Origin of the sequence: Lelliottia sp. 489 (assembly GCF_050435885.1) — a bacterium.
Taxonomy (GTDB): Bacteria; Pseudomonadota; Gammaproteobacteria; order Enterobacterales; family Enterobacteriaceae; genus Enterobacter; species Enterobacter nimipressuralis.
The window spans coordinates 1,425,365-1,481,806 of sequence record NZ_JBNDLC010000001.1 but is presented as its reverse complement, the minus strand read 5'-3'; the positions used below and the strand labels follow the sequence as shown (position 1 = coordinate 1,481,806).

57 protein-coding genes (2 of these 57 only partly in view) are annotated in these 56,442 nt (G+C 55.3%); 45 read left to right on the top strand and 12 right to left on the bottom strand.

The genetic code is table 11. The features are described 5' to 3' along the window. The 3 genes from fadI to sixA all read left to right on the top strand — a co-directional run. Positions 1–870, top strand: the 3' portion of a protein-coding gene (gene fadI / locus ABIE11_RS07225; protein WP_429184205.1) for an acetyl-CoA C-acyltransferase FadI. 441 nt of this gene lie to the left of the window's left edge; 870 of the gene's 1,311 nt are visible here — the last part of the coding sequence; the start codon falls outside the window, past its left edge; the stop codon is at positions 868–870. Further along, on the top strand, positions 870–3,017 hold the full coding sequence (gene fadJ / locus ABIE11_RS07220; RefSeq protein ID WP_429184204.1) for a fatty acid oxidation complex subunit alpha FadJ: 2,148 nt from the start codon (positions 870–872) through the stop codon (positions 3,015–3,017). Before fadI ends, fadJ begins: the two co-directional genes overlap by 1 nt. Before the next feature lie 209 nt (positions 3,018–3,226). After that, entirely contained in the window at positions 3,227–3,712 is a 486-nt protein-coding gene (gene sixA / locus ABIE11_RS07215) for a phosphohistidine phosphatase SixA (RefSeq protein ID WP_429184203.1), read from the top strand. A 45-nt stretch (positions 3,713–3,757) separates the two neighbouring features. On the opposite strand, the gene smrB is transcribed toward sixA, so the two are convergent. Further along, complete coding sequence (gene smrB, locus ABIE11_RS07210) at positions 3,758–4,309, bottom strand: endonuclease SmrB (protein WP_429184202.1); 552 nt, start codon at positions 4,307–4,309, stop codon at positions 3,758–3,760. Between the two features lie 157 nt (positions 4,310–4,466). On the opposite strand from smrB, the gene prmB reads away from it, so the two are divergent. The 6 genes from prmB (at position 4,467) to ABIE11_RS07180 (ending at position 9,018) form a co-directional block, all read left to right on the top strand. Further along, a complete protein-coding gene (gene prmB, locus ABIE11_RS07205) occupies positions 4,467–5,399 on the top strand; it encodes a 50S ribosomal protein L3 N(5)-glutamine methyltransferase (RefSeq protein ID WP_102104928.1) in 933 nt (310 codons plus the stop codon). A gap of 61 nt (positions 5,400–5,460) precedes the next feature. Beyond that, on the top strand, positions 5,461–6,546 hold the full coding sequence (aroC, locus tag ABIE11_RS07200; RefSeq protein WP_248858833.1) for a chorismate synthase: 1,086 nt from the start codon (positions 5,461–5,463) through the stop codon (positions 6,544–6,546). Positions 6,547–6,548: 2 nt separating this feature from the next. Then, positions 6,549–7,373 carry a penicillin-insensitive murein endopeptidase gene (mepA, locus tag ABIE11_RS07195; RefSeq protein WP_429184201.1) on the top strand — a complete coding sequence of 275 codons (825 nt, stop codon included), beginning with the start codon at positions 6,549–6,551 and terminating at the stop codon, positions 7,371–7,373. Then, positions 7,373–8,182 carry a sulfite exporter TauE/SafE family protein gene (locus ABIE11_RS07190; protein WP_429184200.1) on the top strand — a complete coding sequence of 270 codons (810 nt, stop codon included), beginning with the start codon at positions 7,373–7,375 and terminating at the stop codon, positions 8,180–8,182. The genes mepA and ABIE11_RS07190 overlap by 1 nt, the downstream gene beginning before the upstream one ends. Further along, positions 8,182–8,730 carry an elongation factor P hydroxylase gene (locus ABIE11_RS07185; RefSeq protein ID WP_248858831.1) on the top strand — a complete coding sequence of 183 codons (549 nt, stop codon included), beginning with the start codon at positions 8,182–8,184 and terminating at the stop codon, positions 8,728–8,730. The genes ABIE11_RS07190 and ABIE11_RS07185 overlap by 1 nt, the downstream gene beginning before the upstream one ends. Positions 8,731–8,739: 9 nt before the next feature. Beyond that, entirely contained in the window at positions 8,740–9,018 is a 279-nt protein-coding gene (locus tag ABIE11_RS07180) for a YfcL family protein (protein WP_100779413.1), read from the top strand. A gap of 44 nt (positions 9,019–9,062) precedes the next feature. On the opposite strand, the gene mnmC is transcribed toward ABIE11_RS07180, so the two are convergent. After that, positions 9,063–11,063 (bottom strand): bifunctional tRNA (5-methylaminomethyl-2-thiouridine)(34)-methyltransferase MnmD/FAD-dependent 5-carboxymethylaminomethyl-2-thiouridine(34) oxidoreductase MnmC, encoded by a 2,001-nt coding sequence (gene mnmC / locus ABIE11_RS07175; RefSeq protein ID WP_429184199.1) that lies wholly within the window; start codon positions 11,061–11,063, stop codon positions 9,063–9,065. A gap of 158 nt (positions 11,064–11,221) precedes the next feature. Here mnmC and fabB point away from each other — a divergent pair, with 158 nt between their 5' ends. Next, a complete protein-coding gene (gene fabB / locus ABIE11_RS07170; RefSeq protein WP_100779415.1) occupies positions 11,222–12,439 on the top strand; it encodes a beta-ketoacyl-ACP synthase I in 1,218 nt (405 codons plus the stop codon). A gap of 205 nt (positions 12,440–12,644) precedes the next feature. After that, the gene (locus ABIE11_RS07165; RefSeq protein ID WP_107703173.1) at positions 12,645–13,823 is read left to right on the top strand and encodes an MFS transporter; all 1,179 of its coding nucleotides are present in this window, start codon (positions 12,645–12,647) and stop codon (positions 13,821–13,823) included. A 79-nt stretch (positions 13,824–13,902) separates the two neighbouring features. On the opposite strand, the gene flk is transcribed toward ABIE11_RS07165, so the two are convergent. Next, on the bottom strand, positions 13,903–14,907 hold the full coding sequence (flk, locus tag ABIE11_RS07160) for a flagella biosynthesis regulator Flk (RefSeq protein WP_429184198.1): 1,005 nt from the start codon (positions 14,905–14,907) through the stop codon (positions 13,903–13,905). Between the two features lie 117 nt (positions 14,908–15,024). Between flk and pdxB the strand changes: the two genes are divergently transcribed. From pdxB to hisP, 15 genes are all read left to right on the top strand, one after another. Continuing rightward, on the top strand, positions 15,025–16,161 hold the full coding sequence (pdxB, locus tag ABIE11_RS07155; RefSeq protein WP_429184197.1) for a 4-phosphoerythronate dehydrogenase PdxB: 1,137 nt from the start codon (positions 15,025–15,027) through the stop codon (positions 16,159–16,161). A gap of 67 nt (positions 16,162–16,228) precedes the next feature. Then, positions 16,229–17,239, top strand: coding sequence for an aspartate-semialdehyde dehydrogenase (locus ABIE11_RS07150; RefSeq protein WP_129035532.1), 1,011 nt, complete (start codon positions 16,229–16,231; stop codon positions 17,237–17,239). Between the two features lie 2 nt (positions 17,240–17,241). Further along, positions 17,242–18,054 (top strand): tRNA pseudouridine(38-40) synthase TruA, encoded by an 813-nt coding sequence (gene truA, locus ABIE11_RS07145; RefSeq protein ID WP_102104919.1) that lies wholly within the window; start codon positions 17,242–17,244, stop codon positions 18,052–18,054. Positions 18,055–18,081: 27 nt separating this feature from the next. Continuing rightward, entirely contained in the window at positions 18,082–18,741 is a 660-nt protein-coding gene (locus ABIE11_RS07140; RefSeq protein ID WP_107703177.1) for a DedA family protein, read from the top strand. Positions 18,742–18,895: 154 nt separating this feature from the next. Further along, on the top strand, positions 18,896–19,801 hold the full coding sequence (accD, locus tag ABIE11_RS07135) for an acetyl-CoA carboxylase, carboxyltransferase subunit beta (RefSeq protein WP_100779422.1): 906 nt from the start codon (positions 18,896–18,898) through the stop codon (positions 19,799–19,801). A 138-nt stretch (positions 19,802–19,939) separates the two neighbouring features. Further along, the gene (folC, locus tag ABIE11_RS07130) at positions 19,940–21,208 is read left to right on the top strand and encodes a bifunctional tetrahydrofolate synthase/dihydrofolate synthase (protein WP_107704243.1); all 1,269 of its coding nucleotides are present in this window, start codon (positions 19,940–19,942) and stop codon (positions 21,206–21,208) included. Then, on the top strand, positions 21,198–21,893 hold the full coding sequence (gene dedD, locus ABIE11_RS07125; RefSeq protein ID WP_100779423.1) for a cell division protein DedD: 696 nt from the start codon (positions 21,198–21,200) through the stop codon (positions 21,891–21,893). The genes folC and dedD overlap by 11 nt, the downstream gene beginning before the upstream one ends. 233 nt (positions 21,894–22,126) lie before the next feature. Next, positions 22,127–22,615, top strand: a complete 489-nt coding sequence (gene cvpA, locus ABIE11_RS07120; protein WP_100779424.1) for a colicin V production protein — start codon at positions 22,127–22,129, stop codon at positions 22,613–22,615. Positions 22,616–22,651: 36 nt separating this feature from the next. Continuing rightward, the gene (gene purF / locus ABIE11_RS07115) at positions 22,652–24,169 is read left to right on the top strand and encodes an amidophosphoribosyltransferase (RefSeq protein WP_100779425.1); all 1,518 of its coding nucleotides are present in this window, start codon (positions 22,652–22,654) and stop codon (positions 24,167–24,169) included. A gap of 88 nt (positions 24,170–24,257) precedes the next feature. Beyond that, positions 24,258–24,827: a UbiX family flavin prenyltransferase gene (locus tag ABIE11_RS07110; protein ID WP_102104915.1), complete on the top strand. Its 570-nt coding sequence runs from the start codon at positions 24,258–24,260 to the stop codon at positions 24,825–24,827. 290 nt (positions 24,828–25,117) lie between these two features. Beyond that, positions 25,118–25,900 (top strand): lysine/arginine/ornithine ABC transporter substrate-binding protein ArgT, encoded by a 783-nt coding sequence (argT, locus tag ABIE11_RS07105; protein ID WP_095282776.1) that lies wholly within the window; start codon positions 25,118–25,120, stop codon positions 25,898–25,900. Between the two features lie 211 nt (positions 25,901–26,111). Next, positions 26,112–26,894, top strand: a complete 783-nt coding sequence (gene hisJ / locus ABIE11_RS07100) for a histidine ABC transporter substrate-binding protein HisJ (protein WP_231276622.1) — start codon at positions 26,112–26,114, stop codon at positions 26,892–26,894. 85 nt (positions 26,895–26,979) lie between these two features. Then, positions 26,980–27,666: a histidine ABC transporter permease HisQ gene (locus ABIE11_RS07095; RefSeq protein WP_102104913.1), complete on the top strand. Its 687-nt coding sequence runs from the start codon at positions 26,980–26,982 to the stop codon at positions 27,664–27,666. After that, entirely contained in the window at positions 27,663–28,379 is a 717-nt protein-coding gene (locus tag ABIE11_RS07090; RefSeq protein WP_100779429.1) for an ABC transporter permease, read from the top strand. The genes ABIE11_RS07095 and ABIE11_RS07090 overlap by 4 nt, the downstream gene beginning before the upstream one ends. Positions 28,380–28,386: 7 nt before the next feature. Then, complete coding sequence (hisP, locus tag ABIE11_RS07085) at positions 28,387–29,160, top strand: histidine ABC transporter ATP-binding protein HisP (RefSeq protein WP_102104912.1); 774 nt, start codon at positions 28,387–28,389, stop codon at positions 29,158–29,160. Between the two features lie 81 nt (positions 29,161–29,241). On the opposite strand, the gene ABIE11_RS07080 is transcribed toward hisP, so the two are convergent. The 4 genes from ABIE11_RS07080 to yfcG all read right to left on the bottom strand — a co-directional run bounded on the left by ABIE11_RS07080 (position 29,242) and on the right by yfcG (position 31,785). Continuing rightward, positions 29,242–29,751, bottom strand: coding sequence for a GNAT family N-acetyltransferase (locus ABIE11_RS07080; protein WP_429184196.1), 510 nt, complete (start codon positions 29,749–29,751; stop codon positions 29,242–29,244). 57 nt (positions 29,752–29,808) lie between these two features. Next, on the bottom strand, positions 29,809–30,702 hold the full coding sequence (locus tag ABIE11_RS07075) for a TIGR01777 family oxidoreductase (RefSeq protein WP_429184195.1): 894 nt from the start codon (positions 30,700–30,702) through the stop codon (positions 29,809–29,811). 18 nt (positions 30,703–30,720) lie between these two features. Next, entirely contained in the window at positions 30,721–31,083 is a 363-nt protein-coding gene (gene folX, locus ABIE11_RS07070) for a dihydroneopterin triphosphate 2'-epimerase (RefSeq protein WP_100779433.1), read from the bottom strand. A gap of 72 nt (positions 31,084–31,155) precedes the next feature. Next, complete coding sequence (gene yfcG, locus ABIE11_RS07065; protein WP_100779434.1) at positions 31,156–31,785, bottom strand: GSH-dependent disulfide bond oxidoreductase; 630 nt, start codon at positions 31,783–31,785, stop codon at positions 31,156–31,158. Positions 31,786–31,923: 138 nt separating this feature from the next. Between yfcG and yfcF the strand changes: the two genes are divergently transcribed. From yfcF to yfcD, 3 genes are read left to right on the top strand one after another with little or no spacing between them, the layout of a single operon-like run. Beyond that, a complete protein-coding gene (yfcF, locus tag ABIE11_RS07060) occupies positions 31,924–32,568 on the top strand; it encodes a glutathione transferase (RefSeq protein WP_181826618.1) in 645 nt (214 codons plus the stop codon). Between the two features lie 55 nt (positions 32,569–32,623). Continuing rightward, a complete protein-coding gene (gene yfcE / locus ABIE11_RS07055) occupies positions 32,624–33,175 on the top strand; it encodes a phosphodiesterase (protein WP_429184194.1) in 552 nt (183 codons plus the stop codon). A gap of 55 nt (positions 33,176–33,230) precedes the next feature. After that, entirely contained in the window at positions 33,231–33,785 is a 555-nt protein-coding gene (yfcD, locus tag ABIE11_RS07050; protein WP_100779436.1) for an NUDIX hydrolase YfcD, read from the top strand. Between the two features lie 3 nt (positions 33,786–33,788). Here the strand turns inward: yfcD and ABIE11_RS07045 are convergent, their stop codons facing one another. Further along, complete coding sequence (locus ABIE11_RS07045; RefSeq protein WP_100779437.1) at positions 33,789–34,808, bottom strand: LacI family DNA-binding transcriptional regulator; 1,020 nt, start codon at positions 34,806–34,808, stop codon at positions 33,789–33,791. Positions 34,809–35,045: 237 nt separating this feature from the next. On the opposite strand from ABIE11_RS07045, the gene ABIE11_RS07040 reads away from it, so the two are divergent. From ABIE11_RS07040 to ABIE11_RS07020, 5 genes are all read left to right on the top strand, one after another. Then, entirely contained in the window at positions 35,046–35,489 is a 444-nt protein-coding gene (locus tag ABIE11_RS07040) for a PTS sugar transporter subunit IIA (RefSeq protein WP_107703185.1), read from the top strand. A gap of 79 nt (positions 35,490–35,568) precedes the next feature. Next, positions 35,569–35,847, top strand: a complete 279-nt coding sequence (locus ABIE11_RS07035; protein WP_100779439.1) for a PTS sugar transporter subunit IIB — start codon at positions 35,569–35,571, stop codon at positions 35,845–35,847. 27 nt (positions 35,848–35,874) lie between these two features. Next, positions 35,875–37,266 carry a PTS ascorbate transporter subunit IIC gene (locus ABIE11_RS07030; RefSeq protein WP_107703186.1) on the top strand — a complete coding sequence of 464 codons (1,392 nt, stop codon included), beginning with the start codon at positions 35,875–35,877 and terminating at the stop codon, positions 37,264–37,266. Continuing rightward, entirely contained in the window at positions 37,263–38,093 is an 831-nt protein-coding gene (locus ABIE11_RS07025; protein ID WP_123427189.1) for a transketolase, read from the top strand. The genes ABIE11_RS07030 and ABIE11_RS07025 overlap by 4 nt, the downstream gene beginning before the upstream one ends. Further along, complete coding sequence (locus tag ABIE11_RS07020) at positions 38,086–39,039, top strand: transketolase family protein (protein WP_429184193.1); 954 nt, start codon at positions 38,086–38,088, stop codon at positions 39,037–39,039. Before ABIE11_RS07025 ends, ABIE11_RS07020 begins: the two co-directional genes overlap by 8 nt. A gap of 79 nt (positions 39,040–39,118) precedes the next feature. Here the strand turns inward: ABIE11_RS07020 and pta are convergent, their stop codons facing one another. Further along, a complete protein-coding gene (gene pta / locus ABIE11_RS07015; protein ID WP_100779443.1) occupies positions 39,119–41,263 on the bottom strand; it encodes a phosphate acetyltransferase in 2,145 nt (714 codons plus the stop codon). A 76-nt stretch (positions 41,264–41,339) separates the two neighbouring features. Beyond that, positions 41,340–42,542 (bottom strand): acetate kinase, encoded by a 1,203-nt coding sequence (gene ackA / locus ABIE11_RS07010; protein WP_100779444.1) that lies wholly within the window; start codon positions 42,540–42,542, stop codon positions 41,340–41,342. 337 nt (positions 42,543–42,879) lie between these two features. On the opposite strand from ackA, the gene yfbV reads away from it, so the two are divergent. The 4 genes from yfbV (at position 42,880) to ABIE11_RS06990 (ending at position 46,499) form a co-directional block, all read left to right on the top strand. Next, complete coding sequence (gene yfbV / locus ABIE11_RS07005) at positions 42,880–43,335, top strand: terminus macrodomain insulation protein YfbV (RefSeq protein WP_100779445.1); 456 nt, start codon at positions 42,880–42,882, stop codon at positions 43,333–43,335. A 90-nt stretch (positions 43,336–43,425) separates the two neighbouring features. Next, entirely contained in the window at positions 43,426–43,920 is a 495-nt protein-coding gene (locus tag ABIE11_RS07000) for a YfbU family protein (RefSeq protein WP_095282756.1), read from the top strand. A gap of 10 nt (positions 43,921–43,930) precedes the next feature. Beyond that, positions 43,931–44,590, top strand: a complete 660-nt coding sequence (locus tag ABIE11_RS06995) for a sugar phosphatase (protein WP_429184192.1) — start codon at positions 43,931–43,933, stop codon at positions 44,588–44,590. 76 nt (positions 44,591–44,666) lie between these two features. Beyond that, on the top strand, positions 44,667–46,499 hold the full coding sequence (locus ABIE11_RS06990; RefSeq protein ID WP_102104906.1) for an SLC13 family permease: 1,833 nt from the start codon (positions 44,667–44,669) through the stop codon (positions 46,497–46,499). 72 nt (positions 46,500–46,571) lie between these two features. Here the strand turns inward: ABIE11_RS06990 and yfbR are convergent, their stop codons facing one another. Beyond that, positions 46,572–47,171, bottom strand: a complete 600-nt coding sequence (yfbR, locus tag ABIE11_RS06985; RefSeq protein ID WP_102104905.1) for a 5'-deoxynucleotidase — start codon at positions 47,169–47,171, stop codon at positions 46,572–46,574. 94 nt (positions 47,172–47,265) lie between these two features. Next, positions 47,266–48,480, bottom strand: a complete 1,215-nt coding sequence (gene alaA / locus ABIE11_RS06980; RefSeq protein ID WP_100779448.1) for an alanine transaminase AlaA — start codon at positions 48,478–48,480, stop codon at positions 47,266–47,268. 883 nt (positions 48,481–49,363) lie between these two features. Between alaA and lrhA the strand changes: the two genes are divergently transcribed. From lrhA to nuoG, 7 genes are all read left to right on the top strand, one after another. Further along, a complete protein-coding gene (gene lrhA, locus ABIE11_RS06975; protein ID WP_100779449.1) occupies positions 49,364–50,302 on the top strand; it encodes a transcriptional regulator LrhA in 939 nt (312 codons plus the stop codon). A 631-nt stretch (positions 50,303–50,933) separates the two neighbouring features. Continuing rightward, positions 50,934–51,374, top strand: a complete 441-nt coding sequence (gene nuoA, locus ABIE11_RS06970) for an NADH-quinone oxidoreductase subunit NuoA (protein ID WP_102104904.1) — start codon at positions 50,934–50,936, stop codon at positions 51,372–51,374. A gap of 15 nt (positions 51,375–51,389) precedes the next feature. Further along, entirely contained in the window at positions 51,390–52,064 is a 675-nt protein-coding gene (gene nuoB / locus ABIE11_RS06965; RefSeq protein WP_003861482.1) for an NADH-quinone oxidoreductase subunit NuoB, read from the top strand. An 89-nt stretch (positions 52,065–52,153) separates the two neighbouring features. Next, positions 52,154–53,956, top strand: coding sequence for an NADH-quinone oxidoreductase subunit C/D (gene nuoC, locus ABIE11_RS06960; RefSeq protein ID WP_100779451.1), 1,803 nt, complete (start codon positions 52,154–52,156; stop codon positions 53,954–53,956). A 2-nt stretch (positions 53,957–53,958) separates the two neighbouring features. Further along, positions 53,959–54,459 (top strand): NADH-quinone oxidoreductase subunit NuoE, encoded by a 501-nt coding sequence (nuoE, locus tag ABIE11_RS06955; protein WP_095282749.1) that lies wholly within the window; start codon positions 53,959–53,961, stop codon positions 54,457–54,459. Then, on the top strand, positions 54,456–55,793 hold the full coding sequence (gene nuoF, locus ABIE11_RS06950; RefSeq protein WP_100779452.1) for an NADH-quinone oxidoreductase subunit NuoF: 1,338 nt from the start codon (positions 54,456–54,458) through the stop codon (positions 55,791–55,793). Before nuoE ends, nuoF begins: the two co-directional genes overlap by 4 nt. Before the next feature lie 57 nt (positions 55,794–55,850). Continuing rightward, positions 55,851–56,442: the beginning of an NADH-quinone oxidoreductase subunit NuoG gene (gene nuoG / locus ABIE11_RS06945; RefSeq protein ID WP_429184191.1), read on the top strand. It continues 2,135 nt past the right edge of the window; the window shows 592 of its 2,727 coding nt (coding positions 1–592); the start codon lies at positions 55,851–55,853; its stop codon lies off the right edge, out of view.

The window sequence follows — 56,442 nt, the reverse complement described above, 5'->3', positions numbered from 1 at the left end:
AACAAAGCCCGCAGCATGGGGCAGCGTCTCAAACTATTCTCCCGCCTGCGTCTGCGCGATCTGGCGCCGGTGCCGCCAGCGGTCGCGGAATATTCTACTGGCCTGCGAATGGGCGATACCGCAGAGCAAATGGCGAAAACCTACGGCATCACCCGCGAACAGCAAGATGCCCTGGCGCATCGCTCGCATCAGCGTGCCGCGCTGGCGTGGTCCGAGGGAAAACTGGCGGATGAAGTGATGACGGCCTATATCCCGCCGTATCGCGAACCGCTCAGTGAAGATAACAATATCCGTGGCAGTTCGACGCTGGCTGATTATGCAAAACTACGTCCTGCGTTTGACCGCAAGCACGGCACCGTCACGGCGGCGAACAGCACGCCTTTAACCGATGGTGCGGCGGCAGTGATCCTGATGACCGAGTCGCGGGCAAAAGAGCTGGGGCTGGTGCCGCTGGGCTACCTGCGCAGCTACGCCTTTACCGCTATCGACGTCTGGCAGGATATGCTGCTGGGACCGGCCTGGTCCACGCCGCTGGCGCTTGAGCGCGCCGGATTAACGCTGTCTGATTTAACCTTAATAGATATGCACGAGGCTTTTGCCGCGCAGACGCTTGCCAACCTCCAGCTGCTGGCCAGCGAACGCTTTGCCCGCGATGTGCTGGGCCGCGCGCATGCCACGGGCGAAGTGGACGAGAGCAAATTTAACGTGCTGGGCGGATCTATCGCATACGGTCATCCGTTTGCCGCCACCGGCGCACGCATGATTACGCAAACGCTGCATGAGCTTCGCCGTCGCGGCGGAGGTTTTGGTCTGGTCACCGCCTGTGCGGCGGGTGGTCTGGGCGCGGCGATGGTTCTGGAGGCTGAATAATGGAAACCCCTTCCGCTTTTGACCTGAAGGTCCGGCTGGACAATATTGCCGTCGTCACCATCGATGTGCCGGGCGAAAAGATGAATACCCTGAAGGCCGAATTCGGCGTTCAGGTGCGCGCGATCCTCAGGCAAATCCGCGAAAACAAAGACATTCGCGGGCTGATTTTTATCTCAGCTAAACCCGATAACTTCATCGCTGGTGCAGATATCAACATGATCGCCCGCGCCAGCAGCGCGCAGGAAGCGGAAGAGCTGGCCCGACAGGGACAGCAGATCATGGCCGAGATCCACGCGTTGCCGATCCCGGTGATCGCAGCGATCCACGGTGCCTGCCTGGGCGGCGGCCTGGAGCTGGCGCTGGCGTGTCACAGCCGTATTTGTACGGATGATGCGAAAACCGTGCTCGGTCTGCCGGAAGTGCAGCTCGGTCTACTGCCGGGGTCCGGTGGCACCCAGCGTTTACCGCGTCTGATTGGCGTGAGTACCGCGCTGGAAATGATACTCACCGGTAAACAGCTTCGACCACGTCAGGCTCTGAAAGCCGGGCTGGTGGACGAAGTGGTTCCCCATTCCATTCTGCTGGACGCGGCCGTTGAGCTGGCATTAAAAGGGCGGCAAACGAGCCGTCATTTGCCGGTTCGCGAGCGTATTCTCGCCGGCCCGCTTGGGCGCGCGCTGCTGTTTAATGTGGTCGGCAAGAAAACGGAACAGAAAACCAAAGGCAACTACCCGGCGACCAAACGCATTCTCGAGGTGATTGAAACCGGCCTGGCGCAAGGGAGCAGCAGCGGTTATGCGGCTGAGGCCAAAGCCTTTGGCGAACTGGCGATGACGCCCCAGTCGCAGGCACTGCGCAGCATCTTCTTTGCCAGTACCGACGTGAAAAAAGATCCCGGTAGCGAGGCGTCACCGGCGCCGCTGGCCTCTGTTGGCGTTTTGGGCGGGGGATTGATGGGCGGTGGCATTGCGTTCGTCACGGCCAGCAAAGGTAAATTGCCTGTACGAATCAAAGACATTAACGCAAAGGGCATTAATCACGCATTGCAATACAGCTGGCAGCTCCTTGATCAAAAGGTTAAACGCCGCCATATCAAAGCCAGTGAACGCGACAGAGAGCTGGCGCTGATTTCAGGCACCACCGACTACAGCGGTTTTCACCATCGTGACCTGGTGATTGAAGCTGTATTTGAAGACCTGGCGCTGAAACAGCAGATGGTCGCCGACGTGGAACAGCACTGCGCGCCGCACACCATTTTTGCCTCGAATACGTCGTCGCTGCCGATTGGCGATATCGCCGCACGTGCCGCACGACCGGAGCAGGTAATCGGTTTGCACTTCTTTAGCCCGGTAGAAAAAATGCCGCTGGTGGAAGTCATACCTCACGCTTCGACGAACGCTCAAACGGTGGCCACGGTGGTGAAGCTCGCCAAACGGCAGGGCAAAACACCGATTGTGGTGGCCGACAAGGCCGGTTTTTACGTTAACCGCATTCTCGCGCCCTATATTAATGAGGCGATGCGCCTGCTGACGGAAGGCGAGAAAATCGAACACATTGACAATGCGCTGGTCAAGTTTGGTTTTCCAGTTGGCCCAATCCAACTTTTGGATGAGGTTGGAATTGATACAGGCACTAAAATTATACCTGTGCTGGAAGCTGCTTATGGAGAACGGTTTAGCCCGCCTGCAAACATTGTTTCTACGATCTTGAATGACGATCGCAAAGGCAGAAAAAATGGACGGGGCTTCTATCTTTACGCAGTTAAAGGGCGTAAAAGCAAGAAACAGGTCGACCCCTCGGTCTATGGGCTTATTCACGCCAGCGGCCAGGGGAAGTTGTCAGCACAGCAATGCGCTGAGCGCTGCGTCATGATGATGCTCAACGAAGCGGCTCGTTGTTTTGACGAGCAGGTCGTTAAAAGTGCGCGAGACGGCGATATTGGTGCCGTGTTTGGTATCGGTTTTCCACCTTTCCTGGGTGGCCCGTTCCGCTATATGGATAGTCTTGGCGCGGGTGAAGTGGTGGCAATATTGCAGCGTCTGGCTTCGCTTTATGGTCCACGGTTTACGCCGTGTGAACAATTAATGCGCATGGCAGAAAATAACCTGCACTTTTGGCCAGCAGAGGAAACTGACCCCGTAACTTAAGGTCAAACAAGAGTATATCTGACGGTGAATGAACCTGTTTTGGCTATTTTGTAAACAGATATTGACTATACTTACGCCATTAAGGTAAAAAACAGCGTTTCATTCATCAGATGGATCAGGCACAATGCCCGGCCATCGGGTTTTCTACCTTTTTGATCTTTTCGCGGGTAGTTAACGCCGGTGATCCTGGTTAACAAAAGCGGTGCAATATGCAAGTTTTTATCATGCGTCACGGCGACGCGGCACTCGATGCTGCCAGTGACTCTGTTCGTCCTTTGACGACCTGTGGTTGTGACGAATCCCGTCAAATGGCGACCTGGCTCAAAGGCCAAAAAGTGGATATCGATCGTGTGCTGGTGAGTCCGTTCCTGCGGGCCGAACAGACGCTGGATGTGGTAGGGGAGTGTATGAACCTGCCGAAGAGCGTCGATGTTCTCCCTGAGCTTACTCCCTGCGGGGATGTGGTTCTCGTCAGCGCGTATCTTCAGGCGCTGTGCAATGAAGGTGTCTCTTCCGCACTGGTGATTTCCCATCTGCCGCTGGTCGGCTACCTGGTGTCTGAACTGTGCCCTGGCGAAACGCCTCCGATGTTCACCACCTCCGCAATTGCCAACGTCACCCTCGACGATGCGGGCAAAGGGGTATTCAACTGGCAAATGAGTCCTTGCAACCTGAAGATGGCAAAAGCTATCTGACGTGACGAATGATCTGGCGGGTAGCCTGTGCCACCCGCCTGCCTGTCAGGGCAGCTCCGGTGGCTGCCACTCTTCTACTTCAATCAACACCAGCAGCGCGGCATCTCCGCCGTACTCTTTTGGCGCCTGATGAAAAGCCATCACATGTGGATGCTGAGCCAGCCACAACGGCGTTTGCTGTTTGAGAATATGCTTTCCATGGCCGTGCATCACACAGGTGCAGAATACGTGCTCGCGACGACACGCGGCAATGAGCGCGCCCAGCTCCTGTTTCGCCTGCATTTGCGTCAGGCCATGCAGATCGAGAAACAGCTCCGGCGAATAATCTCCGCGACGTAACTTTTTCAGCTCAAAATGGCTGACATCTTCCCGCACATATTTCACTGCCCCCTGCGTGTTCAGCAGCGGCTGAAATTCGTCTGAAAAATAGTGGCTGTTATCCGCCTGTTCCTGCAGCAGACGTTTGACCGGCACTTCAGTCACTTTTTTGCGGATCGGGCGGTGGACAATGGTGTCCTGGGGGATTTTGCGCGTCCCGCTCATGAGCTGGCGAAAGAGCGTCTGATCCTCCTCGCTAAGCGGCATTTTCTTTTTCATTAGTCCGTCTCATCTCTTATTTCCCTTAGTTTACCTGAGGGAGGCGCAAGCAAAACGCATTTTTTCACCTCTCCCACGCCGTCCCGATGCTGATTTATCGCCGTCTTCATGGCAAACTAGCCGCCGAAAATTATGCAAGCATGCCCTGGAGAGAATAATGGATAAAATATTTGTCGATGAAGCAGTAAACGAACTGCATACCATTCAGGACATGTTGCGTTGGTCCGTCAGTCGTTTTAGCGCCGCCAACATCTGGTACGGCCACGGAACGGACAACCCGTGGGATGAGGCGGTTCAGCTGGTGCTGCCATCCCTGTATCTGCCGCTGGATATCCCTGAAGATATGCGCACCGCGCGTCTGACCTCCAGCGAAAAACACCGTATCGTTGAGCGCGTGATTCGCCGCGTCAACGAGCGTATCCCGGTCGCCTATCTCACCAATAAAGCCTGGTTCTGCGGTCACGAATTTTACGTTGATGAACGTGTGCTGGTGCCGCGCTCACCGATTGGCGAACTGATCAACAACCACTTTGCGGGCCTGATCGACCACCAACCGCAGCACATTCTGGATATGTGTACGGGCAGCGGCTGTATCGCGATTGCCTGCGCGTATGCCTTCCCGGAAGCGGAAGTGGATGCTGTTGATATCTCCGCCGACGCGCTGGCCGTTACCGAACACAACATCGAAGAGCACGGTTTGATTCACCACGTGACGCCGATCCGCTCCGACCTGTTCCGCGACCTGCCAAAACTGCAATACGATCTGATTGTCACCAATCCGCCTTACGTGGATGCAGAAGACATGTCCGATCTGCCGAACGAATATCGCCACGAGCCGGAACTCGGTCTGGCCTCCGGTTCTGACGGCCTGAAATTGACGCGCCGTATCCTGGCTTGCGCGCCGGATTATCTGACTGACGACGGCATTCTGATTTGTGAAGTCGGTAACAGCATGGTACATCTGATGGAGCAGTACCCGGACGTGCCATTCACCTGGCTTGAATTCGACAACGGTGGTGAAGGCGTCTTCATGCTGACCAAAGCGCAGCTCATCGCCGCGCGCGAACACTTCAGCATTTACAAAGATTAATCCAACGGGCTTCGGCCCGTTTCACATTGCTCAAACACAGAACAACGACAACGGAGCCGTGATGGCAGGAAACAGTATTGGACAATTATTCCGTGTAACGACTTTCGGCGAATCACACGGTCTGGCGCTGGGTTGCATCGTCGACGGCGTGCCCCCTGGTATCGAACTGACCGAAGCGGATTTACAGCACGATCTCGATCGCCGCCGTCCGGGTACCTCGCGCTACACCACGCAGCGTCGCGAGCCGGACCAGGTCAAAATTCTCTCCGGTGTCTTTGAAGGCCGCACTACCGGCACCAGCATTGGTCTGTTGATTGAAAATACCGATCAGCGCTCGCAGGACTACGGCGCCATCAAAGATGTTTTCCGCCCCGGTCATGCCGATTACACCTACGAACAAAAATACGGTTTTCGCGACTATCGCGGCGGCGGACGCTCATCGGCGCGTGAAACAGCCATGCGCGTGGCGGCGGGCGCTATCGCTAAAAAATATCTGGCGCAAAAATTTGGCATCGTGATTCGCGGCTGCCTGACCCAGATGGGCGACATTCCGCTGGCGATCAAAGACTGGGATCTGGTTGAACAGAACCCGTTCTTCTGCGCGGATGCCGACAAAATTGACGCACTGGACGAACTGATGCGCGGCCTGAAAAAAGAGGGCGACTCCATCGGCGCGAAAGTGACCGTCGTGGCTGACGGCGTTCCGCCCGGCCTGGGCGAGCCGGTCTTCGATCGTCTGGATGCAGATATCGCCCACGCGATGATGAGCATCAATGCGGTGAAAGGCGTGGAAATTGGCGATGGTTTTGACGTGGTGGCGCTGCGCGGCAGCCAGAACCGCGATGAAATCACGAAAGACGGTTTCCAGAGCAATCATGCGGGCGGCATTCTGGGCGGCATCAGCAGTGGTCAGCAGATTGTGGCCAACATCGCACTGAAACCGACCTCCAGCATTACCGTACCGGGGCGCACCATTAACCGCTTCGGCGAAGAAGTTGAGATGATCACCAAAGGGCGTCACGATCCTTGTGTCGGTATCCGTGCGGTGCCGATCGCGGAAGCGATGCTGGCGATTGTGCTAATGGATCATTTCCTGCGCCAGCGCGCGCAGAATGCGGACGTGACGACCACCATTCCACGCTGGTAAACATGAAAAAAACCGCTATTGCTCTGTTGGCTCTGCTTGTCAGCGGAGCCAGTCTGGCAGCCACGCCGTGGCAAAAAATCACCCAACCGATCGCGGGCAGCGCCCAGTCGATCGGCGCGTTTGCTAACGGCTGCATCGTTGGCGCGCAGGATCTGCCGCTGCAATCCGACACCTATCAGGTGATGCGCACCGACCAGCGTCGCTACTTTGGTCATCCGGATCTGGTGCTGTTTATCCAGCGTCTGGGCAATCAGGTGCATAACCTGGGGCTGGGGACGATGCTGATCGGTGATATGGGGATGCCAGCGGGCGGTCGCTTCAATGGCGGACACGCCAGCCATCAGTCGGGTCTGGATGTGGATATTTTCCTGCAACTGCCGATAATCCGCTGGAGTTCGGCTCAGCTGCTTAAACCCCAGGCGCTGGATCTCGTCGCCCGTGACGGCAAAAGCGTGGTGCCGTCTCTGTGGTCATCAGACGTCTCCAGCATGATTAAGCTGGCGGCAAAAGATAACGATGTGACGCGCATCTTCGTCAATCCGGCGATCAAGCAACAGCTCTGTCTGGACGCCGGAACGGATCGTGACTGGCTGCGTAAAGTGCGCCCGTGGTTCCAGCATCGCGCGCATATGCACGTGCGTCTGCGCTGCCCGGCCAACAGCCTCGAATGTGAAGATCAGCCGTTACCGCCGCCGGGAGATGGCTGCGGGGCAGAACTCCAGAGCTGGTTTGAGCCAGCAAAACCTGGAACCACCAAGCCTGAGAAGAAGACACCGCCTCCGTTGCCGCCTTCCTGCCAGGCGCTACTGGATGAGCATGTACTTTAATGGATAATTTCGTCGATCTGTTTATGGTGTCACCGCTGCTGCTGGCGGTGCTGTTTTTTGTTGCGATGCTGGCGGGATTTATCGATGCGCTGGCGGGGGGAGGCGGCCTGCTGACTGTGCCAGCGCTGCTGGCGGCGGGCATGAGCCCTGCCCAGGCGCTGGCGACCAATAAGCTGCAGGCCTGCGGCGGCTCGCTCTCTGCCTCCATCTACTTTATTCGCCGTAAAGTGGTCAGTCTTACCGACCAAAAGCTCAATATTCTGATGACCTTTATCGGCTCCACCAGCGGCGCGCTGCTGGTGCAGCACGTGCAATCAGATATTTTGCGCCAGATTTTGCCGATCCTCGTGATCTGCATTGGTCTCTACTTTTTGCTGATGCCAAAATTAGGGGAAGAGGATCGTCAGCGCCGTCTGCACGGTCTGCCGTTTGCCCTGATTGCAGGCGGCTGCGTCGGTTTTTACGATGGCTTCTTCGGGCCGGGTGCCGGTTCTTTTTATGCCCTGGCGTTTGTGACGCTGGCCGGTTTTAACCTCGCCAAATCCACCGCCCACGCAAAAGTGCTCAACGCCACCTCAAACCTGGGCGGTCTGCTGCTGTTTATCATTGGCGGGAAAGTGATTTGGGCGACCGGCTTCGTGATGATGGTCGGGCAGTTTTTAGGCGCGCGCGTCGGCTCGCGTCTGGTATTGAGCAAAGGGCAAAAACTGATTCGTCCGATGATCGTGATTGTGTCGGCGCTGATGAGTGCCAAACTTCTTTATGACAGCCACGGACAGGAGATCCTCCACTGGTTGGGGATGAACTAATGAACAGTACGCATAAATATGAGCAGCTGATTGAGATTTTCGACGGCTGTTTTGCGGATGATTTTAATACCCGTCTGATTAAAGGCGACGACGAACCGATCTATCTTCCTGCTGATGCAGATGTGCCGTACAACCGGATCGTGTTTGCCCACGGGTTTTATGCCAGCGGTCTGCACGAGATTTCCCACTGGTGTATTGCCGGGAAGGCGCGCCGCGAGCTGGTCGATTTCGGTTACTGGTACTGCCCGGACGGACGAGATGCCACGACGCAAGGGCAGTTTGAAGATGTGGAAGTCAAACCGCAGGCCTTCGACTGGCTATTTTGCGTGGCGGCAGGTTTTCCGTTCAACGTCAGCTGCGACAATCTCGAAGGCGATTGCGAGCCGGATCGTATTACCTTCCAGCGCCGCGTTCACGCGCAGGTGATGGAATATCTTGAGAAAGGCATCCCGGAGCGACCGGCGCGTTTTATCAAGGCACTACAGAATTATTACCACACGCCGGCAATAACGGCGGAATGCTTCCCGTGGCCGGAAGATCTCAACTGAGGAAAAAAGATGATCGCAGAATTTGAATCACGCATCCTGGCGTTAATTGATGACATGGTGGAACACGCCAGTGACGATGAACTGTTTGCCAGCGGTTATCTGCGTGGTCACCTGACGCTTGCTGTTGCCGAGCTGGAAGCGGGCGACGATCACTCACCTGAAGCGGTCCACGCTGAAGTGAGCCGTGGTCTTGAAAAAGCTATTCAGGCGGGCGAGCTTTCTCCACGCGACCAGTCACTGGTGCTGGGGATGTGGGACAATCTGTTCCAGCAGGCTAATCTGAAGTAGTAGCTTTTTGCCCGGTAGCGCTGCGCTTACCGGGCCTCCAAACCTTATCCTACCTTTTTACCCTTGAGTAATTTGCGCACCCACAGCCGATTTGGGTTCAATCCTGCAAGCGTAACACCGTCCATCGGGATCGGCTCATCGCTCATCTGCGACGCCAGAATTTCAGCGGCTAGCGGCGCGGTACACAATCCCCGCGACCCGAGCGCACCGAGCATAAACAAGTTTGGATAGACGGGAGAACGCACGGCATTCTCTTTGGACTCTGCCAGATCCTGATAGGCCGCAAGCGTCGCGTCGTAGTCCGGCACATTGCCGATCATCGGCAGGTGATCGCGGGTGGCACATCGCACGCCGCAGCGCGCGTCGCTGCCGCTTACGTCCACCTCTTTCGCCCATTCAGCCTCCGGGAAGCAGTCGATCAAGCGCTGGCGGTTTTGCTGCTGATCCGCTTCGCTATAGCAAATGTCCGCTTCGCCGCGATGATAGCTGGCTCCGATGCAGTGATGACCGTTGGTCGGGTTTTGCGGCGTCAGATAGCCGTCGTAGCACAAGACCTGACGGAGCTTGCCGAGCTGAGCTGTCGTGGGAATATGGCTCACCTGGCCGCCAACCGGATAGATCGGCAGATTTTCTGTTTGCGGGAAATCGCTGATGCGATGGCCGTTGGTCAGCACCACTCCGGCGTGTCGGGCCTGTGCACCATGGGCAAAATGCAGCTGCCAGTCGCCGTCGATGCGATCCAGCGATTCAAGCTGATGTTCATAATGCACGGTCAGCCCTTGCGACTGGGCCAGCGCAATGACCGCTGCCGTGAGCTGCGCCGGGCAGAGCCAGCCGCCTTGCGGATAGTGAATGCCACCGCAGCCCGTCTCCAGGCCACTTAACGCCTGCACCTGCCCGGCGTCCACGGCTTCCGCGATGTGCGCCGGTAATTCCAGACTCAGCATCTGGTCGATCTTACGCTGGCTTTTTTCGTCCCAGCCGAGCTGTGTGACGCCGCACCACGCATGGTCAAAGGTGACAGGCAGGCTGTCGTAAAGACGCCGGGCAAAGGTAAAGGCGGCCGGGAAAAACTGGCTAAGTGCCGGATCGTGGGCGGTCAGCAGAGGATACAGCGCTCCCTGGCGATTGCCGGAGGCACCCGTGGCGGGGGCGGTATCAGCGCAGTACAACGTCACCTGCCAGCCGCGCTGGAGCAGGGCGAGTGACAGCAGTGCGCTGGCGATACCACCGCCAATAATCGCCGTTTCACGTTTTTTCGCACCGCTTCGGGCAAACCAGGGAGAGCGCTCAGGCAGGGGATTATCCTGCTCCATCACCCCTGTCAGCATCTCTCGCTTGCGGCCAAATCCTTTGGTTTTGTGCATGGTGAAACCGGCGCCCTGCAAACCACGGCGCACGAACCCGGCGGAGGTGAAGGTGGCGAGCGTAGCGCCAGGACGCGCCAGACGCGCCATCGCCGCGAACAGATGCGGGCTCCACATGTCCGGGTTTTTCGCGGGAGCAAAGCCATCCAAAAACCAGGCGTCGACTTTCTGATTCAGAGAATCGTCAAGTTTGTCCGTCAGGTCGTTGATATCCCCGAGCCACAAATCCAGCGTGACTTGACCACCGTCTAACACTAAACGATGACAGCCGCCGATCGGCTGTGGCCACTGGGCTTGCAGCTGCTCGGCCCAGATGCGAAGTTCCGGCCAGTGCTGATGGGCCAGGGTCAGGTCGCGGGCGGTGAGGGGGAATTTCTCGAAACTGATGAAATGTAATCTTTGTAGCGTAGCGTCAGGGTGCGCCGCACGGAACTGAACAAACGCCTGCCAGAGGGTGAGGAAGTTTAATCCGGTGCCAAAACCGCTCTCCGCCACCACAAACTGGCTGCGCGGATGGACAGGGAAACGCTCGTTGAGCTGGTTTCCGTCGAGGAAAACATAACGGGTTTCTTCCAGTCCGTTATCATTAGAGAAGTAGACATCGTCGAAATCTCGGGAAACAGGTGTACCCTCAGCGTTGAACTCAAGGTTGGCGGGTTGTATGGCGTTTTGTTTCACGTAAGTTACTCGTCTGACAGGCAGTGGCAGGATCTTAGCGATGTGTGTTCGATGGTGCAAATTTCCACAGAAATTGGCTGATCGGACTTGTTCAGCGTACAAGTGTACGCTATTGTGCGACTCGAAACTTAATATAGTATGACTTACAGAGGTATTGAATGAAACGTGCAGTGATTACTGGCCTGGGCATCGTTTCCAGCATCGGTAACAACCAGCAGGAAGTCCTGGAATCTCTGCGTGAAGGACGCTCGGGGATCACTTTCTCTCAAGAATTCAAAGATTCTGGTATGCGTAGCCACGTGTGGGGTAACGTCAAACTGGACACCACCGGTCTGATTGACCGCAAAGTGGTCCGTTTCATGAACGATGCCTCTATCTACGCTTACCTCTCAATGCAGCAGGCTGTAGAAGATGCTGGATTGAAAGAAGACGTTTATCAGAACAACCCACGCGTGGGCCTGATCGCAGGTTCCGGTGGTTCTTCTAAATCTCAGGTGTTCGGCGCAGACGCAATGCGTAGCCCGCGCGGCCTGAAAGCGGTCGGTCCTTACGTTGTGACCAAAGCGATGGCGTCAGCGGTGTCCGCGTGCCTCGCGACCCCCTTCAAAATCCACGGTGTGAACTACTCCATCAGCTCCGCATGTGCGACCTCCGCACACTGTATCGGCAGCGCGGTTGAGCAGATCCAGTTGGGTAAACAAGACATCGTATTTGCTGGCGGCGGCGAAGAGCTGTGCTGGGAAATGGCGTGTGAATTCGACGCGATGGGCGCACTGTCCACCAAATACAACGAAACGCCAGAAAAAGCGTCCCGTACCTATGATGCCAACCGTGACGGTTTCATCATCGCAGGCGGCGGCGGTATGGTTGTGGTTGAAGAGCTGGAACACGCGCTGGCACGTGGCGCGCACATCTACGCTGAAGTTGTGGGCTACGGTGCGACTTCCGATGGCGCAGACATGGTTGCTCCATCAGGCGAAGGCGCAGTGCGCTGCATGAAGCTGGCGATGAACGGCGTTGATACCCCAATCGACTACCTGAACTCCCACGGTACCTCGACTCCGGTCGGCGACGTGAAAGAGCTGGGTGCTATCCGTGAAGTCTTCGGCGACAACAGCCCGGCGATCTCCGCGACGAAAGCGATGACCGGTCACTCTCTGGGCGCCGCTGGCGTGCAGGAAGCTATCTACTCTCTGCTGATGCTGGAACACGGCTTTATCGCCCCAAGCATTAACGTTGAAGAGCTGGACGAGCAGGCTGCTGGCCTGAACATCGTGACCAAGCCGACTGAGCAGGCGCTGACGACGGTGATGTCCAACAGCTTCGGCTTCGGCGGCACCAACGCCACGCTGGTAATGCGTAAGCTGAAAGCGTAAGTTTTCCGCTGATGAAAAAAAGGAGCCTGATGGCTCCTTTTTTATGCGTTGACAATTGATTGACTGAAAAGGCAAACTTCGGCTTCAACATTATCACTTTGATAATGCGTAAGCGTTTAACGTCAACCAACGCACCTTAATCCTGATCCTCAGGTAGAGGGGGCGTGGCATTTCCCCGCCTTACTCTTCATTTTCGGAGTAATGCATGACCGCAGTAACCCAAACAGAAAAAACCTCTTCAGCGAATGTCTCGCTGTTTCGCATCGCCTTCGCGGTATTTCTTACCTATATGACCGTCGGCCTGCCGCTGCCGGTAATCCCCTTGTTTGTGCACCAGGAGCTGGGCTACGGCAATACCCTGGTGGGCGTCGCCGTAGGGATTCAATTTCTGGCGACCGTGTTAACCCGTGGCTATGCCGGACGCCTGGCCGATCAGCATGGCGCAAAGCGTTCCGCGTTACAGGGCATGTTCGCCTGCGGGCTGGCGGGTGGGGCATGGCTGCTGGCCGCGCTGCTGCCGGTGGATGCCATCTATAAATTCGCACTGCTGATTGTCGGGCGCTTAATTCTCGGTTTTGGCGAAAGCCAGCTGCTGACCGGGACGCTCACTTGGGGAATGGGGCTGGTCGGGCCGACGCGTTCCGGGAAAGTGATGTCCTGGAACGGGATGGCGATCTACGGCGCACTGGCCGCAGGCGCACCGCTGGGGCTGCTGATCCACAGCCATTTCGGTTTCGCCGCGCTGGCAGGGACGACCATGGTGCTGCCGCTGGTGGCGTGGGCCTTTAACGGCACGGTGCGTAAAGTGCCAGCTCACAAAGGCGATCGCCCATCACTGTGGAGCGTGGTCGGTCAAATCTGGAAGCCGGGCCTCGGTCTGGCGCTGCAGGGCGTTGGATTTGCCGTGATTGGCACCTTTGTCTCGCTCTACTTCATGAGCCGGGGCTGGGCAATGGCCGGTTTCACCTTAACCGCATTCGGTGGGGCCTTCGTGCTGATGCGCGTGCTGTTCGGCTGGATGCCGGACCGTTTTGGCGGCGTAAAAGTGGCGGTGGTTTCGCTAATGATTGAGACTCTTGGCCTGCTGCTGTTGTGGCAAGCACCGGTGGCGTGGATTGCGTTGCTGGGCGCGGCGTTAACCGGCTGCGGCTGCTCGCTGATCTTCCCGGCGCTGGGCGTGGAGGTGGTGAAACGCGTGGCACCGCAGGTTCGTGGAACTGCACTTGGCGGCTATGCGGCATTCCAGGATATCTCGTACGGTATCACCGGCCCGCTGGCAGGGGTACTGGCGACGTCGTTCGGCTATCCGTCGGTGTTTCTGGCAGGGGCCGTCTCGGCAGTGGTGGGGATAGTGGTAACGGTTATCGCATTCCGGAAGCAGTAAGCGGCATTGTCGGCTAGCGTTTCGCTTACCCGACCTGCAAAATCCATAATTTAGCAGGTCGGGTGGCGGATACTTCGCCTCAGGCAACCAGCCAGAACAATGCCAGCGCTACCATCAGCGCGATAAACATCAGGCCGGGGCGGGCAGACATCGATTTTATAGTGTCCACCACCGGGGCGAACAGCGGGCTGTAGATCGGCTGAATATTGCGCGCTTCGGGCACACCGCCGTCACGTTCGGCGCGGCGGATAAAGATCTGGTTCAGTAAATCCTGAATCTGGGCCGGGGTCAGCACCGTCTGCGGCGTTACCTGCCAGTTCTGCTGCGCGTAGTCACGCACCGCTTCAAATTCTCGTGGTTCCAGCGGCTGTTTAAGCGCCGCCTGCAGGGTATGCAGCGTGGGCGCGCTTTGGGTACTCAACGTCTGACGCGCCTGAAGCCAGGTCACCAGATGGGTAAACTGTTTCGCCGGGATCAGCTCACCGGCTTTTACGCCGGAAAGTTCCAGCATGGATTGCCAGATAAGCTTGTTTGACTCGCCCGTGGCAGCAGCCAGCCGGGTGACCATCTGCTTGAGAGTATTGTGCTCAGCAGGCTGCAGAGGGCGCTCCGTCGCCGGGCGTTGCTGCGGCTGCGGAATAGAGAGCTGATTGCTCTGTAACAGCGTGAGCACCGTTTTCAGCTGGTCCGGTGTGAGCTGGCTCAGGGCCGTCTGACCAAACTGCTGGCGGATAAAATCACTCACCGCCTGACGATTATTCCCCTGGCCTAACAGTTCGGTGAGCTGTGACACCATCTGGCGGGTGGTGTGATTCTGCTGCGCGGTATTCAGGCGCAGATTCAGGTTTTGCTCGGCGGCAGGGAAGTGGCGCGATAACAGCGGCGTGTCGTTTTTCAGCCCCAAATCATGTTTCACTCCCGCCCACACCTCCGCGTTCTGTTGCGACGTAAGCGCAACCAGGCGGGTGATCAGTCGCTCCAGCACCGTGCGCTGCTGCGTCGATAACGGCTGTTCGCCGATGGCGGAAGGTGTTACTGGGCCTTCACCGGGAGGGCGCGGCGGCGTACCTGAAATGGGCTGCATCGTCAAAATCCTTAAAGTCATTACTCACCGTAAACCAGGCAAAGCGTTCGGGTATGCCTGGCGGCGAGATTATGGCACACTTGGCCGGTTAACTTCCTCTCAAACAGGTACTCTGTCGTGAAAATCCTCGTTGATGAAAATATGCCTTACGCCCGTGAGCTGTTTAGCCGCCTGGGCGACGTTAAGGCCGTTCCCGGTCGTCCCATTCCCCTTGAAGAACTCACCGATGCGGACGCCCTGATGGTGCGCTCGGTCACCAAAGTGAATGAGGCGCTGCTGTCGGGTAAAAACGTCAAATTTGTAGGGACAGCGACGGCGGGAACCGATCACGTGGACGATGCCTGGCTGGCACAGGCCGGTATCGGATTCTCGGCCGCGCCGGGCTGTAACGCTATCGCCGTGGTGGAATACGTTTTCTCTTCACTGTTGATGCTGGGCGAGCGTGACGGCTTTGCGCTGAAAGATCGCACGGTGGGTATTGTTGGCGTCGGTAACGTCGGCGGGCGGTTGCAAAAACGTCTGGAAGCCCTCGGTATCCGCACCTTGCTGTGCGATCCCCCACGCGCCGATCGCGGTGATGAAGGCGACTTCCACGCGCTGGATGAACTGGTCGAGCAGGCGGATGTGATCACCTTCCATACGCCGCTGTTTAAAGACGGACCGTACAAATCCCTGCATCTGGCCGATGAGGCGTTAATTCGCCGCCTGAAGCCTGGCACTATTCTGATAAATGCCTGCCGTGGCCCGGTGGTGGATAACACCGCGCTGCTGCAATGTCTGGAAGAGGGGCAGGAGCTGAACGTGGTGCTGGATGTCTGGGAGCCGGAGCCGGATCTCAACGTGGCGCTGCTGAATCGCGTGGATGTCGCTACCGCACACATCGCGGGCTATACGCTTGAAGGCAAAGCGCGCGGTACGACGCAGGTATTTGAAGCCTATAGCGCTTTTATCGGCCAGGCGCAGCAGGTGGCGCTGGATACACTGCTACCTGCGCCGGAATTTGGCCGCATTACGCTGCACGGTCCGCTTGATGAGTCTTCGCTAAAAAGGCTGGTGCATTTAGTGTATGATGTGCGCCGCGATGACGCGCTGCTGCGAAAAGTGGCCGGCATTCCGGGTGAATTCGACCGGCTTCGCAAGAATTATCTTGAGCGCCGTGAGTGGTCCTCCCTGTATGTCATCTGTGACGACGCCGATGCGGCGGCGTTGCTGAATAAACTGGGTTTTACTGCCACGCATAACCCGGCGCGTTAATGTTTTCCTCATGCTCTCTGCCGGATAATCTGGCAGGGACGCTGTTTCATTTCTGGAGTAAACCACCATGTCTGAAGGCTGGAATATTGCCGTACTGGGTGCCACTGGCGCTGTGGGCGAAGCCCTGCTCGAAACACTTGCGGAGCGTCAGTTCCCGGTGGGAGAAATCTATGCTCTTGCGCGCGCCGAAAGCGCGGGCACCTCTCTGCGCTACGAAGGTAAAACCGTTCGCGCGCAGGACGTAGCAGAATTTGACTGGACGCAGGTGCAACTGGCGTTCTTTGCGGCAGGCGTTGAAGCCTCGGCGACTTACGCTGAAGAAGCGGCGAACGCCGGTTGTCTTGTGATCGACCTGAGCGGTCTGTTTGCCCTCGAGCCTGACGTGCCGCTGGTGGTGCCGGACGTGAACCCGTTCGTGCTGGCCGACTACCGCAACCGCAACATTATTGCTGTCCCTGACAGCCTGACCAGCCAGCTGCTGACGGCACTGAAACCGCTGATCGATGACGGTGGTCTGTCGCGCATTAGCGTAACCAGTCTGCTTTCTGTTTCCGCGCAGGGCAAAAAAGCGGTCGACGCGCTGGCAGGGCAGAGCGCGAAACTGCTGAACGGTATCCCGGTGGATGATGACGACTTCTTCGGTCGCCAGTTGGCTTTCAACCTGATGCCAATGCTTGCCGATCGTGAAGGCAGCGTGCGCGAAGAGCGTCGTATTGTCGACGAAACGCGCAAAATTTTGCAGGACGACGGCCTGATGATCTCTGCCAGCTGTGTGCGTTCCCCGGTCTTCTACGGCCACGCGCAGATGGTGAGCTTTGAGGCTCTGCGCCCGCTGGCGGCGGAAGAGGCACGCTATGCGTTTGAGCGCGGCGAAGATATCTCCCTCAGCGAAGAGACAGAGTTCCCAACCCAGGTGGGCGATGCGACGGGTAACGCGCGTCTCTCCATCGGTTGCGTGCGTAACGATTACGGGATGCCTGAACAGGTGCAGTTCTGGTCTGTGGCGGACAACGTCCGTTTCGGCGGCGCGCTGATGGCGGTTAAAATCGCTGAGAAGCTGGTGCAGGAGTATCTGTAAGGATGTCTGAAGTGGAGCAAAAGTCAGTCCATAGAATTGCCCTCGGAATAGAATACGACGGCAGTAAATATTATGGCTGGCAGCGTCAGAATGAAGTGCGCAGTGTTCAGGAAAAGCTGGAAAAAGCGCTCTCTCAGGTGGCGAACGAACCGATCAACGTGCTGTGTGCCGGTCGTACCGATGCGGGCGTTCACGGCACGGGTCAGGTGGTGCATTTCGAAACCACTGCGGTGCGTAAAGACGCGGCCTGGACGCTCGGCGTAAATGCGAATTTGCCTGGTGACATCGCGGTGCGTTGGGTCAAAGATGTGCCCGATGATTTTCACGCGCGCTTTAGTGCCACGGCGCGTCGCTACCGTTACATCATCTACAACCAGCGTCTGCGTCCGGCGGTGTTAAGCCAGGGCGTGACCCATTTTTATGAGCCGCTGGATGCAGAGCGTATGCACCGTGCCGCGCAGCAGTTGCTCGGCGAAAATGACTTTACCTCGTTTCGTGCGGTTCAGTGCCAGTCGCGCACCCCGTGGCGAAACGTGATGCACATTAACGTCAGTCGTTATGGCGCGTATGTGGTGGTGGACATCAAAGCAAATGCCTTTGTACATCATATGGTGCGGAATATCGTTGGCAGCCTGATGGAAGTAGGCGCCGGACACCAGCCGGAGAGCTGGATTGCAGAACTGCTGGCAGCGAAGGACAGAACGCTTGCGGCAGCAACGGCGAAAGCGGAAGGGCTGTATCTGGTCTCGGTGGATTATCCGGATCGGTTTGACCTTCCAAAACCGCCAATGGGCCCGCTGTTTTTAGCGGACTAACGCAGTTGCAATTAAGGCTTAGACAATATGGACTTAATACGATTTCTCATTGATTTCATCCTGCATATCGATGTTCATCTGGCGGAGCTGGTCGCGCAGTACGGCGTCTGGGTGTATGCCATTCTGTTTCTGATTTTGTTCTGTGAAACCGGCCTGGTCGTCACGCCGTTTTTGCCGGGCGATTCGCTGCTGTTTGTCGCGGGCGCGCTCTCTGCGCTGCCGACCAACGATCTCAACGTTCACCTGATGGTGGTGCTGATGATTATTGCGGCTATCGTCGGCGATGCGGTGAACTACACTATTGGGCGGGTATTCGGTGAACGGCTTTTCAGTAATCCGAACTCGAAGATTTTCCGTCGCAGCTATTTAGATAAAACGCACGCGTTCTACGAACGTCATGGTGGCAAAACCATCATTCTGGCGCGTTTTGTGCCGATCGTCCGCACCTTTGCACCGTTTGTGGCAGGTATGGGGCATATGTCCTATCGTCATTTCGCGGCGTATAACGTGATTGGCGCGCTGCTGTGGGTGCTGCTGTTTACCTACGCGGGCTACCTGTTTGGCGATCTGCCTATTGTGCAGGAAAATCTTAAGTTACTGATTGTTGCCATTATTGTGCTCTCAGTCTTGCCGGGTGTGATCGAAATTATTCGTCACAAACGCGCGGCGGCTAAGCAAGCGAAATAAAGACGCATTTGCGGTTCGACCACTTTTTTATCCAAAGTTTCGGGCTGTTATGTTTTAATGTGCAACATTCATGGTCTGTTTGCGGCAAAAATGGCATTATGCGCCGCTTACAGCAAAACTGGCATACGACCAGGTTCAGGCAGAAAGGTTATCAATGAGCTGGATTGAACGAATTAAAAGCAACATAGCCCCAACCCGTAAGGCGAGTATTCCTGAAGGGGTGTGGACCAAGTGTGACAGCTGCGGCCAGGTCCTGTACCGCGCTGAGCTGGAACGCAATCTTGAGGTTTGCCCGAAGTGTGACCACCACATGCGTATGTCGGCGCGTAATCGCCTGCATAGCGTGCTGGACGAAGGTTCGCTTGTGGAACTGGGTAGCGAACTTGAGCCAAAAGATGTGCTGAAGTTCCGTGACTCCAAAAAATACAAAGATCGACTGGCTTCTGCTCAGAAAGAGACCGGCGAGAAAGACGCGCTGGTGGTGATGAAAGGCACTCTGCACGAGATGCCGGTTGTCGCTGTGGCCTTTGAGTTCTCCTTTATGGGCGGCTCAATGGGTTCTGTCGTCGGCGCGCGTTTCATCCGTGCCGTTGAACAGGCGCTGGAAGACAACTGCCCGCTGATCTGCTTCTCCGCCTCCGGTGGTGCACGTATGCAGGAAGCGCTGATGTCCCTGATGCAGATGGCGAAAACCTCTGCGGCTCTGGGCAAAATGCAGGAGCGCGGTCTGCCGTATATCTCCGTGCTGACCGACCCAACCATGGGTGGCGTCTCTGCGAGCTTTGCGATGCTGGGCGATCTGAACATCGCTGAACCGAAAGCGCTGATCGGCTTTGCCGGCCCACGCGTTATCGAACAGACCGTTCGTGAAAAACTGCCGCCGGGCTTCCAGCGCAGTGAGTTCCTTATTGAAAAAGGCGCTATCGACATGATCGTTCGCCGTCCGGAAATGCGCCTGAAACTGGCGAGCATCCTGGCGAAGCTGATGAATCTGCCGTCGCCAAGCCCGGACGAGCCGCGTGAAGGCGTGGTTGTGCCGGATCAGGAACCCGAAGCCTGATAACTCAAAAAGGGCAGGGCCAGACGGCGCTGCCCTTTTCACTTATTTGATACACAAGCCAGCAGAGCAGTATCAGGGCGTCGCCAACGCAGAGACCGCTTAAAGGCCGAAGTGTATACATAAATGAAAGTGCGTATCATGGAAAAAAATACTCTTCCCCAAGCCACGTCACCCCTGGTCACGTGGCTTTCTTATCTGGAAAATCTGCACAGTAAAACCATCGATATGGGCCTCGATCGCGTGAGCGAGGTGGGGGCGCGTCTTGATGTCCTCAAGCCCGCGCCCTTCGTGTTCACCGTAGCGGGAACGAACGGCAAAGGCACTACCTGCCGCACGCTGGAGTCCATGCTGATGGCCGCCGGTTACAAGGTGGGTGTTTACAGTTCACCGCATCTGGTCCGCTACACCGAACGCGTGCGTGTGCAGAATAGCGAACTACCGGAATCCGCCCACACAGCCTCTTTTGCGCAAATCGAAGCGGCGCGCGGCGAGATTTCGCTCTCCTATTTTGAGTACGGCACGCTGTCCGCCCTGTGGCTGTTTAAGCAGGCGCAGCTGGATGTGGTGATCCTCGAAGTCGGTTTAGGTGGACGCTTAGATGCGACTAACATGGTTGATGCCGATGTCGCGGTGGTGACCAGTATCGCGCTCGACCATACGGACTGGCTGGGGCCGGACCGCGAGAGCATTGGCCGCGAAAAAGCGGGTGTTTTCCGCGCCAACAAACCTGCCGTAGTCGGTGAACCGGATATGCCGCACACAATCGCCGACGTGGCGAAGGAGAAGGGCGCACAGCTGATGCGTCGTGGCGTTGACTGGCAATATGACGTGACGGGCGACAGCTGGCGTTTTCGCGACGCGCAGGGCGAGCTGGACAATCTGCCGCTGCCGCAGGTGCCGCAACCGAACGCGGCGACCGCACTGGCGGCTATCCGCGCCAGTGGTCTGGCGGTGAGCGAACAGGCGATACGAGACGGCATTCAGAACGCGCTTTTGCCGGGGCGTTTTCAGATTGTCAGCGAATCACCGCGTTTGATTCTGGATGTGGCGCATAACCCCCATGCAGCGGCCTATCTTGCTGAGCGCCTCAAATCCCTGCCAAAAACCGGGCGCGTACTTGCGGTTATCGGTATGCTTCATGATAAAGATATTGCGGGCACGCTGGCCTGCATGGAGACTGTGGTCGATTGCTGGTATTGTGCTCCCCTGGAAGGGCCTCGAGGCGCGTCGGCTGAGCAGCTGATGGAACATCTCGCGAAGGGCGAAGCTTATGAAAACGTGGCGCTGGCATGGCGCGCCGCGATGGCGGATGCTAAACCTGAAGATACCGTGCTGGTGTGTGGATCATTCCACACGGTGGCACATGTCATGGAAGTAATGGAGGCGGGGAGAACCGGTGGCAAGTAAGTTTCAGAACCGTTTAACAGGAACCATTGTGCTGGTTGCGCTGGGAGTGATTCTCCTCCCGGGACTGCTCGACGGGCAGAAAAAACATTATCAGGATGAGTTTGCGGCGATCCCGCTGGTGCCAAAACCCGGCGATCGCGACGAGCCAGACATGCTGCCTGCGGCCACGCAGGCGCTGCCTGCTCAGCCTCCTGAAGGGGCGGCGGAAGAGGTGCGCGCCGGTGATGCGGCGGCGCCGTCGCTCGATCCTTCTCGTCTGGTGGCGAGTAACGCCGGTGAGCTGGACCCGGTTCCAGAACCCGTTGCACAACCAAAGCCTGCCGTGAAACCGGCAGAAAAACCGCAGCCGAAACCGCAGCGCGATAAAGCCAGCGAGCAGATCGCCGCCGCGACGGAAGCGCCACCGGAAAAACCGGTTCAGGAAGAGAAGCCTGCGCCAACCGGTAAAGCGTATGTGGTGCAGCTTGGTGCGCTAAAAAATGCCGATAAAGTCAATGAAGTGGTCGGTAAACTCCGCGGTGCCGGATATCGGGTTTACACTTCACCTTCCACCCCGGTGCAGGGTAAAATTACCCGCATTCTGGTGGGGCCGGATGCGTCGAAAGATAAGCTGAAAGGCTCGCTCGGCGAGCTGAAGCAGATTTCCGGGCTGAGCGGTGTGGTGATGAGTTATAGCGCGAACTGATGTGCGCGCATACCCCTCGTCCCACCGGGTGAGGGGATTGCTCCATACGGTCTTGAGGGCCGGGATGAGAGGCGGGAATTCGTCCAAAGAGGCGCAATAACCCAGCGGCGTTGAACATTTTTTCAGCGCCTTTTTTATTTACGCGCGGGAAGGAAATCCCTACGCAAACGTTTTCTTTTTCTGTTAGAATTCGCCCCGAACTGGATGACAGGGCGTTTAATCGTGGGACACATATGGTCTGGATTGATTACGCCATCATTGCGGTGATAGGTTTTTCCTGTCTGGTTAGCCTGATCCGTGGCTTTGTTCGTGAAGCGTTATCGCTGGTGACATGGGGTTGTGCTTTCTTTGTTGCCAGTCATTACTACACTTACCTGTCTGTCTGGTTCACGGGCTTTGAAGATGAACTGGTCCGAAATGGAATCGCCATCGCGGTGCTGTTTATCGCGACGCTAATCGTCGGCGCTATCGTGAACTACGTGATAGGTCAGCTGGTCGAGAAAACCGGTCTGTCAGGAACGGACAGGGTGCTGGGGATCTGTTTTGGTGCGCTGCGAGGCGCGCTGATCGTGGCTGCGATACTGTTCTTCCTTGATACCTTTACCGGGTTTTCAAAAAGCGAAGACTGGAGCAAGTCCCAGCTGATTCCACAGTTCAGCTTCATCATCAGATGGTTCTTTGACTATCTGCAAAGCTCGTCGAGTTTCTTGCCCAAAGTGTAAAACGCTTTGAGATGTGGCTTAACGAGGAAAAGACGAATGTGCGGTATTGTCGGTATCGCCGGTTTCATGCCGGTAAACCAGTCTATTTATGACGCGTTGTCGGTGCTTCAGCACCGTGGCCAGGATGCAGCAGGCATCATCACCATTGATGCCAACAACTGTTTCCGTTTACGCAAAGCGAATGGCCTGGTCAACGATGTATTTGAAGCCCGCCATATGCAGCGCCTGCAAGGCAATATGGGGATTGGCCACGTTCGTTATCCTACTGCTGGCAGTTCCAGCGCCTCTGAAGCACAGCCTTTCTACGTCAACTCACCGTATGGCATCACGCTTGCCCACAATGGCAACCTGACCAACGCGCATGAGCTGCGTAAAAAGCTGTTCGAAGAGAAGCGTCGCCACATTAACACCACCTCTGATTCTGAAATCCTGCTCAATATCTTTGCCAGCGAGCTGGATAACTTCCGCCATTATCCGCTGGAAGCAGACAACATTTTTGCCGCCATTGCCGCGACTAACCGCCAGATCCGTGGTGCGTATGCTTGCGTGGCGATGATTATCGGCCACGGTATGGTGGCATTCCGCGACCCTAACGGCATCCGTCCGCTGGTGCTGGGTAAGCGTGATTTGGGTGATGGCCGTACCGAGTATATGGTCGCCTCCGAGAGCGTGGCGCTAGATACCCTGGGCTTTGAGTTCCTGCGCGATGTCGCCCCGGGCGAAGCCGTCTACATCACCGAGAAAGGTCAGCTGTTTACCCGTCAGTGTGCGGAAAACCCGGTCAGCAATCCGTGCCTGTTCGAATATGTTTACTTTGCACGCCCGGACTCGTTCATCGACAAAATTTCCGTGTACAGCGCGCGCGTGAATATGGGTACCAAACTCGGTGAGAAGATCGCCCGCGAGTGGGACGATCTGGATATCGACGTGGTGATCCCGATTCCGGAAACCTCCTGCGATATCGCACTGGAGATGGCCCGTATTCTGGGTAAACCGTACCGTCAGGGCTTTGTGAAAAACCGCTACGTTGGCCGCACCTTTATCATGCCTGGTCAGCAGCTGCGTCGTAAGTCCGTGCGTCGTAAGCTCAACGCTAACCGCGCTGAGTTCCGCGATAAGAACGTGTTGCTGGTGGATGACTCCATCGTACGTGGCACCACCTCCGAGCAGATTATCGAGATGGCGCGTGAAGCGGGTGCCAAGAAAGTTTATCTGGCCTCTGCTGCGCCGGAAATTCGTTTCCCGAACGTCTACGGTATCGATATGCCGACCGCCAACGAGCTGATCGCCCACGGTCGTGAAGTGGACGAGATTCGCCAGATCATCGGCGCTGACGGCCTGATTTTCCAGGATCTCAGCGATCTGATTGACGCAGTACGCGCTGAAAACCCGGACATTCAGCAGTTCGAGTGCTCCGTGTTCAATGGCATCTATGTGACCAAAGACGTCGATCAGCAGTATCTCGACTACCTTGACTCGCTGCGTAACGACGATGCCAAAGCCGTACAGATGCAAAACGATCTCGAAAGCTTAGAGATGCACAACGAAGGCTAACGCCCCGGCAAGTGAGGGCGGATGCCCTCACTTGCAACTCCCCGCAAAATCCTGCAAAGTCTGCCCTGAAGCAAGAAAGGGCGAAATCATGAAACAACTCATTGTAGGGATCTCCGGTGCCAGTGGTGCCATTTACGGCGTACGTCTGCTCCAGGTGCTGCGCGACGTGGCGGATGTCCAGACTCATCTGGTGATGAGCCAGGCGGCGCGTCAGACCCTTTCCCTCGAAACCGATTTTTCTCTGCGCGATGTTCAGGCTCTGGCCGACGTGGTGCACGATGCCCGCGATATCGCCGCCAGCATCTCCTCTGGCTCGTTTAAAACTGCCGGCATGGTTATCCTGCCCTGTTCCATTAAAACCCTCTCAGGCATCGTCAACAGCTATACAGACACTCTCGTGACCCGTGCGGCCGACGTGGTGCTGAAAGAGCGCCGCACGCTGGTGCTGTGCGTGCGCGAAACGCCGCTGCATCTCGGCCATTTGCGTCTGATGACGCAGGCGGCGGAGCTGGGCGCTGTCATTATGCCGCCGGTTCCGGCGTTCTATCATCGCCCGCAAACCCTCGACGACGTCATTAACCAGACCGTAAACCGCGTACTGGATCAGTTTGATATCGACCTGCCGGAAGATCTGTTCGCGCGCTGGCAGGGCGCATAACCCGTTGCCCTGTTTGGGTGCATGATAAGCCTGGTTGCCCCTTCTCGGGGCAATTATGCAACCGCGATCATATCCTCGACATTTAATTCCTTTTTTCCCTTTTTCCCCCTCCGGTTCGTTTGGCAGACCTGCTATCTTCACTATTAAGGCAATATCGCAACGTTTTATTAACATATTTAACGTCGATTTTTTGACCAGTCGGCAATATGGCATAAGACCTGCAAGAGAACGCCTGCTATCCAACACACAACACAAACCATAATAAAATCACGACACTTGAGGGTAAATGTATGAAGAAGACGGTTCTGGCTCTGTCTCTGCTGGTGGGATTAAGTGCGGCAGCGAGCAGCTATGCAGCACTTCCTCAGACAGTGCGCATCGGTACAGACGCCACTTACGCGCCATTCTCGTCCAAGGATGCGAAAGGCGACTTTGTCGGCTTTGATATCGATTTGGGTAATGAAATGTGCAAGCGCATGCAGGTGAAATGCACATGGGTGGGCAGCGATTTTGATGCGTTAATCCCGTCGCTGAAAGCCAAGAAAATCGATGCCATTATCTCCTCGCTCTCCATTACCGAAAAACGTCAGCAGGAAATCGCCTTCTCTGACAAGCTCTACGCGGCAGATTCCCGTCTGATCGCGGCGAAAGGCTCCCCGATTCAGCCGACCATCGAGTCGCTGAAAGGCAAACACGTGGGTGTGCTGCAAGGCTCCACTCAGGAAGGGTTTGCTAATGCTGACTGGCGCGAAAAAGGCGTCGATGTGGTTGCCTATCAGAACCAGGATCTGATCTACTCTGACCTCGCAGCAGGGCGTCTGGATGCCGCATTCCAGGACGAAGTGGCCGCCAGCGAAGGCTTCCTGAAACAACCCGCAGGTAAAGAGTTCGCCTTTGCCGGCCCGTCGGTGAAAGACAAAAAATACTTCGGCGATGGCACCGGGATTGGCTTACGTAAAGACGACAAAGAGCTGAAAGCGGCATTCGACAAAGCCTTTGCCGAACTGCGCAAAGACGGCACCTACGACAAGCTGGCGAAGAAATACTTCGACTTCAACGTCTACGGGGATTAATCGTCACTGACGGGGCACTGCGCTTTGCATGATCCAAAATGGTGCAAAAGACGCACCATTTTGGGTCGCTGAGTGCATAGTTAAGCATTTATGATGCAAAAATTTCCATCTGGCGGGCTTTATACTTTGCCTTGCCAGGGGGATTAATGGCACATTAATGGCACTCCCCCGTTGTAAAATCCCGTAAGAAGACAGTCTGTTGAGGATAAACATGAAAAAACTGGTGTTGTCGCTTTCTCTGGTGCTGGCGTTTTCCAGCGCTACCGCAGCTTTTGCCGCCATTCCGCAAAAAATCCGTATCGGTACCGATCCGACTTATGCCCCGTTCGAATCGAAGAATTCGAAAGGTGAACTGATCGGTTTTGACATCGATATCGCCAATGAGCTGTGCAAACGCATCAAAACCCAATGCACCTACGTTGAGAACCCACTGGATGCGCTGATCCCGTCGCTGAAAGCGAAGAAAATCGACGTGATTATGTCCTCACTCTCCATCACCGAAAAACGTCAGCAGGAGATTGCCTTCACCGACAAACTCTATGCGGCGGATTCCCGTCTGGTGGTCGCGAAGTCTTCTGACATTCAGCCAACGCTTGAGTCACTGAAAGGCAAACGCGTGGGCGTGCTTCAGGGCACCACCCAGGAAACCTACGGCAATGAGCACTGGGCGCCGAAAGGCATTGAGATCGTCTCCTACCAGGGCCAGGAAAATATCTACGCTGACCTGACTGCTGGCCGTATCGACGCGGCGTTCCAGGACGAAGTGGCCGCCAGCGAAGGTTTCCTGAAGCAGCCTGTAGGGAAAGATTACAAGTTCGGCGGTCCGTCCATTAAGGACGAGAAACTCTTTGGCGTCGGCACCGGCATGGGCCTGCGTAAAGAGGACAACGAACTGCGCGAAGCACTGAACAAAGCCTTTGCCGAAATGCGCGCAGACGGCACTTACGAAAAACTGGCGAAGAAATACTTCGACTTTGATGTCTACGGCGGCTAATCGCCCCGTTAAATAACGTGCGGCCCCTCCCGCGTTCCGGGAGGGGAAAAGACACGGTGTGACCACTCACGACAGGGCAGGCCTTATGCTGTACGGATTTTCTGGCGTTATTTTACAAGGCGCGCTTGTCACCCTCGAACTGGCCATCAGTTCAGTGGTGCTGGCGGTGCTGATAGGCCTGGCGGGTGCGGGAGCGAAACTCTCAAGTAATCGGGTACTGGCGTTAATATTTGAAGGCTACACCACGCTGATTCGCGGTGTGCCCGATCTGGTCCTGATGCTGCTCATTTTCTATGGTCTGCAGATTGCGCTCAACGGCGTGACGGATGCCGTGGGAATGTCGCAGATTGATATCGACCCGATGGTGGCCGGTATTATCACCCTTGGCTTTATTTACGGCGCCTATTTCACGGAAACCTTCCGCGGCGCATACATGGCCGTACCAAAAGGCCATATCGAGGCGGCCACCGCCTTCGGTTTTACCTCCTCACAAATTTTCCGTCGGATTATGTTTCCGGCCATGATGCGCTTTGCTTTACCGGGCATCGGTAACAACTGGCAGGTGATCCTCAAAGCGACGGCGCTGGTTTCCCTCCTCGGTCTGGAAGATGTGGTGAAAGCCACGCAGCTTGCGGGTAAGAGCACCTGGGAACCCTTCTATTTTGCCGTCGTGTGCGGCGTGATTTATCTGGTGTTTACTACCGTCTCCAATGGTGTGCTGCTTCTTCTCGAACGTCGCTACTCCGTGGGTGTGAAGAGGGCTGACCTGTGATTGAGATTATTCAGGAATACTGGAAATCGCTGCTGTGGACCGATGGCTACCGCTTTACCGGCGTGGCGATTACCCTGTGGCTGCTGATTTCGTCTGTGGTGATGGGCGGGATTCTGGCAGTGTTTTTATCCATTGGCCGCGTATCGGAAAACAAATACATTCGCTTCCCGATTTGGCTGTTTACCTATATTTTTCGCGGCACGCCGCTGTACGTCCAGCTGCTGGTCTTTTACTCCGGCATGTACACGCTGGAAATAGTCAAAGGCACAGAAATGCTGAACGCGTTCTTTCGCAGCGGCCTGAACTGTACCGTGCTGGCGCTGACGCTAAATACCTGCGCGTACACCACAGAAATCTTCGCCGGTGCCATTCGTTCTGTGCCTTACGGTGAGATTGAAGCGGCGCGCGCCTATGGTTTCTCATCGGTGAAGCTCTATCGCTGCATTATTATGCCTTCCGCACTGCGTATCGCACTGCCGGCGTACAGCAACGAAGTGATCCTGATGCTTCACTCCACCGCGCTGGCGTTTACCGCGACAGTGCCGGATTTGCTGAAAATCGCGCGTGATATTAACTCGGCGACTTACCAGCCCTTTACCGCCTTCGGCATCGCCGCGGTGCTGTATTTGATTATTTCGTACGTCCTGATTAGCCTGTTCCGCAAGGCAGAAAAACGCTGGTTGCAGCACATGAAACCTACTTCGACGCACTGAGAAAACGATGTCTGAAAATAAATTAAACGTTATCGATCTGCACAAACGCTACGGCGAACATGAAGTGCTGAAAGGGGTATCGCTGCAGGCGAATGCGGGCGATGTGATCAGTATTATTGGCTCATCCGGTTCGGGAAAAAGTACCTTCCTGCGCTGCATTAACTTCCTCGAAAAGCCGAGCGAAGGGTCGATTATCGTCAGCGGGCAAAATATCAACCTGGTGCGCGACAAAGACGGGCAGCTGAAAGTGGCGGACAAGAATCAGCTGCGTCTGCTGCGCACGCGTTTGACGATGGTGTTCCAGCACTTTAACCTCTGGAGCCATATGACGGTGCTGGAAAACGTTATGGAAGCGCCGATTCAGGTTCTGGGCTTAAGCAAACAGGAAGCGCGTGAACGTGCGGTGAAATACCTGGCGAAAGTGGGTATCGACGAACGTCAGCAGATTAAGTATCCGGTGCATTTATCCGGCGGTCAGCAGCAGCGTGTCTCCATCGCCCGTGCGCTGGCGATGGAGCCGGAAGTTCTGCTGTTTGATGAGCCGACCTCGGCGCTCGATCCTGAGCTGGTGGGCGAAGTGCTGCGCATTATGCAGAAGCTGGCCGAAGAGGGGAAAACGATGGTGGTGGTGACGCACGAGATGGGCTTTGCCCGTAACGTCTCGAACCACGTTATCTTCCTGCATCAGGGCGTCATCGAAGAGCAAGGGCATCCTGATGAGGTGCTGGCGAACCCGAAAAGCCCGCGTTTGCAGCAGTTCCTGAAAGGCTCGCTCAAGTAATGTCGTTGCCCGGTGGCGTTGAGTTTACCGGGCCTGCAAAACGCGTATCAGCGCCGGGCAAAGACCGTGCCGCCCGGCAGCTCAGACCGCACCACACTCCAGCCGATACACCCAGTCGTCATAGCGCACGCCGTTAATCTCATAGGCCTTTTCCAGCACCTGAGTACGCACAAATCCCTGCTTCTCCAGCACCCGCACCGAACCGGCGTTATCCGCCAGCACATACGCATTAATCGCTTTTACGCCCGCCTGGCTGAACGCATAGTCGCACACCGCTTGCAGCGCTTCGCTGGCATAGCCTTTGCCCTGGGCCTGAGGGATCACCGTATAGCCGATATCTGCTTCTTCACGGAACTTCGCGCTGATTTGCAGGCCAATATCGCCGAGCGGTGTATCGTTGCCGTGGGCGCGAATCACAAAGGTGTGGGGCGCAGCCAGGCGAATGGCGAACAGGCGTCGGGTCTCTTTTTCAGGGGCGATGGCCGCCATATAACGCATGATCGCGCGATCTTCGCGCAGGGAGCGGAAGAACGCCCAGTCGGAGGGTTTAAAGGGGGAAAGCTGAAGTCGGGGAGTGGTGATTGTCGCCATAGTGTCGCCATTCTGGGAAGTCTGACGTACGACTCTACCATAAGCGACACAGCAGATTTAACCCACCACATCTCCCAGGGCTTCTTCTAGGTCGTACCAGCGGAAGGCAAATCCCGACGCCTCCAGCCGTTTTGGCAGGGCGCGCTGCCCGCCCAGCACCAGCACTGACGATTCCCCCATCAGCAGGCGGATGGCCGTCGCAGGGGCGCGAAGCACCGCCGGGCGTTTCAGGGCGTGGCCCAGCGCATGGGCAAGCTGTTCGTTTCGCACCGGGTAGGGCGCAACCATATTGAACGGGCCGCGCAGATCGTTATCCAGTAGCCACAGAATACCGTTAACCATATCGTCGATATGAATCCACGCCAGATACTGGCGCCCGTTGCCCATCGGGCCGCCCAGACCAAGTTTAAACACCGGGAGCATCTTCGCCAGAATCCCGCCCTTCGGTGCCAGCACCACGCCGGTTCTGAGCAGACAAACGCGGGTAGCGTCACTCTGCGCACCGCAGGCGATTTGCTCCCAGCGGGCGCAGAGTTTGTGGGTAAATTCGTTATGTGGTGGCTCTTCTTCGGTGACGACGACTTCGCCGAGATCGCCGTAATAGCCTGCCGCCGAGCCGGAAATCAGCACCGACGGAGGCGTTGCGCTGGCATGGAACAGATCGACCAGCTTTTGAGTGATGTTCCAGCGGCTGTCGCACAGCCGCTGTTTCTGCTCTTCGGTCCAGCGTTTGTCGGCGATAGGCTCACCGGCGAGGTTGATGACGGCGTCGAAACCGTCCAGATTCTGCTGTTCAGCCAGCCCTTTCCAGATGCCGACGTTATTGCCGAGCACCTGACGCGCTTTATCCGCGTTGCGCGTCACCACGGTGATGTCGTGTTTCAGCACCTGCAAGCGCGAAATGAGATGACGGCCAATCAGGCCGGTACCGCCGGTCACCAGAATCTTCATACCACCTCCTGGAGGCGCTTAGCGTTGCCAGCTTAGGGTCATAGAGACCGAGTCGGCGTAACGCAGCGCGTGAAGTTTGTCGATTTCTACTTCAGCATAAGTGACCCAGTGATGTTCGCGTGCGATATCGAGCACATCCTGAGTTAATTTTTCGAGCAAAGAGAAACGGTTATTCTCAACGTACTTAATGATGTTCTTGGTAATGGTGCGATAGTTCAGGGCGTCGTTGATATCTTCACTGGCGCGGGCCTTGTCGGCCGGGTAGTGAATAACGACATTAATCACGATGTCCTGACGATTTTCGATCTCTTCGTCTTTGATACCGATAAAAGTGCGTAAGCGTAAGTTTTTTATACGAATAATAGCGTCATGCTGAGACATTGCAGGCTTCCTCTGTTTGTTATTCGCACCATAATACATGAGGATTTTGGGCGCGCCCAATCCGGCGGGTACCTAAATTTGCTGAGCCTTCTGCATCGCGCGCTCCGTCGCCGGGCGGGTGCGGATCCGCTCGAACCAGTTGTTCACGGCAGGGTAAGTGGCCAGATCGATTCGCTGGCGCAGATGGGCGTTGATCCACGGCCAGCAGGCGATATCCGCGATGCTGTAATGATCGCCGCCAAGCCACGGGGATTTTTCCAGCCGCTTGTTCAGCACCCCGTAAAGACGCTGGGTTTCCACCTGATAGCGCTCAATGGCGTAAGGAATGGGCTGCGGGGCAAAATGGTTAAAGTGGTGGTTTTGTCCCAGGCTCGGCCCCAGACCGCTCGCCTGCCAGAACAGCCATTGCAGCGTGTGATGGCGCTCACGCAGCTCACCGCTCAGCAGTTTGCCGGTTTTTTCCGCCAGATAGAGCAGGATCTCACCCGATTCAAACAGGCTCAGCGGCCTGCCGCCATCCACAGGGGAGGTATCGACAATCGCGGGAATTTTATTGTTGGGCGAAATGGCCAGAAAATCAGCCCGGAACTGATCGCCCTTGCTGATATCCACTTTGATAATGCGATAATCCAGCTGAGTTTCTTCCAGAAAGAGCGTGATCTTGTGACCGTTAGGGGTCGGGGCAAAATAGAGGTCTATCATCTCAACTCCTGTCATTAGATTATTTCAGGCCTTAAAAACGAGTATAGGCGCTGCGCATAAATCGTGAGTTTTCATCAAGTGACAGGAACGCAAAGAGATTATATGTTGGATGAAAACCGTTCAGACGATGAGGATGTTATGAGCCAACCTGCGATTACCCTGTGGTCCGATGCCAACTTTTTTTCGCCGTATGTCATGAGTGTGTATGTCGCGCTGGCGGAGAAGGGGCTGACGTTCAACCTCAAAACCGTTGATCTGGATCGCGGCGATCACCTTAAACCGCAGTGGCAGGGTTATGCGCTGACGCGTCGTGTGCCGGTGCTGGAAATCGACGGGTTTGAGCTGAGTGAGTCCTCAGCCATTGATGAGTATCTCGAAGACCGCTTTGCGCCGCCGGAGTGGGAGCGCATCTATCCCCACGATCTGCAAAAACGCGCGCGGGCGCGACAGATCCAGGCGTGGCTCAGGAGCGATCTGGTGCCGATTCGTGAGCAGCGTGCGACGGACGTGATCTTTGGCGGCGCGAAAATGCCTGCGCTCAACGAAGCGGGTGAGGCGAGCGCCAGTAAGCTCTTTGAAACGGCCGCGAAGCTGCTGGAACACGGCAACCCGAACCTGTTTGGCGAATGGTGTATTGCCGATGCGGATCTGGCACTGATGCTTAACCGTCTGGTACTGAATGGCGACGCCGTTCCGCAGGCGCTGGCCGACTATGCCTCCTTCCAGTGGCAGCGCGCCTCCGTGCAGCGTTTTGTCGCGCTGTCGGCAAAGCGTGCAGGCTGATAAACCCCGTGGGTTCAGGTATGATAGGGCAGTGATCATTTGAAAGGAGTCACTGATGAAACTCTTGTTTGCATCGGATATTCACGGATCGCTGCCCGCGACGGAGCGTGTGCTTGAACGCTTTGTGCAAAGCGGGGCGCAGTGGCTGATTATCCTCGGCGATGTGCTTAACCACGGGCCGCGTAATGCGCTTCCGGACGGCTACGCTCCCGCGCAGGTGGCGGACAAACTAAATCAGTATGCGGATAAAATCATCGCGGTGCGCGGCAACTGCGACAGTGAAGTCGATCAGATGTTACTTCACTTCCCGATGACTGCCCCCTGGCAGCAGGTGTTGCTGGAACAGAACCGCCTGTTTTTGACCCACGGACATCTTTTTAGCCCGGAAAATTTGCCGCCGCTCTCGACTGGCGATGTGCTGGTTTACGGTCATACTCATATTCCGGTGGCGTCGAGGCACGGAGATATCGTGCATTTCAATCCTGGCTCCGTCAGTATTCCGAAAGGGGGGAATGTCCCCAGCTACGGCATGCTGGAGGAAAATCTATTACGCGTTATCGCACTTAATGATCAGCAAGTTATTGCGCAGGTCAGCATTAATCCGTAAGTTACACCTCAAAAGTCAAACGCGCCAAAAGAGCGCTTAACGAGAAGGGTTCCCGATGGTGGAGCAGAGTCATTTGGCAAGTACAGAGTGGGTTGACATTGTCAGCGAAGACAATGAAGTGATTGCACAGGCGAGCCGCGAGCAAATGCGGGCTGAACGTCTGCGTCACCGCGCAACTTACATCGTTGTTCACGATGGAATGGGCAAGATCCTGGTACAGCGACGTACTGACACGAAAGATTTTCTCCCGGGCATGCTCGATGCTACGGCAGGTGGCGTGGTCCAGGCCGATGAAATTCTGCTGGACTCTGCGCGTCGTGAGGCAGAAGAGGAGCTGGGCATTGCCGGTGTGCCTTTTGCCGAGCATGGTCTGTTCTACTTTGAAGACCCGCATTGTCGCGTGTGGGGCGGGTTGTTTAGCTGCGTGTCCCACGGTCCGTTCGCCCTTCAGGAAGAAGAGGTGAGCGAAGTAAGCTGGATGACGCCAGAAGAGATCACCGCACGTTGTGATGAGTTCACTCCGGATTCACTGAAAGCTCTGGCGCTGTGGATGAGCCGCAACGCCAAAAATGAGTCTGCAAAACCTGAAAAGCAGGAGCAGGCTGAGTAAACCTCAGCAACTCTCCCGCAAACACAGACTGGAGGCGATCGGTTTCTGATCGCGCCAGTCGCTGTCATTCAAGCGCTCCAGCAGCGCGCGTCCCGCTTCAACACCAATCTTACGATGTGGCACCGCCATCGTCGTCAGCGGCGGCTGACAGACACGGCTGACGTCGCTATCGCCAAAACCCACCACCGCCAGGTCATCCGGTACTTTGATGCGCCGGCGCTGACACTCATACAGCACGCCACATGCCAGTTCGTCGGAGACGCAGACCAGCGCATCCAGTTCTGGCCAGGCGAGTAAAAACTCCGGCAGCTGCGACGCACCCGTGGAGAAATTTGGCGGCAGTGCGGCATTGATCACCCGATTCGGCGACATATGGTGGCGCAACATCGCCTTATACCAGCCCTGCAGGTGCTGCTGGAAAATCCACTGCTCCTGATTCGCGCACAGCAGCCCGATGTTCTGATAGCCGCGCTGAATCACCAGTTCGGTGAGTTCGTACATCGCCGCGACGTTATCGATTCCAATATTCATATCCAGCGGATCGGCGCGCATCGCCCCCATTTCCATCACCGGTATAGAGGCGTTTTTCAGCCAGTGGCGGACGGTATCCGTGTGTTCCGCGCTGAGCAAAATGGCGGCCGCAATGTTAGAGGCGAGCAGCGTTTCGAGCAATTTCTCTTCCTGCTCAGGACGGTGCTGAGATTCGGCCAGCATAATCTGGTATCCGGCCGGTTGCAGGATTTGCTGCAGCCCGGCGAACATATCGGAACATCCGTCTTCTGCAAGATTGGGGACGACCATGGCGATGGTCCTGGATGATGCTGACGCCAGCGCGCTGGCCGCAAGATTGGGCATATAACCCAGCTCCTGCACCGCCGCATCAATTTTTTCTCGTAGCTTATCGGAAACCTGCTCTGGCGTGCGCAATGCGCGGGACACCGTCATAGTACCCACTCCGGCAAGCTGAGCGACATCAGAGATTGTCACTTTGCCGGTACTACGTCGTTTTCGGGTTAGAGACATACAAATTCCTGGTGACCAGTCGCGTTTTGTTATCTTCCTTCACTTCACGTAAAAATCAGTATACGCCTTAACTCCCTTTTTTTACTGTGATTTAAGGTGCGGTTTGTAATTTGATAGCGCTATCACAATTTTGAACGTTAGAAATTGGTAGCGCTATCTTTGTGATCTTGATCGCAGCTATCCGTGATAGCCTTGCATAAAGTTTGCTCATTGTTGATATCAGGCCGGGAGGAAAACATGCTCAAAAAATGGATACATGATGCAACCATCACCCTGGAAGAGAGCGTTGAAAACTGGCCGCAGGCGCTGGAGCTTTGCGCCAGACCGCTGCTGGAGATGAACGTGATCTCCCCGGAGTATGTGACGGCAATTGTCGAACAGCATCATAAGTTAGGACCGTATTACGTGCTGGCACCAGGGCTGGCCATGCCGCATGCGCGGCCAGAAGAAGGGGCGAAAGGGCTTGGCCTCTCATTATTAAAACTTAAGCAGGGAGTTGCATTCGGTGCCGGAGAGTTCGATCCGGTAGATATTATTATCATGCTGGCTGCACCCGATAAACACAGCCATATCGAAATGATCTCCGCGCTGGCCGAGTTATTTTCCAGTGACGATGATTTGGCCGAACTGCATAACGTAAATACGCGGGAGGAAATAAAAGCCATTATCGAACGCTTCTGACGTTATTACCCATTCCGATTAATTAACTCATTACGCTGAGGCGTGATGCGGACGCACTCTACTCAAAAAAGGCATAACAATGAAAATTATGGCGATTTGCGGCTCCGGCCTGGGCAGTAGTTTCATGGTCGAAATGAATATCAAAAAAGTGCTAAAAAAATTAAATATCCAGGCTGAGGTTGAGCACTCCGATCTCTCTTCGGCAACCCCCGGTGCTGCCGATGTGTTCGTGATGGCGAAAGATATCGCTGCCAGCGCGAGCGTGCCGGAAAGCCAGCTGGTGGTCATCAACAACATTATTGATATCAATGAACTGGAAGCGCAACTCAGCGCCTGGTTCGCAAAACAATCATCCTGATAACACCCTGTAAACGGTGAGGTGGATATGTTTATACTCGAAACGTTGAATTTCGTTGTTGATATTTTAAAAGTACCCTCAGTGCTGGTGGGCTTAATTGCCTTAATTGGACTGGTAGCCCAGAAAAAACCGTTTTCGGATGTGGTGAAAGGCACCATTAAAACCATTCTCGGTTTTATTGTTCTGGGCGGCGGTGCTACGGTGCTGGTCGGCTCATTAAATCCCTTAGGGGGAATGTTTGAACACGCCTTTAATATTCAGGGCATTATTCCGAATAACGAAGCCATCGTGTCTATTGCGCTGGAGAAATATGGTGCATCTACGGCGCTGATTATGGCCTTCGGGATGGTAGCGAATATTATTGTCGCTCGCTTTACCCGACTGAAGTACATCTTCCTGACCGGGCACCACACGTTTTACATGGCCTGCATGATCGGCGTGATCCTGACCGTCGCCGGATTTGAGGGGATCGGCCTGGTCTTTACCGGCTCGCTGATTCTCGGTCTGGTCATGGCGTTCTTCCCGGCGCTGGCGCAACGCTACATGAAGCGCATCACCGGTAATGACGATATCGCATTTGGCCACTTCGGTACGCTGGGCTACGTGCTTTCCGGCTGGATCGGCAGCAAATGCGGGAAAGGCTCGCGCTCAACGGAAGAGATGAATCTGCCAAAGAACCTCAGCTTCCTGCGCGACAGCTCAATCTCTATCTCGCTGACCATGATGATCATCTACCTGATTATGGCCGTCAGCGCCGGGCGTGAGTATGTCGAAGCGACCTTCAGCGGCGGTCAAAACTACCTGGTTTACGCAATTATCATGGCGATCACCTTCGCGGCAGGGGTGTTCATCATCCTGCAGGGTGTGCGTCTGATTCTGGCGGAGATTGTCCCGGCCTTTACCGGCTTTTCCGAAAAACTGGTCCCGAACGCGCGTCCGGCCCTCGACTGCCCGGTGGTCTATCCCTATGCGCCTAACGCCGTGCTGATTGGCTTCCTGTTCAGCTTCCTCGGGGGTCTGGTTGGTCTGTTCCTGTGTGGGCAGTTTAGCTGGGTGCTGATCCTGCCGGGTGTGGTTCCACACTTCTTCACCGGTGCCACTGCCGGGGTGTTCGGGAACGCTACAGGCGGGCGTCGCGGTGCGATGATTGGGGCCTTTGCCAACGGCCTGCTGATTACCTTCCTGCCGGTGATGTTGCTGCCGGTGCTGGGGGCGATTGGTTTCGCTAACACCACTTTCTCAGACGCCGATTTTGGCGCAGTGGGCATCGTGCTGGGCAATCTGGCGCGCTACCTGTCTCCGTTCGCCATTACCGGTCTCGTCGTTGCGCTGTTCGCCGCGCTGGTGGCCTACAACGTGTTCGCTAAAAACAACTCTGCGGGCGGTAACGCGCAGGAAAACACCGGAGCTAAATCATGAATGTGAAAGAAGTCACCCGACTGGCGCGTGAGATCCGCTTGGAAACGCTCAAATCCTTAACGCAGCTGGGGTTCGGTCATTACGGCGGCAGTATGTCGGTGGTGGAAACGCTGGCGGTGCTGTACGGCGCGGTGATGAAAATCGACCCGGCCGATCCCGACTGGCCAGAGCGCGATTACTTCGTGCTCTCCAAGGGGCACGCTGGCCCGGCGCTTTACAGCACGCTGGCGATCAAAGGCTATTTCCCAGTGGAAGAACTGAGCACGCTGAACCAGAACGGCACGCGTTTGCCGAGCCACCCGGATCGCCTGAAAACGCGCGGCGTGGATGCCACTACCGGTTCGCTGGGGCAGGGAATTTCAATCGCCGGCGGGATGGCCCTGTCGCATAAGCTGGCGGGGCGTCCAAACCGGGTGTTCAGTATCGTCGGTGACGGCGAGCTAAACGAGGGGCAGTGCTGGGAAGCCTTCCAGTTTATCGCCCACCACCGGCTGACCAATCTGACCATTTTTGTTGACTGGAACAAACAGCAGCTCGACGGCGAGCTGGATGAGATCATCTGTGCGTTCGATCTCGAAGGGAAGTTCCGCGCCTTTGGCTTTGACGTGGTGACGGTCAAGGGGGACGACGTGGCCGGACTGCTGGAGGCGGTTTCACTGCCGCCTGCCGCCGGTGCCCGCCCGCTGGTGGTGATCCTCGACAGTATCAAAGGGCAGGGCGTGCCGTATCTGGAGCAGCTAAGCAACTCCCACCACCTGCGACTGACGGATGACGTCAAAGCCGCGCTGAATGAGACGATTCGCCAACTGGAGGCAGCACATGATTAAGGTTGCACCCGCAGGACAAAAAGATGCCATCGAGATGCGTAAAGTCTACGCCGGTTTCGTGGCAAACCAGATTGAAGCCGGAAGTGAGATTATCGCTCTCGAAGCGGATCTGATGAGCTCAATGGCAATGGATGGCGTGGCGCGGGATTACCCGCAGCATGTAATTAACTGCGGCATTATGGAAGCCAACGTCATCGGCACAGCCGCCGGCTTGTCGCTCACCGGGCGCAAACCCTTTGTGCATACGTTTACGGCTTTCGCCAGCCGTCGCTGCTTTGACCAGTTGTTTATGTCGCTGGATTATCAGCGTAACAACGTCAAAGTCATTGCCTCGGATGCGGGTGTCACGGCTTGTCACAACGGCGGCACCCATATGTCGTTTGAGGATATGGGGATCGTGCGCGGCCTGGCGCATTCGGTGGTGCTGGAAGTGACCGATGCGGTGATGTTCGAAGATGTGCTGCGCCAGCTTATCGATCTCGAGGGTTTCTACTGGGTGCGTACGATTCGTAAGCAGGCGCAAAGCGTCTATGCGCCGGGTTCAACCTTTACCATTGGCAAAGGTAACGTCTTGCGTGAGGGGAGCGATATCACCCTGATTGCAAACGGCATCATGGTGGCGGAAGCGCTGGAAGCGGCCCGTCAGCTCGAGCAGGAGGGGGTCAGCGCGGCGGTAATCGACATGTTTACCCTGAAACCTATCGACCGGATGCTGGTGAAAAACTACGCCGAGAAAACCGGGCGGATTGTGACCTGTGAAAACCACAGTATTCACAACGGGCTGGGGTCTGCGGTGGCAGAAGTGCTGGTGGAAACCTGTCCGGTCCCGATGCGTCGTGTCGGCGTGAAAGAGCGGTATGGTCAGGTGGGCACGCAGGACTTCCTGCAGAAAGAGTATGGCCTGACGGCACACGATATTGTCTCGGCGGCGCGAGAGCTGCTGTAATTAAAAAGGCGACCAGAGGGTCGCCTTTTTGTTGCCCGGTGGTGCAAACGCTTACCGGGCTTACAGAACTTTCAGAAGATTACTGCTGTTGCTGTGAAGACTGAATCGCGGTCAGAGCGATGGTGTAGACGATATCGTCAACCAGTGCGCCACGGGACAGGTCGTTCACCGGCTTGCGCATACCCTGCAGCATCGGCCCGATGGAGATCAGGTCGGCAGAACGCTGTACCGCTTTGTAGGTGGTGTTACCGGTGTTCAGATCAGGGAAGATGAACACGGTCGCGCGACCTGCAACCGGAGAGTTCGGTGCTTTGGATTTCGCAACGTCAGCCATCACGGCGGCGTCGTACTGCAGCGGGCCATCGATCATCAGGTCAGGACGTTTTTCCTGCGCCAGACGCGTCGCTTCACGCACTTTCTCTACGTCGCTACCTGCACCAGAGGTACCGGTGGAGTAGGAGAGCATCGCAACGCGCGGTTCGATACCGAAGGCAATTGCGGAGTCCGCAGACTGGATAGCAATCTCAGCCAGCTGTTCTGCAGTTGGGTCTGGGTTGATCGCACAGTCACCGTAAACATAAACCTGTTCAGGCAGCAGCATGAAGAACACAGAAGAGACCAGCGAGCTACCTGGTGCAGTTTTGATAAGCTGCAGCGGTGGACGAATGGTGTTCGCGGTGGTGTGAACTGCACCGGAAACCAGACCGTCAACTTCGTCCTGCTCCAGCATCAGGGTACCCAGTACCACGTTGTCTTCCAGCTGTTCGCGCGCAACGGCTTCGGTCATGCCTTTGCTCTTACGCAGCTCAACCAGACGGGCAACATAGCTCTCGCGAACCACTTCTGGATCGACGATTTCGATACCTGAACCCAGCTCAACGCCTTGAGACGCTGCAACGCGGGTGATTTCATCTGGGTTACCCAGCAGCACGCAGGTCGCTATGCCGCGCTCTGCACAGATAGCAGCCGCTTTAACGGTACGCGGTTCGTCGCCTTCTGGCAGAACAACGCGTTTACCGGCTTTACGCGCCAGCTCGGTCAGCTGGTAGCGGAATGCTGGTGGAGACAGACGACGGCTACGCTCGGAGGTCGCGGTCAGAGACTCAACCCAGTCAGCGTTGATGTAGCTTGCAACGTATTCCTGAACTTTCTCGATACGCTCGTGGTCATCAACCGGGACTTCGAGGTTGAAGCTCTGCAGGCTCAGAGAGGTCTGCCAGGTGTTGGTGTTCACCATGAACACTGGCAGGCCGGTGGCGAACGCACGTTCGCACAGCTTGCTTACGCGAGGGTCCATTTCGTATGCGCCGGTCAGCAGGATCGCACCGATCTCAACGCCGTTCATCGCAGCCAGACAGGCGGCAACCAGCACGTCAGGACGGTCAGCGGAGGTCACCAGCAGGGAACCTGCACGGAAATGTTCCAGCATGTGCGGAATGCTGCGCGCACAGAAGGTCACAGATTTCACGCGGCGGGTATTGATGTCGCCTTCGTTAACCACGGTCGCATTCAGGTGACGCGCCATGTCGATCGCACGGGTAGCGATCAGATCGAAGCTCCACGGCACCGCGCCCAGCACTGGCAGCGGGCTGCTTGCGCTCAGCTGAGCAGGGTCCACTTTCACGATCTTCGCTTTGGAAGAGTCGTCGAAAATTTCAGACAGGTCAGGGCGAGTACGGCCTTGTTCATCAACCGGTGCGTTCAGTTTGTTAACGATAACGCCGGTGATGTTGCTGTTTTTCGCGCCGCCGAAGCTGCTGCGAGTCAGCTCAATGCGCTCGTTCAGCTGTTCCGGAGTATCGGTACCCTGGGACATCACGAACACGATTTCAGCGTTCAGGGTTTTGGCGATTTCGTAGTTCAGAGACTGGGCAAACTGATGTTTGCGCGTCGGAACCAGACCTTCAACTAGAACCACTTCCGCGTCCTTCGCGTTCGCGTGGTAGTTAGCGATGATCTCTTCCATCAGCACATCGGACTGATTGCTGGAGAGCAGAGACTCAACGTGGCTCATTTTCAGCGGTTCAGCCGCTGGCAGACCGGAATTCGCACGCACGATGGCGGTGGTCTGGTCTGGCGCATCGCCACCGGCACGAGGCTGGGCGATAGGCTTAAAGACGCTCAGGCGAACGCCTTTGCGTTCCATAGCACGGATAACGCCAAGGCTGACGCTGGTCAGGCCGACGCTGGTTCCGGTAGGGATCAGCATAATAGTACGGGACACGGTTTATCCTCTTTTGGTTACCGCCGCAGTGGGCGGGGTACAAAACAGCACCGCCAGCATTGCTGGCGGTGTGGAATCAGGCAGTCAGACGGTTCGCGTCTTGCGCGATGACCAGCTCTTCGTTGGTTGGGATAACCAGAGCCGGGCGGGTGCCTTCTTTGTTGATGAAGCCAGACTTGCCGAAACGGGCAGCCAGGTTACGTTCGTGATCAACATCGAAGCCCAGAACGCCCAGTTTGCCCAGGGACAGTTCACGAACCATTGCCGCGTTCTCACCGATACCACCGGTGAAGATAACCGCATCCAGACGACCATCCATCAGTGCAGTGTAAGAACCGATGTATTTCGCCAGACGGTGGCAGTAAACGTCCATTGCACGTTTAGCGTCAGCTTTGGTGGTGTAGTTGTCTTCAACGTAACGGCAGTCGCTGGTGACTTCTGTCAGACCCAGCAGGCCAGACTCTTTGGTCAGCATTTTGTTGATTGCATCAACGCTCATGCCCAGGGTGTCGTGCAGGTGGAAGATGATCGCCGGGTCGATGTCACCGGAACGCGTACCCATCACCAGACCTTCCAGCGGGGTCAGACCCATAGAAGTATCAACACACTCGCCGTTGCGGATAGCAGAAACAGAACCACCGTTGCCCAGGTGGCAAGTGATGATGTTCAGCTCTTCAACAGGTTTGTTCAGAATCTTGGCCGCTTCCTGAGTAACATAGAAGTGGCTGGTGCCGTGTGCGCCGTAACGACGAACGCCGTGCTCTTTGTACAGGCTGTACGGCAGGGCATAGAGGTAAGACTCTTCTGGCATGGTCTGATGGAACGCGGTGTCGAAGACAGCGACGTTTTTGTCTTTCAGATTCGGGAAGGATTTCAGCGCTTCCGCGATGCCGATCAGGTGTGCAGGATTGTGCAGCGGTGCAAAAGAGGCTGCGTCTTTGATACCCTGAATAACGGAATCGTCGATCACTACAGAGCCGGTGTACTTCTCGCCGCCGTGAACAACACGGTGGCCGATCGCAGTCAGCTGAGCAGACAGTTCTGGTTTTTGTGCCAGAATAGTGTTAACGATAAAGTTCAGCGCTTCACTGTGAGCGGCGCCTGCACCTAAAGCCGCTTCTTGTTTGCTGCCGTCCATTTTCCATTTCAGACGCGCTTCAGGAAGATGGAAACATTCGGCCAAACCAGAGAGGTACTCTTCACCGTTGAGCGCATCGATGATGGCGAATTTCAGTGAGGAGCTACCGCAGTTCAGAACCAGTACTAACTTACTCGACATGGAAGTACCTATTATTGATACGTGGCTAAAAAAACGTCAGTGAGTCTCGTAGCGTAGCGCAAGATGACCCAGACATTTATGATTAACATCATGCCAAACGAACTTTCTGGCATGATGAAAGAAATCCATATGATTTTATGCCATTTTGAACGATTTTCAGACAATGGCATAATATGCGATAATTTGACGAGTTAACGATTCTCGTCTAAGGCCCAATCAGGCTGGCACAGAATACCCGATACTGGGTAGCGATGACAAAATATTTTGAACGTTGTCATGGCTTGTTGTGGATTTGCACGAAAATTTTAATTTTTATATGTGAAGTTGAGGTACAGCCATGTCGACACCTGAGAACCCCTCCGTGAGCTTCTTGAGTCTGTTTCGTCGGGGCCAGCATTACGCAAAGACGTGGCCCCTGGAGAAGCGCCTTGCGCCAGTGTTTGTAGATAACCGCGTTATCCGCATCACCCGCTATGCGATCCGTTTTATGCCGCCGATTGCCGTCTTTACCTTGTGCTGGCAGATCGCCCTGGGTGGTCAGCTTGGCCCGGCAGTGGCAACCGCGCTGTTTGCGCTCAGTCTCCCGATGCAGGGATTGTGGTGGTTGGGTAAACGTTCTGTCACGCCGCTGCCACCTACTATTTTACACTGGTTTTATGAAGTGCGCGGGAAACTTCAGGAAGCAGGCCAGGCGCTGGCACCGGTTGAAGGCAAACCGGATTATCAGGCGTTGGCGGATACGCTCAAGCGGGCTTTCAAGCAACTTGATAAAACATTCCTTGATGACTTGTGATTGATCATCGAAACGGTCACGAAAAGAAGGCACAGTAACCACCAGTTACCGTGTCTTTTTTTTAGTGCAACGCGCAACAGGAGTCGAAAGATGGAAATGACCAATGCTCAACGTCTGATTTTGTCCAATCAGTACAAGATGATGACTATGCTTGATCCCGACAACGCGGAGCGCTATCGCCGCCTGCAGACTATCGTTGAACGTGGCTTCGGCTTGCAGATGCGCGAGCTGGACCGCGAGTTTGGCGAGCTGAAGGAAGAGACGTGCCGTACCGTCATCGACATTATGGAGATGTACCACGCGCTGCATGTTTCCTGGACCAATCTGAAAGATGCTCAAACCATTGATGAGCGTCGCGTGACATTCCTCGGTTTTGACGTGGCGACCGAATCGCGTTACCTGAGCTATGTTCGCTTCATGGTCAACACCGAAGGGCGTTACACCCATTTTGATGCGGGTACTCATGGCTTCAATTCCCAGACGCCGATGTGGGAAAAATATCAGCGTATGTTAAGCGCGTGGCACGCCTGCCCGCGTCAGTACCATTTAAGCAGTAACGAAATTCAGCAAATTATCAATGCCTGAGGGGGTGAGTGTGCAGTGTAAAGGTTTTCTGTTTGATCTGGACGGTACGCTGGTGGATTCGCTGCCGGTAGTCGAGCGCTCGTGGTGCCATTGGGCCGACAGGCATGGCATTGACCATCAGGACGTATTGAATTTCATCCATGGCAAACAGGCCATTACCTCTTTACGTCACTTCTTGCCAGGACGAACCGAAGAAGAGATTCAGGCGGAGTTCAAGTATCTGGAGCAGATCGAAGCAACAGATGTCGAAGGGATTTTCGCCCTGCCGGGCGCGCTTGAGCTGCTCAATCATCTTGAAGAGGCGCAGATCCCCTGGGCTATCGTGACCTCAGGTTCGATTCCCGTCGCCCACGCCCGCCATAAGGCTGCCGGTCTGCCGACGCCTGAAGTGTTCGTCACCGCCGAACGCGTGAAGCGCGGGAAACCGGAACCGGACGCCTTCTTATTAGGCGCGGAATTGCTGGGCATCCATCCGGCCGAGTGCGTCGTGGTGGAGGATGCCGCCGCCGGTGTACTGGCTGGGCTGAATGCCGGCAGCCATGTGGTTGCCGTGAATGTGCCCGCCGGTTCGCCCCGGCTCGACGAGGTCGACTTTGTGCTCACGTCGCTTGCCGCGCTGTCCGTTCACAAGGGCGCAGACGGAAATGTTACCGTCTCCTTAAAAATGTAATCCCATGATTTGGCCCCACATTGTTGGGGCCTTTTTATGGCAAAATTCCACTCCCTTTCCCTGACAAGGACATGTTGTGAACGGTGAACTGATTTGGGTGCTCAGCCTGCTTGCTATCGCCATCATTCTCTTTGCAACCGGCAAAGTGCGCATGGACGCCGTCGCTTTACTGGTTATCGTCGCGTTTGTTCTGAGCGGCACCTTAACGCTCCCGGAAGCCTTCTCGGGTTTTAGCGATCCCAACGTTATTTTGATTGCCGCGCTGTTTATCATCGGTGACGGACTGGTGCGCACCGGCGTCGCCACGGTGATGGGGGCCTGGCTGGTGAAAGTGGCGGGCAGCAGCGAAACCAAAATGCTCATCTACCTGATGCTGACGGTCGCCGGGCTGGGTGCCTTTATGAGCTCCACCGGCGTCGTTGCGATCTTTATTCCGGTGGTGTTAAGCGTCTCGATGCGCATGCAGACCTCACCGTCGCGACTGATGATGCCGCTGAGTTTTGCCGGGCTGATTAGCGGCATGATGACTCTGGTCGCCACGCCGCCGAACCTGGTGGTTAACAGTGAACTGCTGCGCGAAGGCTATGCCGGGTTCAGCTTCTTCAGCGTGACGCCGATTGGCCTGGTGGTGCTGGTGCTCGGGGTGATTTATATGCTCCTCACCCGCTTTGCCCTCAAGGGTGATAACCAGCATAAACATCGCGATGGCTGGCGCAGACGCACCTTTCGCGATCTGATCAAAGAGTATCGTCTTACCGGGCGCGCGCGTCGTCTGGCGATTCGCCCCGGTTCGCCGCTGATTGGTCAGCGTCTTGACGATCTCAAACTGCGCGAGCGCTACGGCGCGAATATCATCGGGGTCGAGCGCTGGCGCCGGTTCCGTCGCGTAATTGTAAATGTGAACGGGGTGTCTGAGTTTCGCGCCCGCGACGTTCTGCTGATTGATATGTCGACGGCAGATGTCGATCTGCGTGAGTTCTGCACCGAGCAACTGCTGGAACCCATGGTGCTTCGCGGTGAGTATTTCTCCGACCAGGCGCTGGACGTGGGGATGGCGGAAGTCTCTCTTATCCCCGAATCGGAATTGCTGGGTAAAACCGTCCGTGAGATAGGGTTTCGTACCCGCTACGGGCTGAATGTGGTTGGCCTGAAACGCGACGGGGTGGCGATGGAAGGGGCGGTCGTGGATGAGCCGCTGCAGCTGGGCGATATCTTCCTGGTGGTCGGCAACTGGAAACTGATCAGCCAGCTCGGGCAAAAAGGGCGTGATTTCGTGGTGCTCAATATGCCCATCGAAGAGAGCGATGCGTCACCGGCCCACAGCCAGGCACCGCATGCCATTTTCTGTCTGGTGCTGATGGTCGCACTGATGCTCACGGACGAAATTCCGAATCCGATCGCGGCCATTATTGCCTGTCTGCTGATGGGGAAATTCCGCTGTATCGACGCGGAAAGTGCCTATAAAGCCATTCACTGGCCGAGCATTATTCTGATCGTCGGGATGATGCCGTTTGCGCTGGCGCTGCAAAAAACGGGTGGCGTGGATCTGGTGGTGAAAGGGCTGATGGACGTCGGCGGGGGATACGGCCCGTACATGATGCTGATTTGCCTGTTCGTCATGTGCGCGACCATTGGGCTGTTTATCTCCAATACCGCGACGGCGGTGCTGATGGCCCCAATTGCGCTGGCGATGGCTAAATCGATGGGAGTGTCGCCGTATCCGTTTGCGATGATGGTCGCAATGGCCGCGTCGGCGGCGTTTATGACGCCCGTTTCGTCACCGGTGAATACGCTGGTGCTGGGGCCGGGGAACTATAAATTCAGCGATTTCGTGAAGCTCGGCGTGCCGTTCACTATTCTGGTAATGCTGGTGTGCGTGGTATTGATTCCGGTGCTGTTCCCGTTCTGACCTGTTTGCGCCGGGCGGCGGCTTCGCCTGACCCGGCTGCATTTGTGTATCAGCTGTACACCTGGCAAAGGCTTACAGCGGCGAATCCTGACTGATTTCATCCAGCGACAGATGGAAGCTCGGCACGAACACCTCCATGAAATAATCCATCTCTTCGCTGCGACGCGATTCGAGGGTTTTTTCCAGCCGCGTTTTCGCCAGTAAAAACTCATTATTTCCGGCGGAGAGTTCTTCCAGACACTTAAGATAGGCGCACAGGGCATCCGCCTGTTTCACCAGCAATCTTTCCTCTTCCGTGCACTGGTGTTCGTCGATCAGCGGCGCGAAAATATCCCGCAGTTCTTCAGGCACCATATCCACCAGTTTCTGCTGGGCGATCTTCTCGATGGCCTTATATTCCTGCGCAATCTGCGAGTTGAAATATTTAACCGGTGTCGGTAAATCCCCGGTCAGAACTTCAGAGGCGTCGTGATACATCGCCAGCAGCGCGATGCGCTCAGGATTCACCTGACCGTTGAATTTACGGTTTTTGATAGCGGCCAGCGCGTGCGCGACCATGGCGACCTGCAAACTGTGTTCAGACACGTTCTCTGTGCGCACGTTGCGCATCAGCGGCCAGCGGTTGATTAACTTCAGGCGGGAGAGATGGGCAAAAAAATGACTCTGACTCATAGATAACCTTTTGTCTTGCACTGCGACAGATTTCATTGTGCGGCGAGGGGAGGCAAGATGCAAATCAGGCTGCCCGCGGCAGCCTGATGGAGGTTTACTGATGATAACCGGAGAGGAAGCGTCCGAACCGGCTGATCGCCATTTCGAGGTCGTCCTCGCGCGGCAGGGTGACGATACGAACGTGGTCCGGCCACGGCCAGTTAAACGCGGTTCCCTGCACCAGCAGCACTTTTTCCTGCAACAGGAAGTCGAGCACCATTTTCTGGTCATCGTGAATATTGAAACGTTTAATATCGATTTTCGGGAACATATACAGCGCGCCGTTCGGCTTCACGCAGGAGACGCCAGGAATATCGTTAATCAACTCCCACGCGCGGTTACGCTGCTCATACAGACGCCCGCCGGGTACGATAAATTCGCTGATGCTCTGATAACCGCCGAGCGCGGTCTGAATGGCGTGTTGCGCCGGAACGTTAGCACACAGGCGCATCGAGGCGAGCATTTCCAGCCCTTCGATATAGCCTTTGGCGTGTTTTTTCGGGCCGTTCAGAACCATCCAGCCCTGACGGAAACCGGCAACGCGGTAGGTTTTCGACAGGCCGTTAAAGGTGACGGTCAGCAGATCCGGAGCCAGCGTAGCAATAGAGTGGTGTTGCGCCGCGTCGTAGAGGATCTTGTCGTAAATCTCATCGGCAAAGATGATCAGGTTGTGCTGACGGGCGATCTCAACGATCTCCATCAACAGCTCTTTGGAATAGACGGCACCCGTTGGGTTGTTCGGGTTGATAATCACGATACCACGCGTGCGCGGGGTGATTTTGGCGCGGATATCGTCGAGATCCGGGAACCAGTCGGACGATTCATCGCACAGATAGTGCACCGCTTTGCCGCTGGAAAGGGAAACGGCCGCTGTCCACAGCGGATAGTCCGGCGCAGGCACCAGCATTTCATCGCCGCTGTTAAGCAAAGCCTGCATCGCCTGGACGATCAGTTCAGAAACGCCGTTACCAATATAGATATCTTCAACGGTGACATCGCGCATCCCACGGGCCTGATAGTGCTGCATGATGGCCTTACGGGCGGAGTAGAGTCCTTTTGAATCACAGTAGCCTTGCGCCGTCGGCAGGTTACGGATCACATCAACGAGGATTTCATCCGGCGCGTCAAAGCCAAAGGGCGCGGGGTTACCAATGTTGAGTTTAAGGACTTTGTTGCCTTCCTCTTCAAGGCGCTTAGCCTCTTTAAGTACCGGACCGCGGATGTCGTAACAGACGTTATCTAATTTGCTGGATTTTTCGATAGGGGACATGAATCGTTGACCTTTTAGCTGTTATTGCCACTCCCTGCCGTGGAAGTCAGCACGGAACAATGTACTCCCACCGCGCTGCGTTTTGAAGGGTGTACAGAAGAAGATTTTGCCGGGATGCGAAAATAAGATGTAATCTTTTTAGCTGCCAGAGGGGGGATTTGGTCGTGTAAAGCATTGCGTTGACAGGCAAGTGCAGTCTATTATCTCGCATCAGATGGTTTTTAATGTATTTTACCCTGCTTAAAACCGCTGTACGACAGAGAAACGATGAGATCGCAATGATTTCTCCCGGTGACCTTTCGTAAAACCGGAATGCTTCTTAATATCTTTGGTGAATGATGGATTCTGCCAGAGGTTGCGCGTGTGAAAATATTGTTAAGCAATATTAATGGATAAACCTAATCTACATTAATGTTTATTTATTAATGATGCCTAAATCTTAACTTTCGTTAATTTTAATAAAATTAGTTTAGCCGTTAATCAACATGGATTAATCAGTAATGGTGTAATAATACTTATAAATAAAGTGGATTTGGGTTAAGATGTTGTCTCAGGAAAAGAGAGGAATGTTTACATTACTGTGTATTTTGCCTCGATTTTTCTGAATTAGTTGATTGTTATTGTTAGAATTATCTCTACTATACTGGATAGGCAACACCTTTACTGCTGTGCCCGTGTTGCGAGTAAAAGAGTGATGATGAGTAAGTTCTTTAATGGAATTTACTGAAATCAGCAAAATCTAAAAATATCCTGAACATTTAAGAGAATAAAAATATCGTCATGGAACGTTGTTTCTGACTTCTGCTATACACCAGCCAATAACTATCTGTCAGGTAGTCTGCCGGTCGGCAGCTCCGCACGAGCAACTTGTAAGTGAATAGATATGATAAATGCAAATCGTCCGATACTAAATCTCGATCTCGATCTGCTGAGAACGTTTGTTGCGGTCGCTGATCTCAACACCTTTGCAGCCGCTGCTGCCGCTGTCTGCCGTACGCAATCGGCGGTCAGCCAACAGATGCAGCGACTGGAGCAACTGGTGGGCAAAGAACTCTTTGCACGCCACGGTCGTAATAAACTGTTAACTGAGCACGGGATCCAGTTACTGGGTTACGCCAGGAAGATTTTACGCTTCAATGATGAAGCATGTATGTCATTAATGTTTAGCAATCTTCAGGGCGTTTTAACGTTAGGCGCTTCTGATGAATCTGCTGATACGATATTGCCGTTTTTACTTAATCGGATCAGTTCGGTTTATCCGAAGCTTGCGCTGGATGTCAGCGTAAAACGAAATGCCTTCATGATTGATATGCTTAAAGACCATGAAGTTGATCTGGTTGTTACCACGCATTGTCCTGGACAATTTGATTGTCTGACATTGCGAACGTCTCCAACGCACTGGTATTGCGCGGCAGAATATGTGCTGCAAAAAGGCGAGCCTATTCCGCTGGTATTGCTGGACGATCCTAGTCCGTTCCGCGATATGGTGTTGTCGGCTCTGAATGAAGCGAATATTCCGTGGCGTTTAGCGTACGTGGCTTCCACATTACCTGCAGTGCGTGCCGCCGTTAAAGCCGGCCTTGGTGTGACCGCTCGCCCTGTTGAGATGATGAGCCCGGATTTACGCGTCTTAGGTAAATCTAATGGTTTACCTGCGCTGCCGGACACGGAATATCTGCTTTGCCATAACTCATCCAGCAACAACGAACTGGCAAAAATCGTGTTTGAAGCGATGGTGAACTACCACAACCCATGGCAATTCGAGAATGTTACTCCCGAAGGGGGGGGCGATTCCCTGGTGGTTGAAGGGGATTTTGAGTGATCCCGATCCGATAATTGTCGTAACAATTTGTAAGTGTAAAAAAGAACCACTCGTGCGGTATTTCCGCGGAGTGGTTTTTTTTTGACAACAATAGCGCCATACTCTTTGAGGTTATTGTAAATAAGTCTTAATTATCATCGCGATGTATGGTTCTGCTCGATTTTTGAACATTATGCGTTTTGTTATCTTCTCTGCGGCACTGATGTTAAAAAACCAGCAAAAATGTTGCCGTTTTTTTGATTGGATTAACAAAAGCGTGTCTCAGATCAAGAAAATACTCCCATTTGGGGGGAGGAATCAGCAGCAAATCCTGTCAAAATAGGAGGGTAATATTTCTTTTACTTCAAAACGGACACGATTCAACAGCATGCAGTTGACGTAAAGTCATCGACCCACCAGGGTTAAAGGGCATGAAATGTTAATGAGAATCGATCTATGTGATTTAATGTGAAGAAACCTTTGTTAAAGTTGACAAAAGGTTATAGAAAGGAGTAAAAAACCACATCATTTTGCTGTCTATGTCTCATTTCTGACAGTCGGTGTAAGGTTATTTGTTCCTCCCCATGAATCGATGTGATGTCCATCTGCCAGCAAGAGCAGAGCTGTAGATATCACTTTTGATGAGTAAGCAATGAGTATGTCAACATCCACAGAAGTCGTCGCTCATCACTGGGCATTCGCAATCTTTCTTATTGTTGCCATTGGCCTGTGCTGCCTGATGTTAATCGGCGGCTGGTTCCTGGGCGGTCGCGCCCGCGCAAGGCACAAAAACACCCCATTTGAATCGGGTATCGATTCGGTAGGTACTGCTCGCTTACGCCTGTCCGCCAAGTTCTATCTGGTGGCCATGTTCTTCGTCATTTTCGACGTTGAAGCGCTCTACCTGTTCGCATGGTCAACGTCAATCCGCGAAAGTGGATGGACTGGCTTTGTCGAAGCCGCAATTTTCATTTTAGTGCTACTGGCCGGTCTGGTGTACCTGGTGCGCATCGGCGCGCTGGACTGGACACCTGTGCGTTCACGCCGTGAACTGGTTAATCCGGAAAACAGTAACTCTAATCGTCAGCAGTAACAGCGAGGCAATAAGATGGATTATACGCTCACCCGCATAGATCCTAACGGTGAGAATGACCGTTACCCCCTGCAAAAACAGGAGATCGTAACCGACCCCCTGGAGCAAGAAGTCAACAAAAGCGTGTACATGGGCAAGCTCGAACATGCCATGCACGATATGGTCAACTGGGGTCGTAAGAACTCCATCTGGCCATACAACTTTGGTCTTTCTTGCTGCTACGTTGAAATGGTGACGTCATTCACTGCGGTGCATGACGTTGCGCGTTTTGGTGCCGAGGTACTTCGTGCTTCCCCTCGTCAGGCTGACCTGATGGTGGTGGCCGGAACCTGCTTCACCAAAATGGCGCCAGTCATTCAGCGTCTTTATGACCAGATGCTCGAGCCGAAGTGGGTTATCTCCATGGGTGCCTGTGCAAACTCGGGTGGTATGTACGACATTTATTCCGTTGTGCAAGGCGTCGATAAGTTTATCCCGGTGGATGTTTACATCCCTGGCTGCCCGCCGCGTCCGGAAGCTTACATGCAGGCGCTGATGCTGCTGCAGGAGTCGATCGGTAAAGAACGCCGTCCGCTTTCCTGGGTCGTGGGCGACCAGGGCGTGTACCGCGCCAATATGCAGTCTGAGCGCGAGCGTAAACGCGGAGAACGTATTGCAGTCACCAATCTGCGTACGCCTGACGAAATTTAATTTGCGCCTGTGGGCCTGGGGCAAACCTTCGCATATCACTATACAAATAGCGCGAAGCCAGGCTTAACAGTCACCACGGACCATTTGCAATGGTGAACAATATGACCGACTTAACCGCGCAAGATGCCGCATGGCAAACCCGGGATCATCTCGATGACCCGGTCATTGGCGAACTGCGCAACCGTTTTGGGCCGGATGCCTTTACTGTTCAGGCCACCCGCACCGGGGTACCCGTTGTTTGGGTGAAGCGTGAACAATTGCTGGAAGCAGTTGATTTCTTAAAGAAATTACCTAAACCTTACGTCATGCTGTTTGACTTACACGGCATGGATGAGCGTCTTCGCACCCACCGTCACGGTCTACCCGCGGCGGATTTTTCCGTTTTCTACCACCTGATCTCAATAGACCGCAATCGGGATATCATGCTCAAGGTGGCATTGTCTGAAAACGACATGCATCTGCCGACGCTCACCAAACTTTTCCCTAACGCCAACTGGTATGAGCGTGAAACCTGGGAAATGTTCGGCATGACGTTCGATGGCCACCCGCACCTGACGCGCATCATGATGCCGCAGACCTGGACCGGCCACCCGCTGCGTAAAGACTATCCGGCGCGCGCCACCGAATTCGACCCGTTTGAGCTGACCAAAGCCAAACAGGATCTGGAGATGGAAGCGCTGACCTTCAAGCCGGAAGACTGGGGCATGAAGCGCGGTACCGACAACGAGGACTTCATGTTCCTCAACCTCGGTCCAAACCACCCGTCTGCGCACGGTGCGTTCCGTATTATTCTTCAGCTCGACGGCGAAGAGATTGTCGACTGCGTGCCTGATGTCGGTTACCACCACCGTGGTGCTGAGAAGATGGGCGAGCGTCAGTCCTGGCACAGCTACATTCCGTACACCGACCGTATCGAGTACCTCGGCGGCTGCGTGAACGAAATGCCTTATGTGCTGGCCGTTGAGAAACTGGCGGGTATCACCGTACCGGATCGCGTTAACGTTATCCGCGTGATGCTGTCAGAACTGTTCCGTATCAACAGTCACCTGCTCTACATCTCCACGTTCATTCAGGACGTCGGAGCGATGACGCCGGTGTTCTTCGCGTTTACCGACCGTCAGAAAATCTACGATCTGGTTGAAGCGATTACTGGTTTCCGTATGCACCCAGCCTGGTTCCGTATCGGCGGCGTGGCACACGACCTGCCGCGCGGATGGGACCGTCTGCTGCGCGAATTCCTCGACTGGATGCCGAAGCGTCTGGCCTCTTACGAGAAAGCCGCGCTACGTAACACCATCCTGATTGGCCGTTCCAAAGGCGTGGCCGCTTACGGCGCGAAAGAAGCGCTGGAGTGGGGCACCACCGGTGCTGGCCTGCGTGCGACGGGTATTGATTTCGACGTGCGTAAAGCCCGTCCATACTCTGGCTACGAAAACTTCGACTTCGAAGTCCCGGTTGGCGGCGGTGTATCCGACTGCTACACCCGCGTGATGCTGAAAGTAGAAGAGCTGCGCCAGAGTCTGCGCATCCTTGAGCAGTGCCTCAACAACATGCCGGAAGGCCCGTTCAAAGCGGATCACCCGCTGACAACGCCGCCACCGAAAGAGCGCACGCTGCAACATATCGAAACCCTGATCACTCACTTCCTGCAGGTTTCCTGGGGCCCGGTCATGCCGGCCAACGAATCCTTCCAGATGATTGAAGCGACCAAGGGTATTAACAGTTACTACCTGACCAGTGACGGCAGCACCATGAGCTACCGTACGCGTATCCGTACGCCGAGCTATGCGCACCTGCAGCAGATCCCGTCCGCCATTCGCGGCAGTCTGGTCTCCGACCTGATTGTGTATCTGGGTAGTATCGATTTTGTTATGTCAGATGTGGACCGCTAATTATGCACGAGAATCAACAACCACAAACCGAGGCTTTTGAGCTGAGTGCGGCAGAACGTGCGGCAATTGAGCACGAGATGCACCACTACGAAGACCCGCGTGCGGCATCCATTGAAGCGCTGAAAATCGTCCAGAAACAGCGTGGTTGGGTACCTGATGGCGCGATCTATGCGATCGCCGACGTGCTGGGTATCCCGGCAAGCGACGTGGAAGGGGTGGCAACATTCTACAGCCAGATCTTCCGCCAGCCGGTGGGCCGTCACGTTATTCGCTATTGCGACAGCGTCGTTTGCCATATCACCGGTTATCAGGGCATCCAGGCTGCACTCGAGAAGAAACTCGATATCAAGCCAGGACAGACGACCTTTGACGGTCGTTTCACGCTGCTGCCAACCTGCTGCCTGGGTAACTGCGACAAGGGGCCGAGCATGATGATTGATGAGGACACTCACAGCCATCTGACGCCGGAAGCAATTCCTGACCTGCTGGAGCGGTACAAATGAAAACAGTCATTCGCACTGCTGAAACCCATCCGCTGACCTGGCGTCTGCGCGATGACAAACAGCCGGTTTGGCTCGAAGAATACCAGAGCAAAAACGGTTACGAAGGGGCGCGTAAAGCGCTCTCAGGCATGGCACCCGATGAGATCGTTAACGCGGTTAAAGATTCCGGCCTGAAAGGGCGCGGCGGTGCAGGTTTCTCCACCGGTCTTAAGTGGAGCCTGATGCCGAAAGACGAATCCATGAACATCCGTTACCTGCTGTGTAACGCCGATGAAATGGAGCCAGGCACCTATAAAGACCGCCTGCTGATGGAGCAGCTGCCGCACCTGCTGGTTGAAGGCATGCTGATCTCCGCGTTCGCGCTGAAAGCCTATCGTGGTTACATCTTCCTGCGCGGCGAATACATCGAAGCGGCAGAGCACCTGCGCCGCGCGATTGCAGAAGCGACCGAAGCGGGCCTGCTGGGCAAAAACATTCTCGGCACCGGTTTTGATTTTGAGCTGTTCGTGCACACGGGCGCAGGGCGTTATATCTGTGGTGAAGAGACCGCACTGATTAACTCCCTCGAAGGCCGCCGCGCGAACCCACGCTCCAAGCCGCCATTCCCGGCAAGTTCCGGCGTCTGGGGTAAACCGACCTGTGTCAACAACGTCGAAACCCTGTGTAACGTACCGGCTATTCTCGCCAACGGCGTGGAGTGGTATCAGAACATTTCGACCAGCAAAGACGCGGGCACCAAGCTGATGGGCTTCTCCGGCCGCGTCAAAAACCCTGGCCTTTGGGAACTGCCGTTCGGTACTACAGCACGCGAAATCCTTGAAGACTATGCGGGCGGGATGCGCGATGGCCTGAAATTTAAAGCCTGGCAACCGGGTGGGGCAGGGACCGACTTCCTGACCGAAGCCCACCTCGATCTGCCAATGGAATTTGAAAGCATTGGTAAAGCAGGCAGCCGTCTGGGTACGGCGCTGGCGATGGCCGTGGACCATGAAATTGGCATGGTGTCGCTGGTGCGTAACCTGGAAGAGTTCTTCGCGCGCGAATCCTGCGGATGGTGTACGCCATGCCGTGATGGTTTGCCATGGAGCGTGAAAATTCTGCGCGCTATCGAGCGCGGCGAAGGCCAGCCGGGCGATATCGAGACACTTGAGCAACTGTGTCGATTCCTCGGTCCGGGCAAAACCTTCTGTGCCCACGCACCAGGTGCCGTTGAGCCATTGCAGAGCGCGATTAAATATTTCCGCGACGAATTCGAAGCAGGCATCAAGCAGCAGTTCAGCAATACCCATTTGATTAATGGTATTCAGCCGAACCTGCTGAAAGCGCGCTGGTAGCGATACTGAATTTTGATTAACGCTCAGTCTCTGACTGAGCCAACTGGAAGCATGCTAATGGCTACGATTCATGTAGACGGCAAAGAATACGAGGTCAACGGGGCCGACAACCTGCTAGAAGCTTGTCTGTCTCTCGGCCTTGATATTCCGTATTTTTGCTGGCATCCGGCGCTGGGCAGCGTCGGTGCTTGCCGCCAGTGTGCGGTGAAGCAATATCAAAACGCGGAAGACACGCGTGGGCGCCTGGTGATGTCCTGTATGACACCAGCGACCGAAGGCACCTTTATTTCGATTGAAGACGAAGAAGCGAAACAGTTCCGCGAGAGCGTCGTGGAATGGTTGATGACCAACCACCCGCACGACTGTCCGGTCTGTGAAGAGGGCGGTAACTGCCATCTTCAGGATATGACCGTGATGACCGGCCATAGCTTCCGTCGCTATCGCTTTACTAAACGTACCCACCGTAATCAGGATCTGGGGCCGTTCATCTCTCACGAAATGAACCGCTGCATCGCCTGCTACCGCTGCGTGCGTTACTACAAAGATTACGCAGACGGTCAGGATCTGGGCGTGTATGGCGCGCATGACAACGTTTACTTTGGTCGTCCGGAAGACGGTACGCTCGAAAGCGAATTCTCCGGTAACCTGG

Excerpts from the sequence above, each read along its gene's own strand:
- fadJ (WP_429184204.1), top strand. The coding sequence starts at position 870 with ATGGAAACCCCTTCCGCTTTTGACCTGAAGGTCCGGCTGGACAATATT.
- sixA (WP_429184203.1), top strand. The coding sequence starts at position 3,227 with ATGCAAGTTTTTATCATGCGTCACGGCGACGCGGCACTCGATGCTGCC.
- smrB (WP_429184202.1), bottom strand. The coding sequence starts at position 4,309 with ATGAAAAAGAAAATGCCGCTTAGCGAGGAGGATCAGACGCTCTTTCGC.
- prmB (WP_102104928.1), top strand. The coding sequence starts at position 4,467 with ATGGATAAAATATTTGTCGATGAAGCAGTAAACGAACTGCATACCATT.
- aroC (WP_248858833.1), top strand. The coding sequence starts at position 5,461 with ATGGCAGGAAACAGTATTGGACAATTATTCCGTGTAACGACTTTCGGC.
- mepA (WP_429184201.1), top strand. The coding sequence starts at position 6,549 with ATGAAAAAAACCGCTATTGCTCTGTTGGCTCTGCTTGTCAGCGGAGCC.
- ABIE11_RS07190 (WP_429184200.1), top strand. The coding sequence starts at position 7,373 with ATGGATAATTTCGTCGATCTGTTTATGGTGTCACCGCTGCTGCTGGCG.
- ABIE11_RS07185 (WP_248858831.1), top strand. The coding sequence starts at position 8,182 with ATGAACAGTACGCATAAATATGAGCAGCTGATTGAGATTTTCGACGGC.
- ABIE11_RS07180 (WP_100779413.1), top strand. The coding sequence starts at position 8,740 with ATGATCGCAGAATTTGAATCACGCATCCTGGCGTTAATTGATGACATG.
- fabB (WP_100779415.1), top strand. The coding sequence starts at position 11,222 with ATGAAACGTGCAGTGATTACTGGCCTGGGCATCGTTTCCAGCATCGGT.
- ABIE11_RS07165 (WP_107703173.1), top strand. The coding sequence starts at position 12,645 with ATGACCGCAGTAACCCAAACAGAAAAAACCTCTTCAGCGAATGTCTCG.
- flk (WP_429184198.1), bottom strand. The coding sequence starts at position 14,907 with ATGCAGCCCATTTCAGGTACGCCGCCGCGCCCTCCCGGTGAAGGCCCA.
- ABIE11_RS07150 (WP_129035532.1), top strand. The coding sequence starts at position 16,229 with ATGTCTGAAGGCTGGAATATTGCCGTACTGGGTGCCACTGGCGCTGTG.
- truA (WP_102104919.1), top strand. The coding sequence starts at position 17,242 with ATGTCTGAAGTGGAGCAAAAGTCAGTCCATAGAATTGCCCTCGGAATA.
- ABIE11_RS07140 (WP_107703177.1), top strand. The coding sequence starts at position 18,082 with ATGGACTTAATACGATTTCTCATTGATTTCATCCTGCATATCGATGTT.
- accD (WP_100779422.1), top strand. The coding sequence starts at position 18,896 with ATGAGCTGGATTGAACGAATTAAAAGCAACATAGCCCCAACCCGTAAG.
- folC (WP_107704243.1), top strand. The coding sequence starts at position 19,940 with ATGGAAAAAAATACTCTTCCCCAAGCCACGTCACCCCTGGTCACGTGG.
- cvpA (WP_100779424.1), top strand. The coding sequence starts at position 22,127 with ATGGTCTGGATTGATTACGCCATCATTGCGGTGATAGGTTTTTCCTGT.
- purF (WP_100779425.1), top strand. The coding sequence starts at position 22,652 with ATGTGCGGTATTGTCGGTATCGCCGGTTTCATGCCGGTAAACCAGTCT.
- ABIE11_RS07110 (WP_102104915.1), top strand. The coding sequence starts at position 24,258 with ATGAAACAACTCATTGTAGGGATCTCCGGTGCCAGTGGTGCCATTTAC.
- argT (WP_095282776.1), top strand. The coding sequence starts at position 25,118 with ATGAAGAAGACGGTTCTGGCTCTGTCTCTGCTGGTGGGATTAAGTGCG.
- hisJ (WP_231276622.1), top strand. The coding sequence starts at position 26,112 with ATGAAAAAACTGGTGTTGTCGCTTTCTCTGGTGCTGGCGTTTTCCAGC.
- ABIE11_RS07095 (WP_102104913.1), top strand. The coding sequence starts at position 26,980 with ATGCTGTACGGATTTTCTGGCGTTATTTTACAAGGCGCGCTTGTCACC.
- hisP (WP_102104912.1), top strand. The coding sequence starts at position 28,387 with ATGTCTGAAAATAAATTAAACGTTATCGATCTGCACAAACGCTACGGC.
- ABIE11_RS07080 (WP_429184196.1), bottom strand. The coding sequence starts at position 29,751 with ATGGCGACAATCACCACTCCCCGACTTCAGCTTTCCCCCTTTAAACCC.
- ABIE11_RS07075 (WP_429184195.1), bottom strand. The coding sequence starts at position 30,702 with ATGAAGATTCTGGTGACCGGCGGTACCGGCCTGATTGGCCGTCATCTC.
- folX (WP_100779433.1), bottom strand. The coding sequence starts at position 31,083 with ATGTCTCAGCATGACGCTATTATTCGTATAAAAAACTTACGCTTACGC.
- yfcG (WP_100779434.1), bottom strand. The coding sequence starts at position 31,785 with ATGATAGACCTCTATTTTGCCCCGACCCCTAACGGTCACAAGATCACG.
- yfcF (WP_181826618.1), top strand. The coding sequence starts at position 31,924 with ATGAGCCAACCTGCGATTACCCTGTGGTCCGATGCCAACTTTTTTTCG.
- yfcE (WP_429184194.1), top strand. The coding sequence starts at position 32,624 with ATGAAACTCTTGTTTGCATCGGATATTCACGGATCGCTGCCCGCGACG.
- yfcD (WP_100779436.1), top strand. The coding sequence starts at position 33,231 with ATGGTGGAGCAGAGTCATTTGGCAAGTACAGAGTGGGTTGACATTGTC.
- ABIE11_RS07045 (WP_100779437.1), bottom strand. The coding sequence starts at position 34,808 with ATGTCTCTAACCCGAAAACGACGTAGTACCGGCAAAGTGACAATCTCT.
- ABIE11_RS07040 (WP_107703185.1), top strand. The coding sequence starts at position 35,046 with ATGCTCAAAAAATGGATACATGATGCAACCATCACCCTGGAAGAGAGC.
- ABIE11_RS07035 (WP_100779439.1), top strand. The coding sequence starts at position 35,569 with ATGAAAATTATGGCGATTTGCGGCTCCGGCCTGGGCAGTAGTTTCATG.
- ABIE11_RS07030 (WP_107703186.1), top strand. The coding sequence starts at position 35,875 with ATGTTTATACTCGAAACGTTGAATTTCGTTGTTGATATTTTAAAAGTA.
- ABIE11_RS07025 (WP_123427189.1), top strand. The coding sequence starts at position 37,263 with ATGAATGTGAAAGAAGTCACCCGACTGGCGCGTGAGATCCGCTTGGAA.
- ABIE11_RS07020 (WP_429184193.1), top strand. The coding sequence starts at position 38,086 with ATGATTAAGGTTGCACCCGCAGGACAAAAAGATGCCATCGAGATGCGT.
- ackA (WP_100779444.1), bottom strand. The coding sequence starts at position 42,542 with ATGTCGAGTAAGTTAGTACTGGTTCTGAACTGCGGTAGCTCCTCACTG.
- yfbV (WP_100779445.1), top strand. The coding sequence starts at position 42,880 with ATGTCGACACCTGAGAACCCCTCCGTGAGCTTCTTGAGTCTGTTTCGT.
- ABIE11_RS07000 (WP_095282756.1), top strand. The coding sequence starts at position 43,426 with ATGGAAATGACCAATGCTCAACGTCTGATTTTGTCCAATCAGTACAAG.
- yfbR (WP_102104905.1), bottom strand. The coding sequence starts at position 47,171 with ATGAGTCAGAGTCATTTTTTTGCCCATCTCTCCCGCCTGAAGTTAATC.
- alaA (WP_100779448.1), bottom strand. The coding sequence starts at position 48,480 with ATGTCCCCTATCGAAAAATCCAGCAAATTAGATAACGTCTGTTACGAC.
- lrhA (WP_100779449.1), top strand. The coding sequence starts at position 49,364 with ATGATAAATGCAAATCGTCCGATACTAAATCTCGATCTCGATCTGCTG.
- nuoA (WP_102104904.1), top strand. The coding sequence starts at position 50,934 with ATGAGTATGTCAACATCCACAGAAGTCGTCGCTCATCACTGGGCATTC.
- nuoB (WP_003861482.1), top strand. The coding sequence starts at position 51,390 with ATGGATTATACGCTCACCCGCATAGATCCTAACGGTGAGAATGACCGT.
- nuoC (WP_100779451.1), top strand. The coding sequence starts at position 52,154 with ATGGTGAACAATATGACCGACTTAACCGCGCAAGATGCCGCATGGCAA.
- nuoE (WP_095282749.1), top strand. The coding sequence starts at position 53,959 with ATGCACGAGAATCAACAACCACAAACCGAGGCTTTTGAGCTGAGTGCG.
- nuoF (WP_100779452.1), top strand. The coding sequence starts at position 54,456 with ATGAAAACAGTCATTCGCACTGCTGAAACCCATCCGCTGACCTGGCGT.